Source organism: Nitrospinota bacterium (assembly GCA_029881495.1).
Taxonomy (GTDB): domain Bacteria; phylum Nitrospinota_A; class UBA7883; order JACRGQ01; family JACRGQ01; genus JAOUMJ01.
In genome coordinates, this window is sequence record JAOUMJ010000025.1 from 1 (window position 1) to 42,697 (window position 42,697).

32 protein-coding genes, 1 tRNA gene and 2 pseudogenes are annotated in these 42,697 nt (G+C 47.4%); 17 read left to right on the forward strand and 18 right to left on the reverse strand.

The features are described from left to right. The 6 genes from OEY64_10340 to OEY64_10365 all read right to left on the reverse strand — a co-directional run. Nucleotides 1-559, reverse strand: a 559-nt coding sequence (locus tag OEY64_10340) for a hypothetical protein (GenBank protein ID MDH5543348.1), incomplete at its 3' end; no start/stop codon positions are given. A 320-nt stretch (nt 560-879) separates the two neighbouring features. Beyond that, nucleotides 880-2,706, reverse strand: coding sequence for an ATP citrate lyase (locus tag OEY64_10345; GenBank protein MDH5543349.1), 1,827 nt, complete (start codon nt 2,704-2,706; stop codon nt 880-882). Nucleotide 2,707: 1 nt separating this feature from the next. After that, on the reverse strand, nt 2,708-3,904 hold the full coding sequence (locus tag OEY64_10350) for an ATP citrate lyase (protein MDH5543350.1): 1,197 nt from the start codon (nt 3,902-3,904) through the stop codon (nt 2,708-2,710). A gap of 201 nt (nt 3,905-4,105) precedes the next feature. Further along, on the reverse strand, nt 4,106-4,999 hold the full coding sequence (locus OEY64_10355) for a formylmethanofuran--tetrahydromethanopterin N-formyltransferase (protein ID MDH5543351.1): 894 nt from the start codon (nt 4,997-4,999) through the stop codon (nt 4,106-4,108). 9 nt (nt 5,000-5,008) lie between these two features. After that, a complete protein-coding gene (locus OEY64_10360) occupies nt 5,009-6,271 on the reverse strand; it encodes a hypothetical protein (protein MDH5543352.1) in 1,263 nt (420 codons plus the stop codon). A gap of 15 nt (nt 6,272-6,286) precedes the next feature. Continuing rightward, nucleotides 6,287-7,132 (reverse strand): TonB family protein, encoded by an 846-nt coding sequence (locus OEY64_10365; GenBank protein MDH5543353.1) that lies wholly within the window; start codon nt 7,130-7,132, stop codon nt 6,287-6,289. Nucleotides 7,133-7,401: 269 nt separating this feature from the next. Between OEY64_10365 and OEY64_10370 the strand changes: the two genes are divergently transcribed. Next, on the forward strand, nt 7,402-7,788 hold the full coding sequence (locus OEY64_10370) for a response regulator (GenBank protein ID MDH5543354.1): 387 nt from the start codon (nt 7,402-7,404) through the stop codon (nt 7,786-7,788). Between the two features lie 402 nt (nt 7,789-8,190). Here OEY64_10370 and OEY64_10375 read toward each other — a convergent pair. Then, nucleotides 8,191-8,301 (reverse strand): annotated as a pseudogene (locus OEY64_10375) (prepilin-type N-terminal cleavage/methylation domain-containing protein). A gap of 352 nt (nt 8,302-8,653) precedes the next feature. Here OEY64_10375 and OEY64_10380 point away from each other — a divergent pair. The 4 genes from OEY64_10380 (at nt 8,654) to OEY64_10395 (ending at nt 12,257) form a co-directional block, all read left to right on the forward strand. Then, nucleotides 8,654-8,917: a glutaredoxin family protein gene (locus tag OEY64_10380; GenBank protein ID MDH5543355.1), complete on the forward strand. Its 264-nt coding sequence runs from the start codon at nt 8,654-8,656 to the stop codon at nt 8,915-8,917. Between the two features lie 46 nt (nt 8,918-8,963). Beyond that, nucleotides 8,964-10,076: a hypothetical protein gene (locus OEY64_10385; protein MDH5543356.1), complete on the forward strand. Its 1,113-nt coding sequence runs from the start codon at nt 8,964-8,966 to the stop codon at nt 10,074-10,076. Nucleotides 10,077-10,088: 12 nt separating this feature from the next. After that, on the forward strand, nt 10,089-11,150 hold the full coding sequence (locus tag OEY64_10390; GenBank protein MDH5543357.1) for a glycosyltransferase family 9 protein: 1,062 nt from the start codon (nt 10,089-10,091) through the stop codon (nt 11,148-11,150). Between the two features lie 153 nt (nt 11,151-11,303). Next, complete coding sequence (locus tag OEY64_10395; GenBank protein MDH5543358.1) at nt 11,304-12,257, forward strand: response regulator; 954 nt, start codon at nt 11,304-11,306, stop codon at nt 12,255-12,257. Between the two features lie 59 nt (nt 12,258-12,316). On the opposite strand, the gene rlmN is transcribed toward OEY64_10395, so the two are convergent. Further along, nucleotides 12,317-13,354, reverse strand: coding sequence for a 23S rRNA (adenine(2503)-C(2))-methyltransferase RlmN (rlmN, locus tag OEY64_10400; GenBank protein MDH5543359.1), 1,038 nt, complete (start codon nt 13,352-13,354; stop codon nt 12,317-12,319). A 217-nt stretch (nt 13,355-13,571) separates the two neighbouring features. Between rlmN and OEY64_10405 the strand changes: the two genes are divergently transcribed. Continuing rightward, nucleotides 13,572-13,658 (forward strand) — tRNA-Leu (locus tag OEY64_10405). A 53-nt stretch (nt 13,659-13,711) separates the two neighbouring features. Here OEY64_10405 and OEY64_10410 read toward each other — a convergent pair. Next, on the reverse strand, nt 13,712-14,794 hold the full coding sequence (locus tag OEY64_10410) for a hypothetical protein (GenBank protein MDH5543360.1): 1,083 nt from the start codon (nt 14,792-14,794) through the stop codon (nt 13,712-13,714). 293 nt (nt 14,795-15,087) lie between these two features. On the opposite strand from OEY64_10410, the gene OEY64_10415 reads away from it, so the two are divergent. Both OEY64_10415 and OEY64_10420 read left to right on the forward strand, forming a co-directional pair. Next, nucleotides 15,088-17,007, forward strand: coding sequence for an N-acetylmuramoyl-L-alanine amidase (locus OEY64_10415; GenBank protein ID MDH5543361.1), 1,920 nt, complete (start codon nt 15,088-15,090; stop codon nt 17,005-17,007). A gap of 224 nt (nt 17,008-17,231) precedes the next feature. After that, nucleotides 17,232-18,503 carry a hypothetical protein gene (locus OEY64_10420; GenBank protein MDH5543362.1) on the forward strand — a complete coding sequence of 424 codons (1,272 nt, stop codon included), beginning with the start codon at nt 17,232-17,234 and terminating at the stop codon, nt 18,501-18,503. A gap of 138 nt (nt 18,504-18,641) precedes the next feature. On the opposite strand, the gene OEY64_10425 is transcribed toward OEY64_10420, so the two are convergent. The 6 genes and pseudogenes from OEY64_10425 to OEY64_10450 all read right to left on the reverse strand — a co-directional run bounded on the left by OEY64_10425 (nt 18,642) and on the right by OEY64_10450 (nt 27,478). Next, complete coding sequence (locus tag OEY64_10425; GenBank protein ID MDH5543363.1) at nt 18,642-20,888, reverse strand: hypothetical protein; 2,247 nt, start codon at nt 20,886-20,888, stop codon at nt 18,642-18,644. Between the two features lie 378 nt (nt 20,889-21,266). After that, nucleotides 21,267-21,851 (reverse strand): YiiX/YebB-like N1pC/P60 family cysteine hydrolase, encoded by a 585-nt coding sequence (locus OEY64_10430; protein ID MDH5543364.1) that lies wholly within the window; start codon nt 21,849-21,851, stop codon nt 21,267-21,269. A gap of 9 nt (nt 21,852-21,860) precedes the next feature. Further along, nucleotides 21,861-22,505, reverse strand: a complete 645-nt coding sequence (locus tag OEY64_10435; GenBank protein MDH5543365.1) for a YiiX/YebB-like N1pC/P60 family cysteine hydrolase — start codon at nt 22,503-22,505, stop codon at nt 21,861-21,863. A gap of 631 nt (nt 22,506-23,136) precedes the next feature. Continuing rightward, a pseudogene (leuS, locus tag OEY64_10440) lies at nt 23,137-25,603 on the reverse strand (leucine--tRNA ligase). 492 nt (nt 25,604-26,095) lie between these two features. Then, the gene (locus OEY64_10445) at nt 26,096-27,013 is read right to left on the reverse strand and encodes a cytochrome B5 (GenBank protein ID MDH5543366.1); all 918 of its coding nucleotides are present in this window, start codon (nt 27,011-27,013) and stop codon (nt 26,096-26,098) included. Between the two features lie 9 nt (nt 27,014-27,022). Further along, entirely contained in the window at nt 27,023-27,478 is a 456-nt protein-coding gene (locus OEY64_10450; protein ID MDH5543367.1) for a TerB family tellurite resistance protein, read from the reverse strand. A gap of 189 nt (nt 27,479-27,667) precedes the next feature. Here OEY64_10450 and OEY64_10455 point away from each other — a divergent pair, with 189 nt between their 5' ends. Next, complete coding sequence (locus OEY64_10455) at nt 27,668-29,647, forward strand: tetratricopeptide repeat protein (GenBank protein MDH5543368.1); 1,980 nt, start codon at nt 27,668-27,670, stop codon at nt 29,645-29,647. 43 nt (nt 29,648-29,690) lie between these two features. Here the strand turns inward: OEY64_10455 and OEY64_10460 are convergent, their stop codons facing one another. Beyond that, nucleotides 29,691-30,452 carry a cytidylate kinase-like family protein gene (locus OEY64_10460; protein ID MDH5543369.1) on the reverse strand — a complete coding sequence of 254 codons (762 nt, stop codon included), beginning with the start codon at nt 30,450-30,452 and terminating at the stop codon, nt 29,691-29,693. Between the two features lie 384 nt (nt 30,453-30,836). Here OEY64_10460 and OEY64_10465 point away from each other — a divergent pair, with 384 nt between their 5' ends. Together OEY64_10465 and OEY64_10470 are read left to right on the forward strand one after the other, a co-directional pair. Then, complete coding sequence (locus OEY64_10465) at nt 30,837-32,501, forward strand: SpoIIE family protein phosphatase (GenBank protein ID MDH5543370.1); 1,665 nt, start codon at nt 30,837-30,839, stop codon at nt 32,499-32,501. A gap of 211 nt (nt 32,502-32,712) precedes the next feature. Next, nucleotides 32,713-32,844, forward strand: coding sequence for a hypothetical protein (locus OEY64_10470; protein MDH5543371.1), 132 nt, complete (start codon nt 32,713-32,715; stop codon nt 32,842-32,844). Between the two features lie 111 nt (nt 32,845-32,955). Here the strand turns inward: OEY64_10470 and OEY64_10475 are convergent, their stop codons facing one another. Continuing rightward, nucleotides 32,956-35,034, reverse strand: coding sequence for a sensor histidine kinase (locus tag OEY64_10475; protein MDH5543372.1), 2,079 nt, complete (start codon nt 35,032-35,034; stop codon nt 32,956-32,958). A gap of 272 nt (nt 35,035-35,306) precedes the next feature. Between OEY64_10475 and OEY64_10480 the strand changes: the two genes are divergently transcribed. From OEY64_10480 to OEY64_10495, 4 genes are all read left to right on the forward strand, one after another. Next, nucleotides 35,307-36,593 carry a cyclic nucleotide-binding domain-containing protein gene (locus tag OEY64_10480; protein MDH5543373.1) on the forward strand — a complete coding sequence of 429 codons (1,287 nt, stop codon included), beginning with the start codon at nt 35,307-35,309 and terminating at the stop codon, nt 36,591-36,593. Beyond that, entirely contained in the window at nt 36,590-37,444 is an 855-nt protein-coding gene (locus OEY64_10485) for a hypothetical protein (GenBank protein ID MDH5543374.1), read from the forward strand. The genes OEY64_10480 and OEY64_10485 overlap by 4 nt, the downstream gene beginning before the upstream one ends. Before the next feature lie 14 nt (nt 37,445-37,458). After that, nucleotides 37,459-38,454 carry a cytochrome c3 family protein gene (locus tag OEY64_10490; protein MDH5543375.1) on the forward strand — a complete coding sequence of 332 codons (996 nt, stop codon included), beginning with the start codon at nt 37,459-37,461 and terminating at the stop codon, nt 38,452-38,454. 96 nt (nt 38,455-38,550) lie between these two features. Next, on the forward strand, nt 38,551-39,027 hold the full coding sequence (locus OEY64_10495; protein MDH5543376.1) for an FxsA family protein: 477 nt from the start codon (nt 38,551-38,553) through the stop codon (nt 39,025-39,027). Between the two features lie 133 nt (nt 39,028-39,160). Here OEY64_10495 and OEY64_10500 read toward each other — a convergent pair whose 3' ends face one another. After that, nucleotides 39,161-39,922 carry a methyl-accepting chemotaxis protein gene (locus tag OEY64_10500; GenBank protein MDH5543377.1) on the reverse strand — a complete coding sequence of 254 codons (762 nt, stop codon included), beginning with the start codon at nt 39,920-39,922 and terminating at the stop codon, nt 39,161-39,163. A gap of 1,225 nt (nt 39,923-41,147) precedes the next feature. Between OEY64_10500 and OEY64_10505 the strand changes: the two genes are divergently transcribed. After that, nucleotides 41,148-41,987 (forward strand): protein-glutamate O-methyltransferase CheR, encoded by an 840-nt coding sequence (locus tag OEY64_10505; protein ID MDH5543378.1) that lies wholly within the window; start codon nt 41,148-41,150, stop codon nt 41,985-41,987. Nucleotides 41,988-42,013: 26 nt separating this feature from the next. Then, nucleotides 42,014-42,409, forward strand: coding sequence for a bacteriohemerythrin (locus OEY64_10510; GenBank protein MDH5543379.1), 396 nt, complete (start codon nt 42,014-42,016; stop codon nt 42,407-42,409). Nucleotides 42,410-42,697: the final 288 nt, after the last annotated feature.

Sequence of the window (42,697 nt, forward strand, 5' to 3'; positions counted from 1 at the left end):
GAGAACGCAGGATAGTTCCGGCAAAATAGAACAGCAATATTAACGTAAGAAGATATCTTATCCACTTCGCCGGATCCCTTTTGAACACGATAAGCGCCGCCGCTGAAACCAGAATTATCTCTATCGCCGCCCCCAGCAAACCGAAGTGGCGCGGATTCCAGTATGAGACCGGGCTCTCGAAACGCCAGCCGATGAACGGGAAAAAATGACGATGCGCGTCTTCCGCGTGAACGAAAATATCAAAAACGGAATGCATCCCTATCGCCGCGAAAATTATCGCTGTCTTTTCGAACCCGAATATCTGGAAGATGAGAAACCCCGCGACCGCTATCGGGAAGGAATGAAAAAGATCGAAAAGATCCTGCCACTCCGGCGAGTAGTAGATAACGCCCCATGTAAGGATATCCGGCATATCCAGAAAATACCTCTGGTAGATATAGAATATGAAAATAGGGATATCGGGGAGTATTGAAGCTATCGCAATCGGAAAATAATTCCGCGGCTTCTTCCCGCTCCCAAGAATGGCAAAATTCAAAACCAGATGGCCCGGTGTATTCATATATAACCCCTGTAATAGGTAACCCCGCTATTTTCGCATCTTGCAAGGGAATCATCCACTATCAACTACATTTTGAAAAACCGGGCGCAACGGGGAGGGAAATTTCGACTTGGCGCCGCAAGATTTACATCCTGAAAGAGCTGGAGATCGCTCCATTAAGTGGTTTAGCAACTCTACCCGCCGTTTTCGCAAAAGTGTATTGCGGAAAGCGGAGGGGGAGAGGGATATTCATCCCACGTTTCCGGCGTAGCTGTTTTAGCGTGAGCGCAAAAAAAAACCGGGCCGAATGATATCCGGCCCGGTTAGCGAAACAGTTGTCTCTAGTCGAGTTTCGGAACTTCTTTCCTTCCCGAAACAGCGTAGTTGATAAGGTAATTGAACATGCGGATGAGCCTTCCGTTGTTTCTCTTCTGATCCGCCCAGTGCCCAATCAGACCGATGGTCCTTGCCAGGATGAAAAATCCGTTTAGGGCGTCGTTCGGGAATCCGAGATCGGTAAGGATACATGCCATACAGCCGTCCACGTTCAGGATAAGGTTATCCTTCTTTGTGGTCGTTACCTCTTCCACCTTGAGGGCGTAATCGAGACGCGGAGTCGAAATTTTCGCCTCGCGGACGTGCCTGATAAGTTCCTGTACGCGCTTATCGGGGTTCTTCAAACTTTTAACCCTGTGGCCGATACCTGGAACGGGCCCCACGTTTTTCTTCATGTACGCGAGGAAGCCGGGGATATCGTTCGGGTACTGGCTCAGGCCGAAATCGAAATATTTGCCCGCATCCGTAACCGCGCCGCCGAAACGGGGCCCGATCATGATGAGCCCTGCCGCGACCGACTGCGAAAGACCTATTCCGGCGCAAGCCGCCATGATGGTGGCAAACGCGCCCGATACCGCCGGGCCGTGATCGGCAGACAGCATGATGATCCTGCGGATCACTTCTGCCTCTTTCTTGGTTACAAGTTTCTTGTTCCAGAGAAGACCTATAACGTGGGATATGTCGTACCCCTTGTTGATAAGTTCGGATGCCGGGTATCCGCAGTAGAGCGGTTCCTCGCCGCGGTCGTCGGAAATTGACGATTTGATGAGAGGCTCTATGAGAAGGTCGCCGCTATCCATAAAGTGTTCAATCTTCTTCGGAAGCTGCGGGAGATCCGAAGGGGAGACCTCTTCCATCTGTTTCGCCGCGCCTGTCGCAATGAGGTCCTCATATACCTTCTTAATAGCCGGTCCAAGAGCTCCGAATGTATCGGGAACGATCGCCCCGGCCGCTTTTAGCGCTTCGGATTTTCCGCGCGCCGAGCCTTCGCCGTGCTGTCCTTCCTTCGCACCCGCGTGGCCGAATTTCATCCCTTTGGGGAGCGCCTCCTGGCAGAACCCGGCGATAACAGCTATCACCTTTATCCTGCGAGGTTTCTCCTTGAGCCATCTCGCGGCGTCTTCCTCGAGGTTTCCCCCCATCTCGCCGACGATAATGACCGCTTTTGTTTCGTTATCCTTCTCGAACATGTCGAGATAGGTTCTGAAATCGGAACAAGGATACGCGTCGCCGCCGATACCGACAGCGGTGGTAATTCCATCCGCAAACTGGGAGATGATCCACATGATCTCGTTCGAAAGACCGCCGGATTTCGTGAGTACGCCAAAAGAACCCTGCCTGAAGAGTTTCGACAGGATAAGGTTGTTGTACTCTCCGCCGATAACGCCAAGCCTGCATTTCCCAGCCGACATAACGCCGATCGCGGACGGCCCGTTCATTATCTTTCCTGTATCCTTTGCCTTCTTTATGAGAAGTTTCGCGTCCTTCTCCGGCACACCTTCGGTGATCATGGAGATGGCCTTGATCTTCGGATTGTCAAACGCTTCCATCGCCGCCTGTGTGGCGCGGTTTGGAGCCACGAAGACAAGCGCGGTGTTTGAACCATGTTTATCCGTTGCCTCTTTCAATGAGGCGTAGATCGGTACCGCACAGATGGTGTTACCCACAGGAACATCCGCAGTCTTCCCGGCATCGGGAGGAAATACGAAGGCGTCCACATAAAGTTCCCTGCCGGTGAGGTGGCAGAATTCACCCATCCTCTTCGCGGCGTTAACGGCGGCAGGGCCGCCCATGATCACAACTCTTGTATTCTCGTCAGCAAAAATACTCATCCTACTTCCCCAATGCCATGTTAACGATATCGGTTAACGGTGTATATCTGTCGAAGACCTCGATATCAAATCCTTCGTTCTTCAACTCCCTCATCGCCGCGAGGCCGGCGGCCTCGTTTGGTCCGCCGCGGCGCACCCATATCTTTACGCCATCCAGCTTTCCTTCCTTCTTCGCCTTCCTGAATCCGTTTATGATTCCGGCAAACGTCACCTTTACGTCGGTGAAATTCGCGATAGCGCCGCCGACAATAATGTTTTTAATTCCAGGGAGCGAGCAGACCTCCTCTGTGAGGGCTTCCACAGCCCACGCTGGCGGATCGCCGGAATACTCCGAGTAGTTTGCAATCGTTCCACCGAGGTTTATAACCGCGTCGGAATAGAAAACCGATGCGCCGCCACCTGCCGGAAGAAGCGCTGTCGTCCCGCCAGGTATCTCGATAAGCTTCACCGATCCTTTCACGCGGCCGTCAATCTCCATAATCTTCTTTTCGCTCTGAGTGTATTCACGACCGAACTCCGCCGCGAAGTTGAAGTTCCAGTCTGTATGGCGGAACCGAGCGTCGCCGTCGAGGTTCGTTACCGCGTCGAGAGCGGTGAGTTCGCCGTTCTTCGGATTCACGATGAGCGGGTTTATCTCTATGTACTGCCCATCCTCGTTGTCGTAGCATTCAAAGAACTTCAGGGCAAACTCGGCAACCTTGTCTATCAGGTCGGCCTTGAAACCAGCCTCTTTCGCCAGTTTTTTCAGCTGATCGGCGGTCGGCTTTTCGCCAACGACCACAAAAGTCCGTTTTATCTTGTCCCAGTTATCCTCAACGTCGATACCACCCATATTTGCCAGAAGTATCTCCGCCCCTTCGCGGGTGGACTGAACCGCGATGTAATACTCGTCATCATGAGGGATCATTTCGGCAATGATGACCTGAGAGATCACGAGACCATCCACGTCTTTGCCTAAAATCTCCTTCGTAGCTTTCTTGACCCCGCTGATATCAAGATCAACTTTCACCAGACCGCGTTTGAACCTTCCACCTATTGCCTCGTGTGCCTTGACGACCATCTTGCGGTCATTCATCCATTTGTTCGACTCGATAAGATCATCGAGCTGAGAAATGTCTGAAATAACAAGCTGATATGGAGTTTTTACCCCCCATTTCTCGAATAGCCTCATGGCCGGGCCTTCTAAAAGTTTAGCCACTGTACCCCTCCAATATTTTTACGGAAATCCCACAAATCACACAATTTACAAACCACGTATTCTATGTATACCCTAATTTTTTTGTCAACCAAAAATGGCAAAAATGCCAAAAAAAGCGATGCAAACGGTTCCAATATGAACTGAAATGAAAACCGAATCAACTGCAAAAAGGAGAGGCTCCCCATCTGCCTCAAGACATTATCAGCTGAACAGTTCCCTTAAGGGAATATGAATGTCACCGAGCGCGCCGTCGAAGTTCGCCGCGCCGATCTTCACCACTCCGCCGCCGGAACAGGCCGCCTCAATACCGGCTTTCATAGCCGTGCGGGCAACTTCCAGAGAGACCGCGTTCAGCACAATCTCAAAAACCGCTTCAATCCCCTTTTCGAGCTTGCGCCCAGGATTCTTTTTAACGTCAATGGTCGGGCAATAGTCCTCCTGCGTGGATGCCTTCAGGAACGAATAGCGCGAACCTACTCTGCTTGCGGAGGCGACCACCCCCCCGGCGAAAGGGAGAACAAGACCGGCGAGTGGTTCAATAGCCGAAACGGCTTTCTCCGCAGCCTTCAATCCGCTCTTCTGGCTCGAAGCGTATATCCAGAAATTCGCACCACCGATACCTTCACCAATTCTGATGCTCTTCTCCATGACGAACTCCCCCGACGTTATAGGGACCACCACGCAATCGCGTCCGTGCCTCTTCTCTTCATGCTCGAATCCGTTGCCGAAGAGAGCTATCTTCTTCCCAAGCTCCCACGGATCACCTTCGTCGAGGCAGTTGAAAACCATCACGGTCGGCGTAGGCAACGCCACCTGACCGACCCGCTTAATAAGCTCCTTTTCCAGCTTCTCCCTCCTCTTCGCAAAGAAGAGGAGCGCATCCCCAGGTCTTGCGTCTGGTGTTTTGAAATTCTCCCCGCGCGCCTCTATCCCCGCTTCAACGCCGCAGCCGATTATCGAGGTGGCACAACCGACAGCCTTTACGGACGCTTCACGCGCCCACTTGCCGTTTCGCCCTGTGAAATAAAGGCGCGCGAAAGGGGAGCGGAATCCCTCCGCCGACACGTCGTCTATTGAAACTCCGTTTATCTCCATCCGTCTACTCTACACCTTATTGGCAACGCTTCCCCCTTTTACGACAACCGCTGGGTGGGCGAACATTTTTTGAATATCATCCGAAGGGGAGTAAAGTGCGACATCGGCGAAAGAGCCGGCGGATAAATTGCCGATCCTCTTGATCACCGCCGCATTCATGGACCCCGCTTCTTCCGGCAAAAGCGCGCGCGCGGGGGAAGAGCGTGTGATCGACGCTATTTCATGGATAGAAAACTCTTTTTCAACTTCCATAAGTGTGGAATTCTTCAAAGCCTCGCCGTCGAGCGTGGATGCGAACCGCTCCCTCTTTTCCCTCTCCATCAGAGAGGCGATGATAAAAGGATATGCGGAAGGATGTCCGCCCGATGGGTAATCAATTGAGAGGGAGGCTTTGGAAATATCCTTCAATTCCAGAAGAAATTCCATGCCTGCGAGCCAGTAGATCGAATCGTAGTAGCAGTCGTTTCTGAAATTGTACTTGATGGTAGAGTATGGAAAATCATCGCTCCTCCCTATTTCCCTTTTTGCCGTACGGGCGATGCGCCGTGAAAGCTCCTCATCAGCGGTGAGCGAAAAAGTTTCCCCGAAAGATACAGGGCCGAGATCAAAGGTGACGTTTTCATATTGCGAGATCATTTCCGCGGCGAGCTTCGCGCGGGGAACCGGTTTTCCTTTTACGGAATCGAATATGTAATAGGCAAGATGCGAGAGATGACAACGCCGTCCGCCAAGACGCTTCAGGAATTTTTCCAGAGTTTGAATGCTCCCACCCTTCCCCAGATCGGGGAGGTGTATATGCGGAGGGGGGATGTGCGCCACAGTATCAGAACTTAAGAACGCCTCGCACCCGTCGCTACCCACATATTTGAAAGTAAGAAAACCGGGGGCCAGACCGTCATCGCTCCCCCGTGCAAGCTGAAGCGCGAGATGCCGAACAGGAGCGTTTCCGAACGAAGCGCCGCTCCTAAGCCCCGGTTCAACTATTGTCGTGAACCCCATCGAGAGGTAGAGTTCCGCAACCGCTCTGCTACCGAAATTTTCAGGCGGAAAACCGAACCTGCGCGAAGCTTCATCGGCGGCTGTGAGATGTGAATGAATGTCAAGCGCGCCCGGCATGGCGATGAGCCCGGTCGCGTCTACGATCTCTCCGTCATCCCCGGTTGCGGCAAAATTCTCTTTGTCTGATACCGCATCACCCGTTATGTAAATGTCGCTTTGCTCCCCCTCTATTCCGTTTGCCGGATCGTAGAGCTTCGCGTTTTTAATAATCATCAGGCGCGGCGATCCCTACCGCGGAGAGCCGACAGGATTGAACATCGGCTGGTAAGTGAAGTGAACCACTATGTGAAGCCTCTTCTGCGTAATGGTCGCAGGGAAAGGATCGAACGGAACCGCCGCTTTCACCGCGTCGATCGAAGCGGAATCGAGCGAGCTCTCACCCGAGCTCCTGACGATATCAAGCCCCTCCATCTCCCCCGAAGGGAGGAGCGTAAATCTAAGCAGGGTCGTCCCCCCAAGCCCCCTTGAGATAGCTTCGTCGGGATAATACCAGGCGGCTTCGACGTCACGTTTTATTTTGAGGAAATAGGAGGCGTATTTGAACTTTTTAGTGTTCAGCGAAACTATCGCCTCATCTCCTGTCTCATAAAACCCTGCGGGATTATCCCTCACAATTTCGTCGATGCGACTCTTCTCCAGAAATACAGCCTCACGGTCCCCTTCGCTCTGAATGTCGGTCTCTACCCTATCCCTCTCTTTGGCGCTTTTCACCGCGTATTCATCGTGCTCCTTGCTCTTCTGCGCAACCCCCCCTTTATTACTTTCGCTCGCCTCCCCCTTTTTAACCGCGCGCGATGTCCTCATCTCGTTCTTCAGCTCTTCCCCCCCTTTGCTCTCCGAAGCGGAGAGAAGGTCGGCCTCATCCGGGGATTTACTATCTTCTTCCGCTTTTGTTTCGACTATCTTGCCGAAGGGGAAGTTGATGTTGTTTATCTTCGGCTCCTCGATAAAGGTGACCGATATCGGCGGGGGAACCTCTCTTATTTTTATAAGATGTACCGAAAGGAATGCTCCTATCACATGGAACAGGATCGAAAGCAGAATGAACTGCCTCATCTCGAGAAAATAATTCATATACCGGATTTTACCTGCAATCGTGAAGCTAAACCAATATTGGAGACAAGTGACAGGATTACAGACAGAGCCAGGGAGCTTCCCCGATTGAAACGAATAGATATAATATCCAGTTCATACGGCATCTAATTTAAAAAATCTCCTATATTCAATACAACCCGGCGTTTTTTATGGCAGAATGAAGAATAGCGGCAAAAGCATGAAGAGAGGGATTGCTCCACCGTGTATAATTACTGTTTTACAGAATTAAAGCTGAAGGAAACATTATCGTGACCGATATTGACAAGAATATTAAGGTTCTCATCGTGGACGACTCCAAAAGCATGAGAAACATCCTAAAAAAACTGCTGGCGCAGGGGGGGATGACGAATGTCATCGAAGCCGACAGCGGGACTAGCGCGCTTCTGGCGATAAAAAACGAAACGCCCGATGTAGCTCTCCTCGACTGGATACTCCCCGATATCGACGGAATAAAGGTGCTGAGGAAGATCAGGGAAAACCCCGCTTCGAAAAACCTTCCGGTGATAATGCTCACCTCGAAAACCAACAGCGAGAATATTCAATCGGCAAAGGATGCCGGCGTGAACGATTATCTTATTAAACCGGCAACAAAAGACGCCATCCTGAAGGCAGTCGGCAACGTTCTGAAGAATTAGCTACCCGTCCCGCCCCTTTTTCATGAATACGCTATAGGTGTGAATCTTTGAAATAAAAAAAGGGTATGGGAAAGATCCCATACCCTCTGAGAAACTTACGTTAAGCTAAAAAGCTTACCAAGTTGCTCCGCCTTTTGCTGAATCCCAATGAAAAACACCTTCGGGTGCTGCTGTTCCAGAGGAATGGGATGCTTCAGCAGACCAGGTAACGTTGTCAATAGGTGAAGCGCCAGCAACAGAGCTTGGAAAATTTACAGTAATTTGTAAATCAGCTACATAGCCATATGGGGCCAAGTCTAAATTGCAACCAGCATACGTGTTGTTTGTTACATAACAAGCTTCCATCGCAGTAGCAACTGTAGCGAGCATCGATTTTGCAGATGCATCGTTAGCCGATTTTTTGTATGTAGAGAACTGCGGGATCGCGATAGCCACGAGGATACCGATGATCGCGACAACGACCAGCAGCTCGATAAGAGTAAAACCCTTTTCGCCCTTAAACACGTTTCTCATTTTTTCCATCATCAAAAATACCTCCTAATAAATAATTAATGTTATCCATCGAACTAACAACTATTCGACTATCTGGCTAGGTGTAAATGCAATAGGGATGCCAACCGTTTGATAATAACATATTATCTTAATAAACAACAAGATAGAGATGTTTTACGCAAAATATTCCTGTAACAAGACGTTTTTATATCTAAAATGCGGACAATTTTTGTCATTCGTGACAAATTTTGTCATCCGACATGCAAATGTACAGCCAAAGACCATCAAAAACAGGTTTTAATAATATATCTTCAACTCTCCTTTATGTTTCAATCAGGATGGCATAGAGTTTACGCTTTGAACCGGATAGACAATGGAAAAAGAATTTAACAACTGCATAAAACTGACGATGTATACAAAACCAGAGTGCTCCCTCTGCGAGAAGATGAAAGAGGTTATCCTCGATGTCTCAAAAAACAGCCCGCTCACGCTGGAAGAGATAAATATCTCCGGCAATCAGGAACTGGAAAAAAGTTTTGGTGAGAAGATACCGCTCCTCTTTTACGGCAAAGAGGAACTCGCCATGTATAAGATAAGCAGGGCGCAACTAATTCATAAATTAAAAACCCTCTCCTGACATGGCGCATATCAAAAAGAGAGAACTGGCCCGGATGTTTTTCAGAATGAACCACTTTAATGAAAAAGGGAGGAGCCGCTTCCTCTTCGTTTTTCTCTTTCTAGCCGCACATCTAATATATGTTTCCGAATCAGGCGCTGAAAAACCGCATTTCCAGGGGGAAAAAATAATCCTTGAAGGATTGGCGCACAGCTACCGGCTGGAACTCGATAAGGCACAGGAAGTTTTCAAAAAACTCAAGCTCCTCTACCCCGGCTCCCCATCATCCCTCTTCTATCCTGCCGCGATATCGTGGGGAGCGGTGGAATCGGACCTTCGATGGAGACGTATAGCGGAGCTTCACGCAGACAGTAAAATTGAAAGAGAACTACCGACTCACTCAGCGGAGAGGCTGATAAAGGATATGCGCGATACGATAACCAAATGCGCCAAGATAATTGAAACCAGGCCGGATGATTTCGAAGCGCTTTTTTACACCGCCGGGGCGTACGGCTTTACGGCGCGGATGGAGTACTACAGCGGCAACTACATATCCGCGCTCATCGATGGAAAGAAATCGGCTGATCATTTTGAAATATTGCTCAACAAGCATCCGGAAAGAGCAGACGCGAAACTCGGCCCGGGAGTATACAAATATTACATCGGCGGTCTATCAAGCCCGATGAGGTACTTGATAGCGATGCTCGGGCTGGAAGGTTCAAGGAGCGAAGGACTTGATCTTATGGAGACAGCGGCCCTGAGATCGACGCTATCAAGAGTCGAAGCGGCCGATTTCCTCACGCGGATCTACAGGACGAGCGAGGGGGACACGAATAAGGCGCTCGAATGGGCTAACCTGCTGGAGGAGTTTGCCCCCGGATCGCCATTGGCTGACTACCACCGCCTTATAATCCATCACAACAGCGGCAATTTCTCCTCAGAAGCGGAGAGCGCCGAACAGCTCCTGAAGAAGATGGAAAAACTCCCCGACTCCATTAAAGGGGATTGGGAGCCACTTTTGAACTTTACCATCTGTTCCGCCATGATTGAAAAGGGGGACGCAAAAAAGGGGGTAGAATATTGCCGGAAAGGGTATGAATCGCCTAAAGCCGGAAATTGGCTGAAAAGCGAAATTCAGCCGCACTTTAAACGGACAACGGTAATTAAAAACGCGCGATAGGAAACATGGTCATTGAAGATATTAATAATTAAGATAAGTTCTCTCGGCGACGTGGTGCACGGCTTTGCGTTCGTAAACAGGCTCAAGGAGATAAAGCCGGACGCCGCTGTAGACTGGGTAGTGAGCGATGTTTATTCCGATCTTGTCGATAATCTGGATGGGGTCGGCAGGACGATACCGTTTCGCAGAAGCGCCTGGGGGCGCAACTGGTGGAAACCCTCCACGCTTAGGGAAATTGCTTCCTTCATCCTCGACATCAGAAAATCTAAATACGATGTCTGTCTTGACCTGCAGGGACTTTTCAGAAGCGGGGTAATTGCCTGGCTATCCGGCGCGAAGCTGAGGGCAGGGTTCGCCGACGCAAGGGAAGGGAGCCGCTATTTCTACCAGAAATATATCGAACCTCCTTTAGGAAAAAGTTTTTCAGAAAATGAAACGGCAACTAGTCATCATCACGCAGTAGATAAGATCATGCAGGCGTTAAAACTGTTCGATGTTCCGGTACCGGAACGGGCAGACTTCAGCTTCACCATCCCCCCCCAAGTTACAGACGCCGCTAAACGACTTATTAAAGAGGCCGGCATTGAAGAGTATGCGGTATTTCATGTTGGAGCGAGATGGAAAACGAAGATGTGGCCGGAAAATAATTGGCGCGAATTTGCCGGTCGCTTTCAGAGCGAAACCGGAATCCCCGTGGTTTTCACCGGTTCCCCGACGGATTCTGCGATAGTTGAAAGGATCATCTCCGGATTGAGTGGAAGATTTTTAAATTTTTGCGGCAAGGGTAATCTCATTTTTCTCTCCGCCATACTAAAGGGGGCGAAGATGATGGTGACTGTCGATTCGGGACCGATGCATCTAGCTTCAGCGTTCAATATTCCGATCGTTTCGCTGTTCGGCCCCACCTCACCGGAAAAAACCGGCCCCATTACCGGAGGGAAAAATCATAATTTTCAGGTTCAGATCGACTGCGCCCCCTGCTTTAAAAAGGGGTGCGAAATCTCCCCGAACTGCATGGATATGCTGACACCGCAGAGCGTAATGGAGAAAATCCCCGCCTACTTTAATAAATAAACGCTTGTTTTTCCCAATAGTTTTGCATTCTAAAAAAACTAGGAGATAATGAAAGGGTTATTTTATTTGCAGCGACTTGAGAATCATACAGTAGATGGAGCTACTAGAATTTAGTGCACGTCAGCCTGCAGGCTGGATGGCACACCTGTAAAAATGCGCAGTTCAATGCGTTTGAAAGGTTCAGAGAGGATGGGAGAAAACGCAAAGAAAACCGTGCTCCTTATCGAAGATGATAAGGGGACCAGGGAGACGATTTCGCGGATAATTACCCATTTTTGCGGTCATGACGTCGTGGAAATGGAGAGCGGCGAAGATGGGTTAAAGTTTTATAAAAACCCGCAAAACCGGTTTGACGCGATAGTGTGCGACCTTATGTTGCCCGGCATCAGCGGCAGGGAGATCGCCCAGTACAATTTCGAGCATAAAAAGGTTCCTCTGGTAGTCCTGTCCGCATTTTCCGACGCAAAGCTCGGTTTAAAACTTCTTGAGTACGGGGTGGAGGACTATCTTCTAAAACCGACCGACTCTACAGATTTTTCCCTGATCATCGAAAAGGCGATTGAACGCAAAGTAAAAAAGGGGAGCGACGGTTACGACGAATCCCTGTATGGAGGGAACCTTGCGTCGCTGGTAATCTCCTCAAAGATGACGGAGCTTGCGGTCGCCAACAGCTGGATAGCTACGAAGATAGAGCCGGTAGTCTCGAGGGAGGAGAGGATAAAATTTGTAAACTTCACCGGCGAATTCCTGCTGAACGCGCACGAGCATGGCAACCTGAATTTTGGAGAGGAGTTGAAAGCCAAACTTCTGGAGGAAAACATTTTCGATATGGAAGTCTCCATGAGGGAAAGCAACTCCAACAAGAAAGTTTCGATCAACATCTCCGTGATCAAGGGGCAGATAGCATTATCCATTACGGACGAAGGTGATGGATTCAACTTTGAACGATATCTCTCAATGACAGGCAAGGAAATTTCAGAACGGATAGAAATGCTGAACGGAAGAGGCATAATCCTTGGCAGACACTATTTCGACAAGATCCAGTACAGCAACGGCGGTTCAACCGTACTTCTAGTAAAGAATATTCTATATAAAAATATGAGCTGATGCCTTCCTGATGAGGAGGTGTTCCTTCAAATGCTCCGATACAAAAAGCGGCAGAGACGCTATATGTATTTTGATTTCAGCTGGCCGCAGGCCGCCTCAATATCGCCCCCCCTGTTTTTTCTGATAAGGGCGGCAATGCCATGCTTCACCAGTTCCTTCTGAAATTCAACCACCTTTTCATCCGGCGAAGGGAAGAATCTGGCGCTCTCCCCCGGGTTGAAGACTATCAGGTTTACCTTCGCTTTCAACTTGCCGATGGCCCTTGCCAGTTTGCCTGCCTCTTCCCGTGAATCGTTTATCCCCTTGAGCATTATCACTTCGAACGTGATCTGCCTGTACGGCCTAAGCGGATAGAGCGCCAGCGATTTCATCAGAGCGCCGACCGGATACTTCCTGTTTACAGGCATAAGCTCGGTGCGTATCCCTTCGTCCGCAGAATGGAGCGATACCGCGAGGTTCACACCTCTCCCTTCCTCTCCGAGCTTCTCCAGCATCGGGATTATTCCGACTGTCGAAACGGTGATCCTTCTGATGCCGATGCCGAACCCATCCGGCGAGTTGAATATCTCTATTGAATCGATCAGGTTCCTGAAATTGTCGAGCGGCTCGCCCATCCCCATGAATACTATATTTGTAAGGGGGCGCCCCCTGGCAATGCTCTCTTCGTTCTTCAGCATGACAAACTGGTTTACTATCTCCCCTAAAGAGAGATCGCGCGAGAACCCCTGACTCCCGGTGGCACAAAACGCACAGCCGAACTTGCATCCTACCTGCGTCGAAATGCAGGCTGTACCCCTCTCACCGTCCGGAATGTATACGGCCTCTATAGAGAGCGAATCCTTCAGCCTGAAGAGGTATTTCGATGTTCCGTCCTCCGACTCCTTTCTCTCGATGATCTCAAGCCCCTCGGCGGTATATTTTTCCGCCAGCTTTTCGCGCATTTTTTTAGAAAAATTGGTCATCCCCTCTATCGAAACAACCGATTTGGAATAGAGCCAGTCGCACAGCTGCTTCAGGCGAAACGGCGGCTCCCCCATTTCCGAAATGACCGCACCCATTCCTGAAAGTGGAATATCCTTCAGATTTATTTTATCCATATTAATGCGTCCGAAATCCTCAAATTGTAAAACATGCTTCAGGCATCAAACGTGCCGACATACGGCAGAAGATGGCGGACATTATAAACCATTAGCAGTCCGATTATTTTTATTCGCTCCATTTTAACTCGTAAAACCTCTAATATTTGCGTGTCGGCATCGCAAACCAAATGAAATACTTGAATTTTCTGAAAAACTTCCCATAATGGCTAGGCGTGCCGAGGTGGTGGAATTGGTAGACACGCAGGACTCAGAATCCTGTGCCTTCACGGGTGTGGAAGTTCGACTCTTCTCCTCGGCACCAACTTTCTTTTCTCCCAATTTACAGGCACTGCGGCGCTGATAACGAACAAGTTATCAGGTAAAGGGATCCTGCTGATCGTAGATTATGTTGTAAAGAAGCGGAGTTCCTTCAAAAACAGTCGGCTTCGGTATCAGCGACTGCGAAACAACCTTCAGCCAGTTTACGTCCGGCTGCAATTCACGAAGCTTCCCGTCGCCCGGCGGCGTTGAATGTTCGTTATGGGTATAAACTATTCGGAGGATCCCGACGCCGCCATCCTTCGATTCATTTAAAAGATAATTCCGCCGGAAATTCTTGATATGCTGGAATCGCTCCCCGTTGTCCATCTCTTTTACATGCTCCTTGGGTATCTTTACCAGACAATACTTCGTGATACCCTCCTCAGAGATCTTCGTAAGCGTCCTTGATTCGGAGCTGTTCACATAAACCGTGGATATATGACTTGCAGAAGACAGAAGCTGGTATGCAACCAGAGCGGCGGTGCGCCTGCCGGAAACAGTATGATGAAAGCTGTAATACTCGAACAGTTTTTCCACCATCTCCTCGGCGTACTCCTCCCCCTTCTCGTACAGATCCTTTGAAACATACCTGAGTTCCTTGCCAAGCGCCTCTGCAGCAAAATCTATCAGCCAGTCGATCCTCACATGGAAGTGGCTGAGAGAAAATCGAAGTTTGCTCTTCGTCGATTGATCCGGCTGGATCAGCAGTGCATAGTCGACCGGGAGAAGTGCCTTTATCAGATCGAGAAACCTCTTGTGTTCAAAATTCTTCTGGGTCTTTAAAAGTTCTGGAGCCACCCTGCTGGAGCCGAGTACGATATCCGGGAGATTCTCCTTCGTTACCTTGTTGTTATCAAAATACCGGATATATTTCTTCAAGTGAGGTTCGACAGGTTTCTCGCAGAATAGAATAATGAAACCCTCTATCTGCTCGTTTTCCGCCTCGGTAACTTTCCCTTTCGGCTTTAGCTCGCGCTTCTCAACAAAACGGTACTCCTGACCGCTTTTTTTGATGTTCGCGTATGGATCAAGAATTCCATACTGTAAAAGGGAGTAATCCAGTTCATTTCGTAAAGTTTTATATAAATTTCGTTGCAGCTTTTCTTTTCTGCTCAGTTCGAAATCAGGTTTCCACACACTCTATCCCAGCCATTAAGTGCAATAAAACATACACACTAGTCACGTAAAAACAAAAAATATTATAATATTATCTACTTATTTATCCATTCTGAGTATAACACTTTGTTTTCTCGGCTACAAGCAGGAATAGCTATTATTTTCCAGTTATGTACAGTGTAACTATTTTTCATATATCTACATAACCTGTAACTTGCGGACAGTCTTTTAAAGCTGATATTTGAATGATTTAGCTATTTGTAAGGCAAAAAATATATCCTATTGTGGAAATTAATATATAATTATAAGGTATTATGTGGAAGCCACTGACAATTTCTCTCCTTATTTCTGCCACCATGCTGTATGCGCCTAACGGAAGCGCTGAAACCGACCGTTCTAACGAAACATACAGGAAGGCGGCAGATTACTACAACAATCTCTTCCTTTCCCGGAAAAAGTATCCGCGCGAAAAATGGATGAAATCAATCTCCCTTTTCAAGGATGTTTACCTAAAATACCCGAAGGGGGGGAAAGCTCCGGAAGCGCTATTTATGACCGGCAAGATATATCAGGAACTGTACTTCGAACATAAAAACAGCCCAGACAGGGAAAACGCCGTAACAATTTTCAGAGTGCTGGCAACCGGTCACTCATACAGCCATCTTGCGGATGACGCGCTGTTTCGTACCGGAGAGATATACGCCTTCGACGATGATAATGAAACAGCCCTTTCATACTATCGAAGCGTGTTGCGATGGTTTCCCGAAGGGGATATGGCTATCAAGGCAATGGAAAAAATTAAAGATACCGAAACCCAAAGCGTGAGAAAAAAATCGCTCCCTGGCGATAAAACAAAAAAACGGCTTCGTCGTTTTGCCACTCTGGATTCGATCAGATACTGGAACAACGAAAACTACGGAAGGGTCGTTTTTGACGTAAGTAAGATGGTTAATTACAAAATTTCCCGCTCTACGTCAGCATCATCGCTTACTATCGATCTTATCGGAACCCGCATGAAAAAACCGGGAGAGCTGGTAAGAAAGAAATCAGGCATCATCAAATCGATTATTACCAATCAGCCGGAAAACGATATTACAAGAATTGAAATTTCCGTGACGGACAAACATTCTATCAACTCCATGGAACTGGTGAATCCAAGCAGGATCGTTATTGATATTTACGCCGACAACGGAGAACAGGCGGCCTCAGCCGCTCCGTCTGAAACAGAAACCATCAGCTCCACCGATAACGGGGTACGTCTTAAAAGGATACCGGACATTGAAAAGCACTCTCCGCTTAGAAGAACCGGGAAAAACGTCGTAGCCGACACAAACGGCATTTATAAAAAGGCTCAAAACCGGATATCAAAAAATTCCGGCGTTCCGGATCTTGCCCCTCCGGTTGGTGCGGACCCCGCGCTTCTTGCAGCGGGGCTGGTCTCCAGCGGATCTGAAAGCACCAATGGCAATAGAACATCCGACAGAAGAGATGAAAACAAATTGGAAACGGCAAGCATGAATTTCCCCGAATCGTACAGAGGGAAGGTGATAGTCATCGATCCGGGCCATGGCGGTAAGGATCCCGGTGCCGTAGGGAAAAACGGTTTAAAGGAGAAAGACGTCGCGCTTGATATAGGGATAAGGTTAAGGCGTATTCTGAAGGAGCAGTGCAGATGCAGGGTTCTTATGACCAGGACCAAGGATGTATACATGCCCCTTGAAGAAAGAACGGCATTTGCAAACACTTCAAATGCGAATCTTTTCGTTTCGATTCACGCCAATGCAAATCCCAAAAGCAATGCGAAGGGGGTCGAAACATACTTTCTAAGCCCAGCCAACAGCAGAGAGGCGATGTTCACCGCCGCTCGTGAAAATATGATCGCATCCGGGAACAGAAATATTGAATCTAACGATATCTCCTTCATCCTTTCCGACATGTCGAATACTGAAAAAATAAATCAATCAAGCAGAATGGCGGAAAGCGTGCAGGAAGCACTGGTGGATACGCTAAGAGAGAATAAATACCGTACGCAGGATAACGGTGTGAAAAGCGCCATGTTTTATGTACTTCACGGGGCAAGAATGCCATCAATTTTGGTGGAAACAGCGTTCATTTCAAATAAGAATGAGGCTGAGAACCTGAAGAAAGCAACATTTCGCGAAAGGGTCGCCAAAGGCATAGCGATAGGGGTGCGAGATTTCGCGATTGAATCACGCCTTGCCTTAGCGCAATAAAAACCTTGCCAACAACTTTGCTTTCCAAATTTTTTTCCATCATGACTTTACGCTGCATATCTATAATTACCGTAATCATTTTTATATATTTGCCATCCGATGCTCAAGCCGATACGGTCTATATAAAACCAATTCGCCTGTTACTGCCGGGGGATGTCGCCTGCCTCGGCTCAGGTTCGCTAGACAGCCGCTCAGAAGCACCGGATATACATAAACCCGCAGTTATGGGAGCCTTCGGAAATCTCCTCTCCCTCAGCTATGAAAGAGAAAACCTTTTAAACGAAAAATCCTCCGCAGGAAATACTCGGATAAAATCGTACACGCAGAGCCTTATACTCATATACCAGCCGGAATTATTCGGAATAAATAGCTCTCTTGGCGTGTCGGCTGACAGTTTTGCCGGGGACTATGAACTCCCTTCATACGGATCTCCCCAGTCGGTAAAACTCGAACAGACAAACAACAGGAGAAGTTTCGCATTCTCTATTGCGCCTGGAGCCAATTTTCTTTTCGGAGCGGGCATCGATTACGACAATGACATCGATCACACCTTTTACAATTTGATCTATCTCCCCGCGGAAGGGGTCGGCATCGGATTTAGAAAATATTTCAATTCAGGAAGCTTCAACAGTTCGCTTTACTCGGGAAGCAACTTTGCCGAAAATTCATATTTAATTTCTGAATACATCGAAGAGTTCGGAGTGAGGGTAGGGGTGCCGGAGAAATTTACCGCTGAAACCGGATTCGGCAAGGGAGAAAAAACGGATTACCGCTCCATGCGTGTGAAAATCCATCCTTACGGAAGATTCACAATTGGAGCGATTTTTGATGAAATTCAATTCAAATCGCGATCAGAAATAAGTGTCAATGAAAATCCGGGGGGCTATTTCAGCACGGAGGCGAAACTTGACAGGATAAACGTCACCGGGGACTATATTCTCTCCGATGGCTCAAATGCGCTTTTCGGCTACGAAAAATCTACACTCGCCGCAAATATTGCCGGAAGCATCGACGGAAAATATGTTTCATCATTCTGGGAAAATCTTTTTTCGGGCAAAAGATATATTAACGGCGCTCTTTCATCCGATATCCGGCAGACGCACATAGGTATTACCTCCTCTGAAGAAAAACGGCTTTCATGGAGCGGCGGAGCAAGGTATATCGAAATTATTCCCGGAGGAGGATTTAACCACTGGACAACCCCACCTATCATCCCTATAGGAAAATTTAACGAACAGGAAAATATTCTCGCCTATGGCGAATCCACATTTGCGGCCCTCTTTCTAGGCACTACCTTGAGAATGAATCGCTTCGACATCAAATACGGCATTGCGCAGATAATACCAATCGCGGTGACGAGAAAAACCTCCGATGACGCGGAAGAGGTAACCGGCGCGAGCCAGACAAAGGATATAGACATCTCCAAATGGCAGGACGAACTGGCCAGAGACCAGGGTGGAAATCTTCAAAGAATCGAGCTCACCTGGCACTTCTGAACCAACAACCGCTCTCATATAAAGGAAAAAAGAGCGTACATCAGTTGGCAAGAATGAGGCGAACGAAAACTACTGAAGCTTATTAGAAAATAATGCGGGCGGCCTTTTTTAAAAGAACCGCCCGCATATTAGATCGAATTACTTCCAGTCGGCGGGAACGCCGTTCGGGAAGAGGCCGTTAAATTTGTCGTTAGCCGGCCAAACTATATTGTCGTTGAAACATACCTCCGTAAAGTTCGGGTCCGTATAAGAGCACATCGGCTGGTTGAAAACCCACGAATCATAGACGTTATAGGTACCTCTGTAGTTGAATGTCGGGAGATTCGTCCTCTCAACCGGCGTCACACCTAACTGTGAAATGTTCACGTCGAACGACTCCGTCCTGTTGCACCCAGCGTCCCACTCCGCGTCTACAGAGATGATGGAAAGCGACGTCGTAGAAGACGCCACGGTTATCGTATTGTCGCAATAGAGGGTAACCGAATCCGCCGGGTCGTACTTGTTCGTGAACTTGACCTGCCCAGACAGAGCCAGTTGCACCATGTCTATCAACTTCCACATGTTGGCTTCGTCTTCAGCTTCCTGTGCCGGATCCGGGTTGTTCGGATCTGGACTTGTTGGTTTTATATCTGCCCATTTGATGGCTCCCTCTGCCGCCTGTGCTGGGGTCTCTGCCTTTATGAAAACAAGCGCCTTCTCGAAATTGTCCACGGCGGCGCGGAGTGCTGAAATAGCGCTGGACATCTTTGTCTTACCGGTGGTCTTCAAGGTAAAGTTATTTGAAGCGTCTATAGTGTTGTCGATTGTAACAAGCGTCGGCATCGGATCCACGGACCATGACGCGTGGGCGCCATTGAAGATGCTCATCGGATCCGCTTCCACTATCGCGTAATCAATCTCCAGGTTATAGGCAGTCGCAACAAGGAGCACCCCTTTCACGACACTCAAGGCGGCATCCGCGAGAAGGAATTCGCCATCATCCAGGACGACGCTCGGGTCCGGGGTCGTACCGCAACATGGAGGAGTAGTGAATGTATAGCCGGTGTTCTCCACGACTCGAAGCTGCCTCAATGACGATTCGACCACCGGAAGAATGTCTGTTTCCACGATAGACTGGATTTGGGAAATCTTGTAGGCGGTAGCTGGTATGGTGCTAGCAAACTTCTGTGCGCTTTCGACCATTGCCGGCTTGTCCTTCGGAAGGCTCTCCTTCAGTTTAACGAGAAGCCCCGTTAGGTTAGCGATTCCCGAATTCCTCTTCGTTGGTTTCATAATGGTCGTTCCAGAATTTGCGAACAAGTTAACTATGTCAATGATTTGGATGGTAGTTCTCGGATCCAAGATCGGATTGTTCACCGGATCTGAAGCAAAGGAGTTAACCATATTTGTTACCGTTGTGTTGTTCATGAGATCCACTAGGTTGGTGAACGCGACACCGAAGTTAGCCGTCCGGTCGAGGGGGTTTTTTGCCAAGGCTTCCTTATACTTGAGGTTCGCATCCGTATATTTCTCTGCTTCGAGGAAGGCGTAGGCCTCGGCGTTGATGGCGGTTACATCTTCACTCTTCACCGCCGGGGATGTAGTAACGCTATCCTTGATATCGATAACCACTGTTGTTACATCCTCTTCCTTCATACCGCTCTCCTGGAACGTTGAATTCGGGTTCTGTATGTAGTTGGTGATAGCGGTGGTAACGCCGGTCGTTCCCGTATCCGGCGCGAGTACCGCAGTTGTCCCGTCTACCTGGTATGTAATTTCCACGGTCCCCTCTTTGCCGTCGAAAGCACCGTCGCTGAAGTCTTTTGCGAGCGCTTCAAGAAGCACACCGGGATCCGCCAGGTTCTGGTCGGCCGCCTGCTGTGTGAACGCGCCGAGAATAAGTCCGAGCTTCGTACCGTCCGGGTTGGAGGTTACCTCATCCTTTTTGTCGAAGTTTACCTTCAGTACCATCGGGTTTGATGTAAAACCGAAATGCTCCTTGACCTTTGTTGTCGCATCAGAAATCGCGGCAGAGAGGGAAGTTGGAGCGAAGAGAGCCTTTTGAACGGCAGGTTTTGCCGAAAGGCTTTTCACGGCCCTGCTGTCAATGAATGTCGATATAGGCGTGATGGCAAGCGACTCCGCCGCGGAGGAGACTTCCGGGGAATTCATATCCACGATAGCGGAGTATTTTACCGTGTTTGTTACCGTAGCCTGCGTAGCCTCACTCTTATATGTACCTTGCGTAACCTCTACGCGATACACTCCGGCGTCATCACATGCGGCAGGATCTGCCGACCACGTACCGTCGGATGCGGTAAATGCGGAGGCAAGCTCAGTATCATTCTCGCCGGTGGCTGTCACGGAATAGATCTTTACGTTGGACGCCTCCATGACGCCCTTCACAGCGGTACCCCCCATGGCACACGCGCTATTGGCCTTTTTATCCTCGGCAGGAACAAAGATTCCGCACGATAGGACGAATATAGACAAACTAGAAAAAATAAATAATTTTTGCCTCGAAATTGTGAACATGCAATGCCTCCAAAACGGATTTTATAACCTGATAAACCAGCCAAAAACCAAAACGCCAAGCACCTTCAGTGCATCAAACTATCGTATTTCCAAGTTACGCTAACGCATTTGCTTTGTCAAATTCAGATACATAATTTATAAAATGGCATAAATAGGTCATACATCTACCACATCAATTTATCTCTGAGCGCAGAGAATGGGCCTGCCCAGGTATTAAAATACTTTGGGAAAAAGCCTTGTTGATTTCACTTATGAACGTTTGTTCGGGAATCCGCTCCATATCTCCTGGGGGAATATGATGCTTTTCGTGAACGGTATCTGCGGAACATCCTTTTCGGTATTCAGGTTAATTCCATGTTTCTGGTAAGCCTTATAAACGAGTTGACTGCAGTAAAAGGAATCCTCTCTCTCCGAATCGAGAAAATTAAGGTTGTACGGCTTTCCGGCATTTACCTGGGCTAGGCAGTAATTTGCCACACTGATACGGATCTTCTCCTGTTCGGCACCGCTGTATTTTGAACCGTTCAGCGGGTAGACTATTCCATAAAAGGTATCATGAACCCCCCTCGCGGCGGCCATCGCTGAAGAATTCCACACACTGTCGGCAGAGTAGGCGATAGCCTTCAGTTTCGCGCCAGCTTCCACGCAACGGCCATTCGGCCCGACATACATCGCCACATGATCCACCTCGCCGGGAACCAGTTTCCCGATAAGGCGCCATATCTGGCCGCCGATAACAGTTTCATCTCCATTGGTGGTGCAGATAAGATCACCGGTGGAAAGAGGAACTCCGTTAATCGAATATGTATGAATCATGTCAACTTCTCTTTCCATGAACTTCCCCTATTTCCCGAATAGTTTATAAATATATTTTAAAACCCTTGTGACGATTCCCGGCGGCTCGGCCTTTATAGTAGGAAAACCGCTCCATATTTCCTGCGGTACAATGATGCGTTCCGTCCCGGCAAGTAGAGGAATGCCGATCCCCGTGTTCAGATTGATCCCATGCCTCTGGTATGCCTTGTATGCGAGCTGACTGCAGTAAAATGTCTCTTCATTTTCGGAATCGAGAAAATTCATGTTGTACGGTTTTTCGGCTTTTGCCTGGGCCAGGCAGTAATTTGCAATATCAACTCTGATCTTGACCTCTTCGTTTGCCGGGTATTTGTTTCTGTCGATCGGTTTGGAGACCCCGTAAAAGGTGTCGTAAAAATTTCTCTCTTCCCCCATCGCCTTCGAATCCCACCGGTTGTTTTGAACATTAAATGTAACTACCTTTTTCTTCGGCCCGGCTTCCACGCAACGCCCGTTCGGTCCGACATAAACCGCGATATGGTCCACATCTCCCGGCAAAAGCTTGCCAACCAGCTTCCATATTTCGCCGGAAAGAAACGCGTCGTCGCCATTTGTTGTGCAGATAATATCCCCGGTTTGAAGAGTTATCCCGTTTATGACGTAGGAATGCACCCTATCTACTTCCAATTCCATAATACCTCCACGAAAGAAAATGAACTTTGCAAATATTATTATCACGCAATTGCTATCCGGTCAAATAATTTATGTATTTTGCATTACATATGATCAAAAGATCCATCTCTGGCATGGAATTTTCCCACGATTACTGATTATGAAATCCGTGCATATTATTGATAAAAATATGAGAAAAGTATTATCCACATTGACTGTGGATAACCTGTTGGCAAGCCAGCCAAAAGGTACAGAAAAACCGCGTAAATACTGGATTTTTAATATATTGATGAAAGATTCATCGCCATGATAACACCTAATATATCAATAAGATAACTTATTCATTTTTTTTGTATCGTTTTCCCCGGTCAAATTTCACCGTTTCGATAAAAGTTATCAACAACTTTTTACAACCTATTGCAAATTAAAGGCAAAACCGATATCTGGCTACCGTTAAAAGGTATGGTCGAAAAGGATAAATTTTCAAGTTGGCATGCGGTTCTTTATTGCGTAAGTCAAAATTTGTCGGAAAACCGGCGACAAATCACAACATTTAACCAAAAGAAACATTCTTGTGTAGCGGGAGCTGACAATTTTTTCACAAACTAGCCAGATTGATCGGGGAAAATTTCCCTGAATGCGACTCTCAAGGTCAAACGACGATATTTATCAGCTTTCCAGGCACGACAATTATCTTTCTAACGATCTTCCCTTCGATTTCCTTCGCAACTTTCTCTTCCTTTACTGCCATATTCTTTAAATCATCCTCGGAAGTGCTTGGTGAAACCTCGAGCCTCGCCTTCAACTTCCCGTTGACCTGCACAACGATGGTCAAAAGTTCGGAGGCTGTAAACTCCTCCACATATTCCGGCCATTTCTCGTTTGTAAGATAAGCCTTGTTACCAAAGAGAGCATAAAACTCCTGGGTGAAATGCGGAATTACCGGATGAAGAAGTTTTAAAAAATCTATCAGCGTCCGCCTCAGCTCAGCTCTTTCCGTTCCGTTGGCAGGTTTGAAATCGTTTAGAAAATTCAGCAGTTCCATTCCCGCGGCAATGGCGGTATTGAAATGCGCCCTCTCCCCGATGTCGACGGTAATTCTCTTGATGGTGAGATGATGCATCCTGCGCAGCTCCCGCCCTTCCTTAGAAAGTTCACCTTCGGTCGGCGCTTCCTTTTTGAGTTCATCTATCCATTTCATATACAGACGGTGAAGACGCGTTATGAACCTGTATCCCCCCTCTACGCCGCTATCGTCCCATTCCAGATCCTTTTCCGGAGGGGACGCGAAAAGAATGAAAACACGCGTCGTATCGGAGCCGTATTCCTTCATTATGTCGTCTGGATCGACTACGTTCCCCTTTGACTTGCTCATCTTTGCGCCATCTTTTATCACCATCCCCTGAGTGAGAAGATTTTGAAAAGGCTCATCCTCGCCATGCAATCCGATGTCGCGGCAAAACTTGTTAAAAAATCTAGCGTAGAGGAGATGAAGCACCGCGTGCTCGATCCCGCCTATATATTTGTCGACCGGGAGCCAGTAATTCAGATCATCCCTGTTGGCAGGCATTGATACCGAATCTGGGGAGAGGTATCGGTAAAAGTACCATGACGAATCTATAAAGGTATCCATCGTATCTGTTTCCCGTTTCGCCCCCCCTCCGCACGAAGGACACGCTACATCCGTAAATGATTTCAATCCAGGGAGTGGCGACTTCCCCCCTTCGAGGAGGTCGATCTCTATAGGCAGAACAACCGGGAGCTGTTCTTCAGGGACGGGGACGGCTCCGCATTTACCGCAATGGATGATCGGGATAGGCGCCCCCCAATATCTTTGGCGGCTTATCCCCCAATCGCGCAAACGGTAACTGATGGTTGCCTCGCCGATGCCGTTCGCGGCGAGCTTTTCGACAATTTTTCTTCCGCACTCTTCGTTATCCATGCCGTTGTAGGCGGCGGAATTTATCATCTCGCCGTTGCCGGAGAATGCCTCACATACTTCCGCTTCTGCCTCTTCACCCTTCTTCAGGATCACCTTGCGAATATCGATTTTGTACTTCTTCGCGAAATCGAAATCCCGCTGGTCATGAGCCGGAACGGACATGATCGCCCCCGTCCCGTATTCGATGAGAATGAAATTAGCCAGCCAAACAGGGATCTTCTCCCCGTTAACAGGATTGATAGCATATCTCCCGGTGAATACACCCTGCTTCTCGGTTTCATCAGCGGTACGGGATTTCATATCCTGACGTTTCATTGATTCGATGAAAGCGGCGACCTCCCTCTCCTGCTCCGTGCCTGCTGAAAGTTTATTTGCCAGTTCGTGTTCGGGAGCCAGCGCCATGAAAGTCGCTCCGAAGAGAGTATCCGGCCTCGTGGTGAATATTTATCTTCTCATTCAATCCCTCAACCTGGAAAATTACCCTCGCCCCGTGGCTCTTTCCTATCCAGTTTTTCTGCATTGTTATGACCCGCTCCGGCCACTTGCCGGCCAGTTTATCAAGATCCTGCAGAAGAGCCTCCGCGTAGTCGGTAATCTTCAGGAACCAGCCGTCCTGCTCCCGCTGAACCACGGGATTATCGCAACGCCAGCAGAGTCCCTGCTGTACCTGCTCATTGGCAAGAACGGTACCGCAGTCTTCGCACCAGTTGACCGCTGTCCGTTTCCTGTATGCAAGATTGTTTTTGAACAGCTGAACAAAGAGCCACTGTGTCCAACGGTAATACTCCGGCAGGCAGGTGGCGACCTCGCGGCTCCAGTCATACGATATGCCGAGATTTTTAATCTGCTTCCGCATGTCGGCGATGTTTGAAAGCGTCCATTTATGCGGATGGGTTTTGTGTTTGATAGCCGCGTTCTCGGCAGGGAGGCCGAATGCGTCCCACCCGATAGGATGGAGAACATTTTTTCCATTCATTCTCAAAAAGCGCGCAAGGATATCTCCAATAGTATAGTTGCGGACATGCCCCATATGGATTCGACCGGAAGGGTAGGGGAACATTTCGAGGAGATAGAATTTCTCCTTTGAAGGGTCGTTATCAACCTTGTCCGCACCGGATTCCAGCCAGAACTTTTGCCATCGGGATTCTACCTCCCGAAAATCGTATTTTGCTTCCATAACCCTCATCAAACAGAAAATGTTCTGATGAGATTACCACCACTCCCTATTGCTGGCAACAGAACTCTGATAGAAAAGATTTTTTTCTGTCGGCTTGAGATTACCTGAACTTGATTTTTGCCGTCAGGCACAAATTCAAATTGCCAAAATCGGCGGGGAAACAGCCGTGATGATATCGATCAGATTATAACCTGCGAAAACGCCCTACCTAAAAAAACAGTCCCGACAAGCAACATGCCAAACAAAATGAGATAAATAAAAAGCCTCATTACTCCAGGCTCTTTTTTACTCTGTACCGATAACGCCATATCCAAAACCTCCAAAAAACAGTTATTTTCTGCAGGATATTACTGCAACATATATGCCGAATATATGGGCAATAATATCAAATAGATAAACAATTGTAAACAAAAAACTGCACATTTTTGGAAATAAAACTTACAATTTGATGCTTCTTGGGGCTTTTTGATGCAAATAATAGAGATATCGAGGCTAGCGATACCAGATCCAGAACGCAATTATCAGAAAAATAACAACTACAAGAAAGAGATTGAAATAGGCGATAAAATGGAAAAGTTTCTGATGTAAAGAGAGTGAATGCCGGTATTCGGTGTCATACGATCCGACCTCTTTCATCCCTTTCAGCTTGAGATCACTGTGCGGCGCTTTGCTTATCTGGCTTGTAAGGTCCTCCCCCGCCTTGTGGATAAAATGTGTTCCTCTTTTCCAGAGATTGGAATCTGTAACGTCATAAACCTTCCCCATATACGCTATGTATGCGGGTCTCCCTTCATTGCCGTCGAATTCCATCAGGGTGACAGGATCGTATTTACCATCCTCCGGTTTTCGCGCGGCGCCTGTCGACTGCCGAAGTTTTGGCCCTATAAATATAACAACGAATAGACCTGATAGAACAAGAGTAAGGTAGATCGATATTTTTGCCGCCAGCAGGTTGCCCCATGTGGTTTCAGTGAAGACATCCCATCCGCGAACCCTTGAGATAGTGAGCAGGATGCCGGTTATACCAACAATGATCATCGAACCTATCCCGAGCCTCACCTCTGTTTTCGGCAACCCCTTCTCGGCATATGCCGGTCGTAAAACTATATGAACATAGAGGATCGTCCCGAGCCATAGAACGCCTGTGAAGATATGAAGGAAGCCGATGATCGGCAAAGCGGAAGCGTCAACAGGCCCTATCGGCCAGAACCCCCCTGAAGGGGGCCATTTGTAGCCAGAAGCGGCATAATCTATCCCGGCGGGATTAAGCGTTACGCTCTTTTCAAGGTGACATACGTTGCACCCCTGTTTTGTCCCCCTCGCATAATCGGGCCAGGCATCAAGATTCGCCGGCAACAGGAGGCAAATAAAAAGCGCCTGAAGGAATGGAAACCGGAAAGATGAACCCACGAGACGCCCCTACCTCTCTTTGTTCAGAACTTTCAGTTTAGCGTCGATAAGCTCTTCGTGTGACAGCTTGAGAAGCCTCGCTATCTTGTGCACAAGGTAATCTTCATGCTTGTCAAGAATTCCATCGGAATAAACAACCCGCCACACAAGTTCAATAAGGTTCCTTTTTTCGTCCCGCGAGTAATTCTTGTTAATAAGGTTTGTGAAGCTCCAGTAGTCGACTGCGTTATTGAGCTCTTCCTCAGCGCTTTTTATCAATATCTGGGCATCCTCGTCCTTCAGCTCGAATTTGTTTTTCAAGATCGCGATCATGTCGCCCAACTCTTTTTCGGAAAACTCGTTATCTATCCCCGCCATTTCCAGCATCAGGGCGCAGGCTGCCACCTTTACATCGTGTCCCTCTTTACCATCGGTCGTGGCGTCATCGGACGCGCCAAAATATTTCCTTGCGATATTTCCGAACATGACAAAATCCCCCCTCTGCATTCAAAAACATCCCGCTATCAGCGGGTTGAACGGATATTGCAATTATAAACGGATGTGCCCGTGATTCCAGCTTTATAAGCTCATATTGCTTAACAAACTCCCCTGGCAAAGTGTAATATATGTTTTTTTATGTTATCAGAATTATTTTTATCTTCATCACTTTGAGGAGTGGTACTGCCAAATGGAATTTACACGGCTACCATATCGCCGAGCATTTACGGGATGCTGAAAGCGATAACCTCCCTTTTATCCCGGGACGGATGGGACTCCCTCAACGAACGGGAAACAAAAAACCGCCATCTCTGGATACTGGTCATCACAGGCGTCCTTATATACGCGAACACCGTAGACAACTCTTTCCACCTAGACGATTACTACCGCGTACATAAAAATCCAGGAATAGAAAAAGTCTGGCCGGTCACCCGGCACTTTACGGATCCGGGCACAATGTCGTCCATACCGAGAATAAACGCCTTCCGTCCGCTGTTGCCTCTTACTCTTTCAATTAACCATGCGATAGACGGCTATTATTTCCGCGGTTACCACCTCTTCAACATAGGCGTTCATATCGCAGCCGCAATCGTTGTCTATTACCTCCTTTCCGAACTCATTTTGCAGGCAGCTATATTTGAATCGGCAAAGCGGAGGGGATGGCTAGCTTTTACCGCCTCGCTCCTTTTCCTCATCCACCCTGTATCTGGAATACCAGTCAACTACATCTGCGCACGGGATCTTTTGATGACAGAACTCTTTTCAATGTACGCGTTTTACAGATATATCCGGATGCGAAGAACCTCGGAAAAGAGCTGGGGGATCATCCTCGCATCTTTTGTTCTCGCCTTGCTTTCAAAAGGGAACGCGGTTGTAATACCGGGGCTGATCCTTGTATACGAATGGTCCCTAAGGAAGCAACCGGTTTTAAGCAAGGAGTCTTTTCTGCGAGCCCTCCCGTTTTTTCTTATAGTCGCCGGATTTTTTGCCTACACGCGATTTGTTCTCGAATTTTCCGAAGTGGAGAATGTGGTTTCCGGAAACATCCCCGCCTGGGTCTATCCGTTCACGCAGTTCAAGCTCCATCTCTTCCGGTATATTTTCAATTTTGTTTGGCCCCTGTCCATTCATCAGGCACCTCACATTGAACCCCCTGCTCTCACCGACCTCGCTCCGTGGGGAGGATTGCTATTCATACTGATAACGCTATTCATTGCGGTTCGATATTGGAAAACCAATCCTGTTATCGGGTTTTGCATTTTCGCCTACTGGATGCTACTCGCGCCGACCTCGTCAATCTTCCCTTTCTACGCCTACGCAGTTGATTACCGCCCCTACCCATCAAGCGCTTTTTTTTACTTCCTGGTCAGCTATTCCGCATTCACCTTTCTGAGCGATAAAAGGTTAATTGCGGTTGCGGTCGCTGTTACCGTTTATATTGCGGGCATGAGCCTTTTTCAAAACACTACCTGGCGCACCGACGAAACATTGTGGAAATACAGCCTGTCAAAGTCCGGTTCGCCCCTTGCGCACCTTAACTACGCGATGGCGGTAGCCGACCTCCCTGTACGGGAAAAGCACCTCCGTAAAACATTGGAAATGGCGCCCGACTATATTCTCGCGAAAACCAATCTCGGCCTGCTCCTTATTGAAAAAGGGGAATACAACGATGGATTATCTCTTATGATCCAGGCGGTAAAACAGCAGCCGAAATGGGAGCAGACTAAGAAATGGCTTCGAGTCGGGATAGACAAAATTGACAGTCATTTTGATAAAATCGATGAGAACCAGAAAACTGAGCTACTGGCAACGAAGGCAGACGCGCTGTTAACCCTTGGAGAATACGCCGACTCCATTCCCGTACTTAAGGCGCTCACCGGCGCGCTTCCCAACGATACAAAATCGCTATTCATGCTCGGATTCGCATATCAGAGCGCGGGAGAAACAGGCAAGGCGATAGAAACCTATAACAACTATTTAAAACAGGCGCCGCCCGATTACCACGCATACTTCAATATCGCTCAGGCACAAATGTCGCTCGGAAAATGTGAAGAGGCTGTTAATAATTTCAGGAATTCACTGCGGCTGAATCCATCGCTGGAAGAAGCGAGAAAAAATATCCTCATTTGCGAAGCGAGGTCGAAAGGGGCGCACTAATCCATTCGCCCGGGAAATTCAAAACATCATTAATCAATAACCCCTAGCCGACCGGCCTCGAAAGCATCCTGTCCCTCTGCGCGAAGATACCGTTCATCTCCATTAATTGGAACACCAGCTTGGCAATCGTTTTCGGAGTGAGCCATTCGTTGTTGATTACAAGATGATAGAAAGCGTTATCGTAAGAGCTGTGGTCCGTAAAATCCTTTATGAATTTCTCGCGAGCGAACTGTTTCTTTTCTATCTGGTTTTCGGCGTCTCCGCGGTTTAGGCCGAATTTCTTCATCACGTTTTTCACTCGGAACTCATGCGAGCCGATAAGGCGGATATGGGTACCCTGGAAGATCGTGGAATGGAACCTGTGCGTCAATACCTGCGCACCCCCTCCGACCAGAATACAATTCCCCTTCGCCGACAGATTGAGGATGAGGTTTTTCAGTCGTTGAAAAACCTGCAGCTGCGGGGACTTTATAAAATCAGGCACTATTCCGTCGAAAAACCATTTCGCGAACGAATATCTGGTCTCGGTAATCCTGTCCACCATTTCGAGGCCAAGCTTTTCATCAGAAATTATTTTCTCCAGTATCGGATGCGTGAATATATGCCATGGAGATTCCGGGGTTCTTTCATTCAGCAGGTCACACAACTGACCCGCTACCGGATATCCGTCGCATCCGTATTCGCGGGAGATGGTAACAAACCGGGAGGACTGCTCCTTTTCTACCGCCTTTTCACGCTCTTTAAGCCATTGATGATACTGTTCAACATCGAAATCAATATTTTTAATGACACTTTCGGCAGACATATCACACCTCCAAGGAATCAAGATGTTTTGGTACGGGGACAAACTTACCAGAAGAGCTCCACATCCCTTCCCTGTTTTTATTTTACACTTTTTGAATTTGTAAATCTCTTTCATTACAAATTAATTTTTTTCTTGATGCACCCCGGTACGATTTGAAAATGAAGTTCATGCTTTAACAAATCTAACCAGCTGGCCATATAACTATTGTATATTTAATTACTTACCGATCCCGTATTTATGCTTGATTTAAAGAATTTTCCAATGCCATATTTCCATAGCGTTACTTCTTTTTGCAAAATGGATATTTATAGCTTTATTTGCTACCCTGTCTTGGTGCGTTCCATGTGCCTCTCTGTGCAAGCATCAAGCACTTTTTAGAAACCGATGTTGAAAAAGATATTCCTCTACGGAAAGATAATGAAAAATAATCACTCCGACTATCTGCAGTTAATCCTGGAAAATACCAGGGGCTCGATTTTCTGCCTTAATGACGAATTAAAGATTACATTTGCCAACTCCTCTTTTCTTAGAGAAACCGGATACTCAACGCAGGAAGAGGTATTAAACAGAAATATCTTTGAAATGATATCCTCATCACCAGAAAACGGATTTTCTTTAGAACAGGAAAAACACTCACTCTTTATCTCGCTAAAAAATAAGAAGAAAGTGGAAAATGAAAGGATATATTTTCAAAGGAAGGATAAAACCGGTTTTTTTGCCGAATACAATTCGTTCCCTGTAAACATAGACTCCGCCCCCTGCATTTATGTCGTAAACTTTATAAACATCACCGAGCGCGATGCCAGTAGCAGAGAGGTTGCCAGGCTTTCCGGACTTCCGGAAGATAATCCCAACCCGATAATCGAGATATGTTCAAACTCCAACTCAATCCTGTACTGTAATCCCGCAGCCAGTATCGATTTTCCTGAACTGAATCCTTTAACGGGAGCCGGAAAATTTTTGGTCGACTGGAAGCACCCGCTCTTTTCCGGACTGGAATCAATGGTATACGAACTTAAACTCGACGGCCTGGCCAAAGCGCTCGACGTTCTTGATATAGAGATCGGCGACCCTTTTTCCGAAAATTACCGCGTATACAACCGTAAACTGCGATACATCCCCGAAGATTCGACAATAAGGCTTTACGCGACAGACATCACAAAGGAACAGGAACTACTTGAAGGGACAAAAATACTTCTTGAAGAAGTCGATAAGATCAAACAGAAACTTGAAGGGGAACATAAGGAAGCTGAAGAAATCGGCAAATCGCTTCTTTACAGGGAGCCGGAAAATAAAAGACTGATCGCCACCGTCGGAGTTGAACAGAGTTCCGAAGCGGGGGGAGACAGAGCCGGATTCCTCGTTGAAACGAATCAGCAGCAAAAAACCAAAAATGAGTGGCTCGCCGTTTTCGATGCGTCCGGACACGGCAAGGGTGCAGCGAAATTTCAGGAGGTGGCCCTTGGCGGTATACTCACACTCCTTCTACAGGGTCACAACATGAAAGAATCGCTCATATCCGCAAACAGACTTCTTGAAAAATTCAATTCCGGCCGTTTTCTTGTTGGAAACATCTGGCGTGTCATGGAGAGAAATGAACGTGAAGTTGAGGACGGGTTCGTATGGCTGGAAGAGTTCAGCATCGGGCAGCATCCGGTGATGGTACTTGAGCCTGGAAAAGACGAAGTAAGGGAGCTTGACTTCCTAAACGAGGAAAATAGGAAGAGGACAGTGCCTATGGGCCTTTTTTCCGACGGGTTCGAAAACATCGCGCCGCGATATGAAAAACTGAAAGCTGGGACGAGAACTGTCACATACACCGATGGAATCACCGAAGCGATGGATAAAGAAAATAGGCAGTTCGGTAAAACTAGATTGAAGGATCACATTTTTGCTACAAAGGATCTTACGACAGCTGAAGCCTACGCCTTTATAGTTCATGCCGTAAAATGCTGGGTAAACAATCTACCATCAACAACCCCTCCTGACGAGATTGGAAGACTCGACATGGCAGACGATATAACGGTAGCTATTGTCGACATCTTTTGAAACCGGGTGCTAACTTTTTCTGGTTATAAAGATGTCAGGGAAACCTAATAAAGAGGAGGGCCTTTTATGTCTACCTTTTTCATGTTCGGCAAATACCATCCTGAATCTATAAAAAGCATAAGTTCCGCCAGCACAACGAAAGTAAAGGGGATCATTTCAGCACTCGGCGGCAAGGTAAAATCAATTTTAGCTTCTGGGAGAATACAATCTCTTGCTGACAGTGGAACTCCCAGACGCGCAGAAAGCGATGCAGGCGTCACTTGCGACAAGCAGGGATTTCGGAATAGGGTTTACCACTTCACCGGCGATACCGGTTTACGAGTTCGATACTCTTATCAAGTAAATAAATTCATCGCAAACGCCAGGATCCGTGATATTGATATCAAACATGAATGTTCCTATCCGTGAGCTTGCATGGCTACTGGGTGAGCTCGATTAAAAATAAAGTTTGAAGCTACCCGGCAAACTGGCGCGGTATCGGGAGGGCCACAAAGAATGTGCTCCCTTCGCCCTCAATTGATTCGACCCTCAGCTCTCCACCGTGGGCAACTACTATATCAAGGCAGTATGGTAGACCAAAACCGGAGCCTGCCTCCCCTTCGGTTCCCGCAGTGCTTGTTTTTATTTCCGGACGAAAGAGATCCGGTATTCTTGAACTGCTGATACCGACACCTCTATCCCGCACGCCGATGGTGACAAATTCTCCGGACCCGCCCCCCTCATAAAAAAGGGTTATCGAACTCCCTGAATGAGAAAACTTTACAGCGTTGGAGATCAGATTCTGGAATACTTGTGAGAGGAGGGTTATATCGCCAAATATTTTTAGATCTTCAGGAGCATAGTTTTTAATTCCTATATTTTTTACACTTGCCGTGTGCGACAGGTGGCTGATGGCGTCTTCCAACAGCATTCTTACTGGCATTATTTTTCTTTCCGGTTTTATCACGCCGGTTTTGAGGCGGCTGATATCCAAAAGATGCTCTATGGTCCTGCTCATCTGCTCCGATATCTTTATTATCCTTTCGATGATCTCGTCGGCTTCGGCTCCCCCCTTCTTTACATCCTTAAGGCGTTGTATCAATCCCAATACGCCCGCCAGAGGCGACCTCAGATCATGCGAAGCAAGCGTGACGAACTGGTCTTTAAGTTTTGTCGCTTTTTCAGCTTCCACTTTAGCCCTTGTTAGTTCGGAAGTTCTTTCCGTGACTTTTCTTTCCAGCTCTTCATTACCCCTTTGCAGGATCTGATGGATCATCCTCTCATTATTCAGCGCCTCTGCCTGCGCTATCTCCTTCTCCACGCGCATGAAATTTATCCTGTCGGCAAGGGCGAGTGAAAAGAGTATTGCTTCCGCAGGAAATCCCGCCATAAGCGCGAACAGCGCGCGGAATATCCCGGGTATTACCTGGTTTGTTATCAAACCGTAAGCAATCGTGCCTACTAAAAGAAATATCCAGCCGATAATAAAATACCTGGCTGAGCGCTGTCCCTTGCGAAAGGAGAGTATGCCGGCCGCTAAAAGCAAAGGGGGACAAACCAGCGAAGCAAAAAAACTCGCAAAAAAATATTGCGCTGTCAGGCTGGACGATAGCAGGGGGGATATGCCTAGCAAAAGACCGAATGTCGCGATCCCTATCAGGACAAAATCGTATCGGGGTAAAATCACTTCCGTCGATAAAAACTGGCGCGTAAACAGTGTTACAAAGAAGAGTGTGGAGCCAGTAAAAAATATCGGCGCCCTCATGGCAAACCAGGGGAAATCAGGATAGAACAGTTCGTTCCCGAATCCAGTGAGAGCGAGCATCAAGATCGTAACGGAGGCAATATAGAGAATATAGTGGAGATAACTGGTATCCCTGAGCGCGGAATAAACAAACATGTTATAAAATAATAGGGCCAGCATTGCGCCGAAAACCACGCCAAACGCCGTGCCGGTAAGATTATCACGGGAATAAAAATATGTTTCATCCGCAAGTAATGCCGGGAACGAATGCACGCTGGATGTCTTGCTTCTGAGATATATCACTTTTTTTTCACCCGGCTCAAAATTTACCCTGAAAAGAAAATCCCTGTGTGCGACTGGCCTTTTCCCAAATGGAAGCTCGTTGCCGCTGAAGGAAACGGAATACCCTCCTCCAGGCAAAGACTCGTATAGCTCCAGCCTGTTGATAAGCGGATTCGCTATTTCAAAAATCATTCTTTTTGAACCGGAACTCCGGTTTTCCACTTCCAGCCGTACCCAAAAGGCGCTTTTTGAAAAACCGAAATTTACGTAATCGACCGTATTGAGACTGAACAGTGACGTCATTCTGTTAGAAGATACTTCATCAATCGTGTAATTTGCTTCGCTGTCCTCAAATATTTCCATATGCCGCGAGAGTGCGAAACTATTGCTCTCTTCGGTCAATATGAGCGGAGGGGCGTCGACCGGAGATTCAAACGCCAGTACAGTGGCGGGAAACAGAAGTGGAATCGCAAGAAACAGCGAAAGCCAGAATCGGCGATGACGAGCGCCATCTGCTGATAGCGTCATAACCATTTCAAGCGCCCACCGGACATATGCATCACCCAATTTGTTGTGTCGAAATACTTCTCAAAATTATACGTCAACAGGTAAATACATTCCAATTCCCGGCGTATTCAACATTCGCTGATATTCTTTAAATGACCTCTCTTTGACGCGTTACGCGGGGACTGTATAATAGCCGGTGCGTTGTGCGGTGAACAGATTTACGGGAACCAAATTACCTGCATTTGATTGGGATTTACATCATGCACCTGAAATATCAGAACTTAACCGGGTTAATGCAACACTTCCCTGGTATTGACCAGAGAGAAATTGCGGAAGAACTCAAAGAGTGCCAGACCATAAATTACGAGCCTGGCGACTACCTTTGCAGGGATGGCGAGTACGATCATACATGCGGCGTAATACTGGACGGACGCGCGGAAGTTAGACTCCCCAACTCCATTAAAACTATCGACCTTGCGAAGGGAGAACTGTTCGGCGAAATAGCCGTGCTCAGCGGAAATCCCCGTATTGCAGATATAATCGCTACCGAATTCACCTCCGCGCTTATCATCCCCGGCAACAAGTTTCTTGAATTGCTGGATAGATATCCAAAGGCCAAAACATCGGTTGACGAGCAGTATCTGAAACGAGCGCTCGAAACGCACCTCCACTCGGTATCCATATTTTCCGGCCTTTCAGACAAGGTGATACACGACCTGCAAAAGGATATCGTTCTCCTTTCCTTCAAAAGCGGAGATGTGATCTTCAATAAGGGTGACGAAGCCGATTATTTCTATCTTATACGTTACGGATATGTAAAGGTCTCACAGCCGAATGAAGCGGGCGAGGAGAGGATCGTCTCCTACCTCACGGTAGGGCACCACTTCGGAGAGATTGCCCTTATGCATGAAGGTGTGAAGAGGATCGCCACCGTGACAGCCATCAGCAGAACCGAAGTCATCGGAATAGCAAAAAAACAGTTTTTGAAATTTCTTGAGACGCACCCCGAAATTAAAAGCAACATGGAAAAGATAATCGAGATGAGAGTGGAAAAAAACGTGCTTCTTGAAAGGGATCCGCTTTTATCAGCTATTCTGAACACATCAGTCGACTACGGAGTGGTTCAATCCAAAAACGTGCTGATTATCGACATGACAAAATGCATAAACTGCAACTGCTGTGTGAATGCCTGCGCTTCACTTCACGAAGGAGAGACCCTCCTTGTGAAAAAAGGTGTCTGGCTGGATAATTATTTCCTAGTGCCGGCTTCGTGCAGACACTGCGCCGATCCGGTATGCATGACCGATTGCCCCACCTCATCCATCGTAAGGGACGTTAACGGTGAAATTTATCACAAAAAATCGTGCATCGGGTGCGGCAACTGCGCAAGGCTCTGCCCGTACGGGAACATATCGATAATCACATCCCGCAAGCCTTCGGGCGGAACACGAAAACACGCGCTTAAATGCGATATGTGTCGACATTATGAATCGATGGGATGCGTATACAACTGCCCCACGGGCGCCGCTAAACGGATCAACCCTACAGAGTTTCTAAATGATATGGGCCCGCTGATATGAAAAAGAAAAATTCATCAAAAAAGATCGCCGCATTTGTTGAAACGGATGATTTCGGCTCAGGTAGAAAGTGGGCGCTCTTTCTCTCCTTCGCGATTCTTTCACTCCTTGTCTCCCTCATCTTTTATTTGAAAAAACAGGAAGGGCACGCCGGGACATTTACAGGGATGGTCTACGGCGGTATCGCACTCACTTCGGTCATTTTTCTTTCCCTGTACCGCATTCGGAGAAGCGTATTCAGTTTCAAATTCGGCTCGATGCAGTGGTGGATGACTGGGCATATCTACGTCGGCCTTCTGGCCATCATCCCGGTGCTGATGCATACCAATTTTAGACTCCACGGGATATTCAGCCTCTTTTTTTTCTCCCTTTTCATCGTAGTCATTGCCAGCGGTGCGATAGGATGGTACCTCAACTCAACACTACCGGCAGCTCTCACAAGATACGGTGTTATGTCTGCCAACGAGAATGACCTTGCCGGTGAAATAGTGAAGCAGACCGAGGAGATAGAATCGTATCTCAATTCAAAGGCGCAACATTTTAAAAGCAGCACCATCCCTTACCTGCATGAGTACCTGCAAAAGAAACCTGTTATTTACAGCAGAATGTTCATAAGCGACAGAGAGGCGCTTAGTCGCCTGAAATATAAATTCGAACGGCTGAAACTTAACGCCTCCCCGCGCGACGTATACTCCCTCGGCATCCTCCGCTCACTCCTTATGAAAAGGGAGAACCTGATTATACGTCACTCCAAACACCAGCTATTGCGCGGATGGCTGAACGTGCATGTGCCTTTGACCGCGGCGCTTCTTGCCGCCGCTCTTGTTCACGTTACTTCCATGCTTTATTTTTAGGGACTGATAAGATTATGAGACTGTTCCTTTCAATTGCCGCTGTGGCCGTAGTCATAGCCTTTGCTTTCGCAGGCTATAAGGCGAGCAACGGAGCGATTTTCATGAATGAGGATCTGTCGGCAAACCATGAGGCGGCGGAGGAGGATTGCGACGTCTGTCATGACGCCTGGGGCGGTGTGCCGGTCTCATCCTGCGAAAACTGCCACGATAAAAAGGTGCACATAATCAGGGCGAACAAATGCACCGCCTGTCACGCGGACGAGAAACCTCTCTGGCATGTAAAGATAAATTCCGAATGCTGGGGCTGCCACAACAGATTCGACTGGGCTACCGGTCCGCAGGTTCCCGAATGGGCGAAGGAACTAAAACATGCCTCCGGCGACATCCCCCATCAAGGGAAACGCGACTGTTATTCCTGCCACGAGGAACACAAGGGGAGACACAGGGATATCAGGAAAATCGAGGACAATAAATGCAAACGATGTCACCTCCACAAGAACCATCCCCCCGCGCGCCCGGTCTATCCGAAGAAGGGGGATCAGAATCCGCTGAATTTTTCGCACAAGATACATTTCGAAAAAACTACGCTCGATTCGAAAAATTGCGACTTCTGCCATACAAGGAGAATGCCGGACGGAAAGGTGATGCTTACCGCTTCATTCCGCAAACATTGCGGAACATCCTGCCACGAACTGCCGGATCATAAAAGGAACGCAAAGGATACAAGCAAATGCAAACTGTGCCACACGAGGGACGATTACAGCATCGTTCCAAAACTTACTTTGCCGAAGATAAACCTTGTTCACGCGCCTGAGCGTCACGCAAAATTTGAATGTCTCGAATGCCATACGAACGTGATCAATATCGAATCGGGCGTCTTCGTTAAAAAGGTAGAGGTGAGCATCTGCACCACATGCCATAAGCTGAAAAAGATGAATTCAAACTGCACTACCTGCCACCAGTTCCACAACCACGAAAAAATCGAATCGGAAACAATTGCTAATTATTAGGTTCCTCATCACCCAACAGCAAGTGTGTCTTCACACGCGATAATTTGGCAGTTTTGCTGGGCTCTGATAGGATGAAGGGAAAAGGAGTTATCAAGGATGTTTCTGAAGCTGTTCGCACTGTTCATAATCGTGCCGCTGGTGGAACTGGCGCTTTTAATGAAACTAGGAGCAATATTCGGTGTGCTTCATACAATCTCGCTCGTGATAATCACCGGTATAATCGGCGCCCTGCTGGTGCGCCAGCAGGGTTTCCGCGTGATAGCCGAATTTCAGAACTCCCTTCTCGAGGGGCGCGCGCCTACCGATTCCATAATAGAAGGGCCGATGATACTTATCGCCGCCGCGTTTCTCCTCACTCCGGGGATAATTACAGATCTGCTCGGGTTCATCCTCGTGATACCGTACACGCGCGGGATCATAAGAGATTACCTGAAACAGTATTTCGCCGCGAAGGTCGCCGAAGGAGCATATACCGGAATGAAAAAAGGGTGGGCCTTTTACTCCTCCTCAACGAAGACATCGGGTCACAAAATAGATATCGACAAGGATAAGAACGACATCATCGACGTGTGATTTCTATATCCGTGCAATCACTCCGTCTCTGCCTGCAAAAGCAGACGAACATGACAATTCATGCTCACACAGTTCAGCATCATGCTACCCCCGCACCCACACCCGCAGGGAATAGTGAAATCAATGAGCTGAGTTAGCCGCAATCTCTTTCTGTCCCGTCGCCAAGCATCAATATAGAATTTTTACTGCTCCCATGTCCATACGCCATCTGTGTGAGCTTAAGTACGCAATCTTTCAATGTTTCCGTCTGTTCTTTTAGATCATTTGAAGAGGCGGCGGTCTCCTCTGCGTTTGCGGCATTTCTTTGCACCGACGAATCAATCTGTTCCACCGCGGTGTTAATCTGCGTAATACCTTCCGCCTGCATATCGCTCTGCCTCGCGATGCTGGTGAGTTTGATATCTACATCAACGATAAACTTCGTAATCTTTTGTAATGATGATGCTGCTTTGTGTACAAGATCGACCCCTTTTTTGGAATTCGCGTCTGCCGCATTTATAAGCTGAGCCGTATCCTTGGCGGCGGCTGTCGAACGCTGTGCAAGATTGCGCACCTCTTCAGCAACAACGGCGAAACCTTTCCCCTGCTCTCCGGCGCGCGCCGCTTCGACCGCGGCGTTCAGCGCTAGTAGATTTGTTTGAAAAGCGATCTCTTCAATAAGTTTGATTACCTTTGATATCTCTGACGAACTTTTGGCCACTTCACCCATTGAGGTCACCGCCGAATCCATTAGATTACCTGTATCACTCATAAGACCATTTGCCTCCTCGGCCTGATGGTACGCCTCATTCGCGGCCTTCGCATTTTTTTTAGCGATTTGAGCAAACTCGACAAGCGTGGAAGAGGTCTCTTCAATTGACGCTGCCTGCTGGGTAGACGCTTCGGAAAGCTGCATGCTTGCGCCTGCTATCTGTAAGGAAGAATTTGAAACTCTCTCAAAATTTTCTGTTATCTGTTCAATTACACCGTAGAGAATGTTGTTTACATTCTTTCGCACTAAAAAAACGAGAACCATTATTACCAATATCAGTTGCACCACCAAAATCGATATTTGTTCCTTTAAATTCGTAGCGGCATGCTTTTCCATTTCGTCAAGTGAAATGATCAAGCTTATCGCGCCATTTACTGTCCCTTCGCTCCCTTCATGGCAATCCATGCAGTTGATCATCCCCCCCCTGTCCCTAGACATTATGAAGGGAACAACCGCCCGCATGGTTTTTTTTCCTGAACCGCTCTCCTCAATACGGAATATGCTTTTTCCATTCGAAAGCACATTGCGCTCTGCGTCATCCCTTGGCTCCTGTTCTTTCCCGTAACCACGGTTCTCAAACTGCTCGTTTACAGATTCGGCACGGATAACTCTCAGCTCTTCTATACCGGAAGTGGTTTTTCTTAACAGTTCCATATAAAATTTCCGCTCGCTCATGATCCCGTTCAACATCATGGTATTTAAGGAGCCTAAAACTGTGTCGGATATTCCGCTCGCAAATAATTTTGCCTCCAGCTCTGTTAGTTCTGATTGTTTTTTGACGGACCAGAATATATTGAAAGCCGATATAAGAGTAAGAACAAGGCCTATCGATAAGGTGAGCTTGGCCCCGATACCCAATTTGTTAAACCAATTAAACATCAAAATCTCCTTGTGCGCGATTTAGAACAGGCGATATCACTGGACAGATGAGTTGACCCCATACCTCCGTACGCCTGGTTCCAATCTATATTTCATTTTGCAGCAGCTTCAGGCGCGAACGCCTAAAACATTTTTATGACTTTTCATTATCCCAGCAATATCGAAATAAATGAAATAAACATTAATGTTATATTTGCTATCAATAAAGCTGCATAATCATTACCTGATGGAAACAATCAAGGCAAGATAGAGCGGCAGGAATCGAGGCTCAGAACTCGCCAAAATATAAATTGCCCGAATATCCACAAAAAGACCGAGACACTGGGTGCTTCTGTTACATTTGCTACATAATTTGTCAACCGATAGGCCCGCCAACTGCTTGAAAAATAATTAAACTTTCCAGATTTTTAAATTCAAACGATTCATAATAAACTTATGAGTACAACTTGTTTTGAAAGTTTCAGGCCTAGAGAAATAGCAGGAAGAGATAATGACCGAAAAACTTGAATCTATTGGTGAGCGAGAGTTTGTCCTTTTCCGTGACCTTATCTACAAGGAAAGCGGCATTACATTAAACGAAAGCAAGAAAGCGCTCCTCGAGGCCAGACTAAGCAAACGAATGAGAGGCACTGGCATAAGCTCTTATAAGGAATACTACGATCTTGTAAAGAAGGATAAAACCGGTAACGAACTGACATTACTTCTGGATGTGGTATCAACGAATTTAACTTTTTTCTACAGAGAAATTAAACATTTCGACTTTATGAATAATGTCTTAATACCAGAATTGGCGGCTCGTCATCAAAACAATCCAGCCGCCCAAATAAGGGTATGGTGCGCGGCCGCTTCCTCCGGCGAAGAGCCTTACTCCATACTATTCACCCTCCTTGAGCATAAATTGTTTCAGACCTCATGGAATCTCAAAATGCTTGCTTCGGATGTTTCGGTCGACATGCTTAAAATAGCCAGCGAAGGGAAGTACGCAAGGAAAAGGGTGGATAAGGTTCCTCAAGCGATACTTAACAAATACTTTAATAAAACCGGGACCGGCGCCGACTCCGTTTTCACGGTCCAGGCGGATTTCCGAAAAATGATCCAATTCAAACGATTTAATCTCATGACGCCGGAGTTTCCATTCAAGCATCAGTTTGATTTTATTTTTTGTAGAAATGTCATGATCTACTTTGATTCGCCTACCAGAGAAAAACTGGTTGGCAAATTTTATAAATATTTAAGGAGTGGCGGTTATCTGATAGTCGGTCACTCTGAAAGTCTAACAGGATTGCGGCATGAATATAAATATACAATCCCTACTGTGTACCAAAAATAAATAGAAATACTATAAAGGTATAAAGTATGTATTTAGAATGGAACGACCAATACAGCGTACAAGTCAAAAAATTCAATGCGCAGCATAAAGATATGTTGCAGATCATCAATGCCATTCACGATGAACTGCTTGGCAACAACAGACGGGAAACGCAGATTCAGCTACTGGACAAATTGACTCTAAACACAATGAATCATTTTTCAGATGAAGAACAGGCTTTGCATGAAATAAACTATTCGGAAATACTGGACCACATGGACGAGCACTTGAATCTTTTGCAAGAGCTACATGATTTGAAGACAGATTATATGAACAACCGCATCGACATAAGTGAAGAACTGGTCGGCTTTTTGGCAAATTGGCTGATTGTTCACATTGAAGATATGGATAAACAATATATACCTCTTATGCGCGACGAATAACCGACTGGCAATCAGATAATTCTATTTAGCGCCAAACCAACCATGCATTATCCTCCTACTTTTTTTCTAGTCATATCTCACAGTAGCATTTTCTTTCAAAAGCATAATATTTATATTTTCCGTACGTGACCGACGCTGAAGCCGAAGCGCAACGAAGTAGCGCGATGTTTATCTGACGCAAAATTCAGCTCCCGCTATCCAAACAGATTTTGCAAAGAGAAACGAGCGATACAAGGCGCGTGAGACTGAAGCGAGGGAACGTACACCCGTACGTGACCGACGCTGAAG

Coding starts and splice junctions, on each gene's coding strand:
- OEY64_10485 (MDH5543374.1), top strand. CDS start 36,590: ATGAAAAAGAAAAATTCATCAAAAAAGATCGCCGCATTTGTTGAAACG.
- OEY64_10345 (MDH5543349.1), bottom strand. CDS start 2,706: ATGAGTATTTTTGCTGACGAGAATACAAGAGTTGTGATCATGGGCGGC.
- OEY64_10480 (MDH5543373.1), top strand. CDS start 35,307: ATGCAACACTTCCCTGGTATTGACCAGAGAGAAATTGCGGAAGAACTC.
- OEY64_10500 (MDH5543377.1), bottom strand. CDS start 39,922: ATGCAGCTTTCCGAAGCGTCTACCCAGCAGGCAGCGTCAATTGAAGAG.
- OEY64_10475 (MDH5543372.1), bottom strand. CDS start 35,034: ATGACGCTATCAGCAGATGGCGCTCGTCATCGCCGATTCTGGCTTTCG.
- OEY64_10435 (MDH5543365.1), bottom strand. CDS start 22,505: ATGGAATTGGAAGTAGATAGGGTGCATTCCTACGTCATAAACGGGATA.
- OEY64_10430 (MDH5543364.1), bottom strand. CDS start 21,851: ATGGAAAGAGAAGTTGACATGATTCATACATATTCGATTAACGGAGTT.
- OEY64_10355 (MDH5543351.1), bottom strand. CDS start 4,999: ATGGAGATAAACGGAGTTTCAATAGACGACGTGTCGGCGGAGGGATTC.
- OEY64_10360 (MDH5543352.1), bottom strand. CDS start 6,271: ATGATTATTAAAAACGCGAAGCTCTACGATCCGGCAAACGGAATAGAG.
- OEY64_10495 (MDH5543376.1), top strand. CDS start 38,551: ATGTTTCTGAAGCTGTTCGCACTGTTCATAATCGTGCCGCTGGTGGAA.
- rlmN (MDH5543359.1), bottom strand. CDS start 13,354: ATGGATAAAATAAATCTGAAGGATATTCCACTTTCAGGAATGGGTGCG.
- OEY64_10365 (MDH5543353.1), bottom strand. CDS start 7,132: ATGAATTATTTTCTCGAGATGAGGCAGTTCATTCTGCTTTCGATCCTG.
- OEY64_10380 (MDH5543355.1), top strand. CDS start 8,654: ATGGAAAAAGAATTTAACAACTGCATAAAACTGACGATGTATACAAAA.
- OEY64_10385 (MDH5543356.1), top strand. CDS start 8,964: ATGAACCACTTTAATGAAAAAGGGAGGAGCCGCTTCCTCTTCGTTTTT.
- OEY64_10490 (MDH5543375.1), top strand. CDS start 37,459: ATGAGACTGTTCCTTTCAATTGCCGCTGTGGCCGTAGTCATAGCCTTT.
- OEY64_10420 (MDH5543362.1), top strand. CDS start 17,232: ATGGGAGCCTTCGGAAATCTCCTCTCCCTCAGCTATGAAAGAGAAAAC.
- OEY64_10395 (MDH5543358.1), top strand. CDS start 11,304: ATGCGCAGTTCAATGCGTTTGAAAGGTTCAGAGAGGATGGGAGAAAAC.
- OEY64_10460 (MDH5543369.1), bottom strand. CDS start 30,452: ATGTCTGCCGAAAGTGTCATTAAAAATATTGATTTCGATGTTGAACAG.
- OEY64_10415 (MDH5543361.1), top strand. CDS start 15,088: ATGTGGAAGCCACTGACAATTTCTCTCCTTATTTCTGCCACCATGCTG.
- OEY64_10510 (MDH5543379.1), top strand. CDS start 42,014: ATGTATTTAGAATGGAACGACCAATACAGCGTACAAGTCAAAAAATTC.
- OEY64_10450 (MDH5543367.1), bottom strand. CDS start 27,478: ATGTTCGGAAATATCGCAAGGAAATATTTTGGCGCGTCCGATGACGCC.
- OEY64_10505 (MDH5543378.1), top strand. CDS start 41,148: ATGACCGAAAAACTTGAATCTATTGGTGAGCGAGAGTTTGTCCTTTTC.
- OEY64_10465 (MDH5543370.1), top strand. CDS start 30,837: ATGTTGAAAAAGATATTCCTCTACGGAAAGATAATGAAAAATAATCAC.